The 43,867-nt window shown below is 72.0% G+C and carries 42 protein-coding genes; 30 read left to right on the forward strand and 12 right to left on the reverse strand.

Annotated elements, in window-relative coordinates; all coding sequences use genetic code 11:
* From ADL22_RS34175 to ADL22_RS24450, 3 genes are all read left to right on the forward strand, one after another.
* Positions 1 to 142, forward strand: a 142-nt coding sequence (locus tag ADL22_RS34175; protein ID WP_234430843.1) for an ATP-binding protein, incomplete at its 5' end; no start/stop codon positions are given.
* 553 nt (positions 143 to 695) lie between these two features.
* Positions 696 to 998, forward strand: coding sequence for a DUF4193 domain-containing protein (locus ADL22_RS24445; RefSeq protein WP_016575747.1), 303 nt, complete (start codon positions 696 to 698; stop codon positions 996 to 998).
* 9 nt (positions 999 to 1,007) lie between these two features.
* Positions 1,008 to 1,805, forward strand: coding sequence for a hypothetical protein (locus tag ADL22_RS24450; RefSeq protein ID WP_420711596.1), 798 nt, complete (start codon positions 1,008 to 1,010; stop codon positions 1,803 to 1,805).
* 17 nt (positions 1,806 to 1,822) lie between these two features.
* Here ADL22_RS24450 and ADL22_RS24455 read toward each other — a convergent pair whose 3' ends face one another.
* On the reverse strand, positions 1,823 to 2,266 hold the full coding sequence (locus tag ADL22_RS24455; protein WP_066983779.1) for a DUF3093 domain-containing protein: 444 nt from the start codon (positions 2,264 to 2,266) through the stop codon (positions 1,823 to 1,825).
* A 58-nt stretch (positions 2,267 to 2,324) separates the two neighbouring features.
* Here ADL22_RS24455 and ADL22_RS24460 point away from each other — a divergent pair, with 58 nt between their 5' ends.
* From ADL22_RS24460 to ADL22_RS24510, 11 genes are all read left to right on the forward strand, one after another.
* A complete protein-coding gene (locus tag ADL22_RS24460) occupies positions 2,325 to 2,918 on the forward strand; it encodes a PaaI family thioesterase (protein ID WP_066983782.1) in 594 nt (197 codons plus the stop codon).
* A complete protein-coding gene (dut, locus tag ADL22_RS24465) occupies positions 2,915 to 3,436 on the forward strand; it encodes a dUTP diphosphatase (RefSeq protein ID WP_066983786.1) in 522 nt (173 codons plus the stop codon). The genes ADL22_RS24460 and dut overlap by 4 nt, the downstream gene beginning before the upstream one ends.
* 1 nt (position 3,437) lies before the next feature.
* Entirely contained in the window at positions 3,438 to 4,196 is a 759-nt protein-coding gene (locus tag ADL22_RS24470) for a DUF3710 domain-containing protein (protein ID WP_066983789.1), read from the forward strand.
* Between the two features lie 325 nt (positions 4,197 to 4,521).
* Positions 4,522 to 4,611: a K(+)-transporting ATPase subunit F gene (gene kdpF / locus ADL22_RS24475; RefSeq protein ID WP_066983792.1), complete on the forward strand. Its 90-nt coding sequence runs from the start codon at positions 4,522 to 4,524 to the stop codon at positions 4,609 to 4,611.
* A 1-nt stretch (position 4,612) separates the two neighbouring features.
* Positions 4,613 to 6,322, forward strand: coding sequence for a potassium-transporting ATPase subunit KdpA (gene kdpA, locus ADL22_RS24480; RefSeq protein ID WP_066983796.1), 1,710 nt, complete (start codon positions 4,613 to 4,615; stop codon positions 6,320 to 6,322).
* Between the two features lie 32 nt (positions 6,323 to 6,354).
* Positions 6,355 to 8,460 (forward strand): potassium-transporting ATPase subunit KdpB, encoded by a 2,106-nt coding sequence (gene kdpB, locus ADL22_RS24485; protein ID WP_066983883.1) that lies wholly within the window; start codon positions 6,355 to 6,357, stop codon positions 8,458 to 8,460.
* Positions 8,457 to 9,128 carry a potassium-transporting ATPase subunit KdpC gene (gene kdpC / locus ADL22_RS24490; RefSeq protein WP_066983799.1) on the forward strand — a complete coding sequence of 224 codons (672 nt, stop codon included), beginning with the start codon at positions 8,457 to 8,459 and terminating at the stop codon, positions 9,126 to 9,128. The genes kdpB and kdpC overlap by 4 nt, the downstream gene beginning before the upstream one ends.
* Before the next feature lie 257 nt (positions 9,129 to 9,385).
* On the forward strand, positions 9,386 to 11,941 hold the full coding sequence (locus tag ADL22_RS24495) for a sensor histidine kinase (RefSeq protein WP_066983802.1): 2,556 nt from the start codon (positions 9,386 to 9,388) through the stop codon (positions 11,939 to 11,941).
* A gap of 162 nt (positions 11,942 to 12,103) precedes the next feature.
* Complete coding sequence (locus tag ADL22_RS24500) at positions 12,104 to 12,787, forward strand: response regulator (protein WP_066983805.1); 684 nt, start codon at positions 12,104 to 12,106, stop codon at positions 12,785 to 12,787.
* A 67-nt stretch (positions 12,788 to 12,854) separates the two neighbouring features.
* Complete coding sequence (locus ADL22_RS24505) at positions 12,855 to 13,253, forward strand: OB-fold nucleic acid binding domain-containing protein (protein ID WP_199836367.1); 399 nt, start codon at positions 12,855 to 12,857, stop codon at positions 13,251 to 13,253.
* A gap of 3 nt (positions 13,254 to 13,256) precedes the next feature.
* Positions 13,257 to 14,111, forward strand: a complete 855-nt coding sequence (locus ADL22_RS24510; RefSeq protein ID WP_066983810.1) for a DUF3159 domain-containing protein — start codon at positions 13,257 to 13,259, stop codon at positions 14,109 to 14,111.
* A gap of 114 nt (positions 14,112 to 14,225) precedes the next feature.
* Here the strand turns inward: ADL22_RS24510 and ADL22_RS24515 are convergent, their stop codons facing one another.
* Complete coding sequence (locus ADL22_RS24515; RefSeq protein WP_066983813.1) at positions 14,226 to 14,912, reverse strand: potassium channel family protein; 687 nt, start codon at positions 14,910 to 14,912, stop codon at positions 14,226 to 14,228.
* Positions 14,909 to 15,577: a potassium channel family protein gene (locus ADL22_RS24520; protein ID WP_066983815.1), complete on the reverse strand. Its 669-nt coding sequence runs from the start codon at positions 15,575 to 15,577 to the stop codon at positions 14,909 to 14,911. The genes ADL22_RS24515 and ADL22_RS24520 overlap by 4 nt, the downstream gene beginning before the upstream one ends.
* Before the next feature lie 319 nt (positions 15,578 to 15,896).
* On the opposite strand from ADL22_RS24520, the gene ADL22_RS24525 reads away from it, so the two are divergent.
* The 3 genes from ADL22_RS24525 to ADL22_RS24535 all read left to right on the forward strand — a co-directional run bounded on the left by ADL22_RS24525 (position 15,897) and on the right by ADL22_RS24535 (position 21,848).
* Positions 15,897 to 18,026: an NAD-binding protein gene (locus ADL22_RS24525; protein ID WP_066983818.1), complete on the forward strand. Its 2,130-nt coding sequence runs from the start codon at positions 15,897 to 15,899 to the stop codon at positions 18,024 to 18,026.
* A gap of 305 nt (positions 18,027 to 18,331) precedes the next feature.
* Positions 18,332 to 20,383 (forward strand): APC family permease, encoded by a 2,052-nt coding sequence (locus tag ADL22_RS24530; protein WP_066983821.1) that lies wholly within the window; start codon positions 18,332 to 18,334, stop codon positions 20,381 to 20,383.
* 109 nt (positions 20,384 to 20,492) lie between these two features.
* Entirely contained in the window at positions 20,493 to 21,848 is a 1,356-nt protein-coding gene (locus ADL22_RS24535) for a class I SAM-dependent RNA methyltransferase (RefSeq protein ID WP_066983823.1), read from the forward strand.
* 143 nt (positions 21,849 to 21,991) lie between these two features.
* On the opposite strand, the gene ADL22_RS37030 is transcribed toward ADL22_RS24535, so the two are convergent.
* The 5 genes from ADL22_RS37030 to ADL22_RS24555 all read right to left on the reverse strand — a co-directional run bounded on the left by ADL22_RS37030 (position 21,992) and on the right by ADL22_RS24555 (position 25,645).
* Positions 21,992 to 22,258: a transposase gene (locus ADL22_RS37030; RefSeq protein WP_107116384.1), complete on the reverse strand. Its 267-nt coding sequence runs from the start codon at positions 22,256 to 22,258 to the stop codon at positions 21,992 to 21,994.
* 1 nt (position 22,259) lies between these two features.
* A complete protein-coding gene (locus ADL22_RS24540; RefSeq protein ID WP_066983826.1) occupies positions 22,260 to 22,487 on the reverse strand; it encodes a hypothetical protein in 228 nt (75 codons plus the stop codon).
* 260 nt (positions 22,488 to 22,747) lie between these two features.
* Positions 22,748 to 23,566 carry an alpha/beta fold hydrolase gene (locus tag ADL22_RS24545; protein WP_066983828.1) on the reverse strand — a complete coding sequence of 273 codons (819 nt, stop codon included), beginning with the start codon at positions 23,564 to 23,566 and terminating at the stop codon, positions 22,748 to 22,750.
* The gene (locus ADL22_RS24550) at positions 23,563 to 24,405 is read right to left on the reverse strand and encodes an alpha/beta fold hydrolase (protein WP_066983832.1); all 843 of its coding nucleotides are present in this window, start codon (positions 24,403 to 24,405) and stop codon (positions 23,563 to 23,565) included. Before ADL22_RS24550 ends, ADL22_RS24545 begins: the two co-directional genes overlap by 4 nt.
* A 394-nt stretch (positions 24,406 to 24,799) precedes the next feature.
* Positions 24,800 to 25,645, reverse strand: a complete 846-nt coding sequence (locus ADL22_RS24555) for a helix-turn-helix domain-containing protein (protein WP_066983835.1) — start codon at positions 25,643 to 25,645, stop codon at positions 24,800 to 24,802.
* A 156-nt stretch (positions 25,646 to 25,801) separates the two neighbouring features.
* Here ADL22_RS24555 and ADL22_RS24560 point away from each other — a divergent pair, with 156 nt between their 5' ends.
* Positions 25,802 to 26,701 (forward strand): oxidoreductase, encoded by a 900-nt coding sequence (locus tag ADL22_RS24560; protein ID WP_066983838.1) that lies wholly within the window; start codon positions 25,802 to 25,804, stop codon positions 26,699 to 26,701.
* Positions 26,698 to 27,594 (forward strand): SDR family NAD(P)-dependent oxidoreductase, encoded by an 897-nt coding sequence (locus tag ADL22_RS24565; RefSeq protein ID WP_079064396.1) that lies wholly within the window; start codon positions 26,698 to 26,700, stop codon positions 27,592 to 27,594. The genes ADL22_RS24560 and ADL22_RS24565 overlap by 4 nt, the downstream gene beginning before the upstream one ends.
* Before the next feature lie 829 nt (positions 27,595 to 28,423).
* Here the strand turns inward: ADL22_RS24565 and ADL22_RS24570 are convergent.
* Positions 28,424 to 29,077, reverse strand: coding sequence for a TetR/AcrR family transcriptional regulator (locus ADL22_RS24570; RefSeq protein WP_066983841.1), 654 nt, complete (start codon positions 29,075 to 29,077; stop codon positions 28,424 to 28,426).
* Positions 29,078 to 29,238: 161 nt separating this feature from the next.
* On the opposite strand from ADL22_RS24570, the gene ADL22_RS24575 reads away from it, so the two are divergent.
* The 3 genes from ADL22_RS24575 to ADL22_RS24585 all read left to right on the forward strand — a co-directional run bounded on the left by ADL22_RS24575 (position 29,239) and on the right by ADL22_RS24585 (position 32,601).
* Positions 29,239 to 30,267, forward strand: coding sequence for an alpha/beta hydrolase (locus tag ADL22_RS24575; protein ID WP_066983844.1), 1,029 nt, complete (start codon positions 29,239 to 29,241; stop codon positions 30,265 to 30,267).
* Positions 30,268 to 30,568: 301 nt separating this feature from the next.
* The gene (locus tag ADL22_RS24580) at positions 30,569 to 31,228 is read left to right on the forward strand and encodes a hypothetical protein (RefSeq protein ID WP_159048718.1); all 660 of its coding nucleotides are present in this window, start codon (positions 30,569 to 30,571) and stop codon (positions 31,226 to 31,228) included.
* Positions 31,225 to 32,601 carry a hypothetical protein gene (locus ADL22_RS24585; RefSeq protein WP_066983851.1) on the forward strand — a complete coding sequence of 459 codons (1,377 nt, stop codon included), beginning with the start codon at positions 31,225 to 31,227 and terminating at the stop codon, positions 32,599 to 32,601. The genes ADL22_RS24580 and ADL22_RS24585 overlap by 4 nt, the downstream gene beginning before the upstream one ends.
* Positions 32,602 to 32,669: 68 nt before the next feature.
* Here ADL22_RS24585 and ADL22_RS24590 read toward each other — a convergent pair whose 3' ends face one another.
* The 3 genes from ADL22_RS24590 to ADL22_RS24600 all read right to left on the reverse strand — a co-directional run bounded on the left by ADL22_RS24590 (position 32,670) and on the right by ADL22_RS24600 (position 36,280).
* The gene (locus ADL22_RS24590; RefSeq protein WP_066983854.1) at positions 32,670 to 33,731 is read right to left on the reverse strand and encodes a type III polyketide synthase; all 1,062 of its coding nucleotides are present in this window, start codon (positions 33,729 to 33,731) and stop codon (positions 32,670 to 32,672) included.
* A 267-nt stretch (positions 33,732 to 33,998) separates the two neighbouring features.
* Complete coding sequence (locus ADL22_RS24595; RefSeq protein WP_066983857.1) at positions 33,999 to 35,213, reverse strand: cytochrome P450; 1,215 nt, start codon at positions 35,211 to 35,213, stop codon at positions 33,999 to 34,001.
* 530 nt (positions 35,214 to 35,743) lie between these two features.
* Positions 35,744 to 36,280: a hypothetical protein gene (locus ADL22_RS24600; protein WP_066983860.1), complete on the reverse strand. Its 537-nt coding sequence runs from the start codon at positions 36,278 to 36,280 to the stop codon at positions 35,744 to 35,746.
* 243 nt (positions 36,281 to 36,523) lie between these two features.
* Between ADL22_RS24600 and ADL22_RS24605 the strand changes: the two genes are divergently transcribed.
* The 8 genes from ADL22_RS24605 to ADL22_RS24640 all read left to right on the forward strand — a co-directional run bounded on the left by ADL22_RS24605 (position 36,524) and on the right by ADL22_RS24640 (position 43,715).
* Positions 36,524 to 36,979, forward strand: a complete 456-nt coding sequence (locus ADL22_RS24605) for a MarR family winged helix-turn-helix transcriptional regulator (RefSeq protein ID WP_066983863.1) — start codon at positions 36,524 to 36,526, stop codon at positions 36,977 to 36,979.
* Complete coding sequence (locus tag ADL22_RS24610) at positions 36,976 to 37,989, forward strand: ATP-binding cassette domain-containing protein (protein ID WP_066983866.1); 1,014 nt, start codon at positions 36,976 to 36,978, stop codon at positions 37,987 to 37,989. Before ADL22_RS24605 ends, ADL22_RS24610 begins: the two co-directional genes overlap by 4 nt.
* Complete coding sequence (locus tag ADL22_RS24615; RefSeq protein ID WP_066983869.1) at positions 37,949 to 38,812, forward strand: ABC transporter permease; 864 nt, start codon at positions 37,949 to 37,951, stop codon at positions 38,810 to 38,812. The genes ADL22_RS24610 and ADL22_RS24615 overlap by 41 nt, the downstream gene beginning before the upstream one ends.
* 430 nt (positions 38,813 to 39,242) lie before the next feature.
* Positions 39,243 to 39,632: a cell division protein SepF gene (locus ADL22_RS24620; RefSeq protein WP_066983872.1), complete on the forward strand. Its 390-nt coding sequence runs from the start codon at positions 39,243 to 39,245 to the stop codon at positions 39,630 to 39,632.
* A gap of 55 nt (positions 39,633 to 39,687) precedes the next feature.
* Positions 39,688 to 41,163, forward strand: a complete 1,476-nt coding sequence (locus tag ADL22_RS24625) for a biotin transporter BioY (RefSeq protein ID WP_199836368.1) — start codon at positions 39,688 to 39,690, stop codon at positions 41,161 to 41,163.
* Positions 41,160 to 41,516, forward strand: a complete 357-nt coding sequence (locus ADL22_RS24630) for a nucleotide pyrophosphohydrolase (protein ID WP_066983875.1) — start codon at positions 41,160 to 41,162, stop codon at positions 41,514 to 41,516. The genes ADL22_RS24625 and ADL22_RS24630 overlap by 4 nt, the downstream gene beginning before the upstream one ends.
* A gap of 383 nt (positions 41,517 to 41,899) precedes the next feature.
* A complete protein-coding gene (locus tag ADL22_RS24635) occupies positions 41,900 to 42,355 on the forward strand; it encodes a DUF6099 family protein (protein ID WP_066983877.1) in 456 nt (151 codons plus the stop codon).
* Positions 42,356 to 42,791: 436 nt separating this feature from the next.
* Positions 42,792 to 43,715 (forward strand): LLM class F420-dependent oxidoreductase, encoded by a 924-nt coding sequence (locus ADL22_RS24640; RefSeq protein WP_066983880.1) that lies wholly within the window; start codon positions 42,792 to 42,794, stop codon positions 43,713 to 43,715.
* Positions 43,716 to 43,867: the final 152 nt, after the last annotated feature.

The raw sequence follows: 43,867 nt of genomic DNA on the forward strand, positions 1-43,867 counted from the left end.
CACCGAGCGGACCGGCAGCGACAAGGGCGTCGGCCTGGGCCTGTCCATCGTCCGCTCCGTCGTCCGCGCCCACGACGGCACCATCACCGCCGTCCCCCGCGAAGGCGGCGGCCTGGACATGCGCGTCGTCCTGCCGCTCTGACACCGGCCGCAGGGGCCCTGTGCGGCCGTTGGAGGGCCCGTCCGCCGGAGGCCGGAATTCCGGCTCGCCGGCGGGTGCGGCGCCCCTCCCGCGGCCGTACGCCGGATTCCGTCCCGGCCGCGCCCGGGAGGCGTCCGGCATTCGGTTTGACGGGAAGGGGGCTCTCCGGGGATCCTTCGCCGGAGTTCGCTTTGCGCGGAATTCGACGGGTCCGCCCGCCGTCCCGACCGTGTGTGATCTCTCACAGAGAACCCTTTCCGGCCATCTACGCTCCGTGATCGGAATACCCGGTGGAAAGCCGGGAAAATCCGGGTTTCACGGGGCTCTGATCACGGGAAGTACACGTGATGGGCTGCGCGAAGTGCGACTTCCGGACCGTGTACGGTCCTGATCGCCATCCAAACCGATCACCTCTTCAGGGGTGCGGTTGGGTGTCGATTGAGTAACAGACCTTGATGTGAGGCAAAATCTCCGCCTCAGGTCGGGCACAAGTCCGGCCTCTCACGCGTTACGAGCGCTGAGACACCGCAGACACCCAGAGGGGGAGAGCGAAATGGCTACGGATTACGACACTCCACGCAAGACCGATGACGACCTCAACGAGGACAGCATCGAGGAACTGAAGTCGCGGCGGAACGACAAGTCCGCCTCGGCCGTCGACGTCGACGAGTTCGAGCAGGCCGAGGGCCTGGAACTCCCCGGCGCCGACCTGTCCAACGAAGAACTCGCCGTCCGCGTGCTGCCCAAGCAGCAGGACGAGTTCACCTGCATGAGCTGCTTCCTGGTGCACCACCGCAGCCAGCTGGCCGCCGAGGACAAGAACGGCAACCCGATCTGCCGCGACTGCGCGGCCTGACCGGACGCCGTGCCAGGCGTGAACCCGTTCCGAAAGGGCCGCAAGGGCGGCAGCGGTCCGGCGGCCGGCGCACGACCACGCGAGGAATCCGCGCCCGTGCCCGCCGACCCCACCGCCCTCCCCGAGGAACGGACGACCGGTGGCCTGCGGGCGCGGGCCCGCCCGGCCTCGCTCGCGGACGCGGCCGCCCGCGGTGCCAGGAAGGGCCGCGACGGCATGCGGTCCGCGCTCGGCGCGATCACCGACCGGATCATCGCCACCGCCCCCAGGATCCCGGTCCGCGACCTCGCCACCCTGCGCGCGCAGTTCCCCGGCCTGACCCCCGAGGAACTGGCCGACAAGCTCGTGGCGGGCGCCTGCGCGGGCACCGCCACCGTCGGCGCGGGCGTGGGCGCGGCCGCCATGCTGCCGGTGCCCCCGGCCATGCCCGCCGAGCTGGCCGCCGAGGTCGCCGGCGTCGCCTCCCTGGAGATCAAGCTGATCGCCGAGCTCCACGAGGTCTACGGCCTGCGGCCCCCCGGCAACGCCACCCGGCGCGCCACCGCCTACCTCACCTCCTGGGCGCAGGAGCGCGGTATCGACCTCGCCGCCCCCGCCTCACTCGGCGTCGCCCTCGGCGGCCCGGTGCGCCGGGAACTGCGCCAGCAGGTCATGAAGCGCACCCTGCGTACGCTGCCCAACCTCGCGCCGTTCCTGGTCGGCGCCGCGGTCGGCGCGTTCCTCAACCGCCGCGACACCCGCAAGCTCGCCGAGAAGATCCGCGCGGACCTCCGCCGCCGCCAGATCCCCTGGGACGCCCTGCCGTAGCGCCCCCTTGCGGGGCCTCAGCCGCGGGCCGCCGCCAGCGCCGCCACCAGCCGCTCCGGCTCCCGCGTCGAGAGATACGCGTACGGCGTCGGGTCCTCGGGATCGGTGATCTCCACCCGCACCGCCGTCGGCACATAGCTCCGCAGCAGCATGAACGCCCGCGCGTCGGCCTTGTGCGTCCGCCAGGCCAGCGCCTCCGCCGCGTCCAGCGCCCGGGCCTCGCCCAGCGCCGACACCGGGATCCGCGCGTCCCCGGCGACCAGCGCGCCGCCCACCACCCGGATCCGCGCCGACCCGTACGCGCTCACCGCCACCGCGGACAGCGCCGCGCCGCCGATCAGCCCGCCGAGCATGGGCAGCGTCCCCAGGGGCAGCAGCATCAGGGCGCAGGCGATACCGACCAGCGCGGCGATCACCCACCAGGAACGGGGCGCGGTGAGACGTTCTTCGTACGACTGCATGGCTCCAGCTTGGCACGGCGGCGCCCGGCCCCTACGCGCGCGGGTAGGGTCTGCACTCGTGAGTGGAACTGACCAACCCAGGACGCGGCTGACACCCCCCGAGGACGCCACCGCCCCGGTCCGGCACCCGGACGCGCCGGCCCCCGGCGAACTCCTCGGCGCGCACTACGACGGGTGCTTCGGCTGCGGCACCGGCCAGCCGCACGGACTGCACCTGGAGGCCCGGGCCGGCGACGGCGTCAGCGTGACCGCCGAATTCACCGTCCAGGAGGCCCACCAGGGCGCCCCCGGGCTGGCCCACGGCGGCGTGCTGGCCACCGCGCTGGACGAGACGCTCGGCTCGCTGAACTGGCTGCTGCGGACGATCGCCGTGACCGGGCGGCTGGAGACCGACTTCCTCGCGCCCGTACCGCTGGGCACCGTCCTGCACCTGCGCGCCCGCGTCACCGCCGTGCACGGCCGCAAGATCTACTCGGCCGCGGAAGGCCGGATAGGCGGCCCGGACGGCCCGGTCGCGGTGCGCGCCCAGGCCGTCTTCATCGAGGTCAAGGTCGACCACTTCATCGACAACGGAAGGACCGAGGAGATCCGGGCGGCGATGGCCGACCCGGACCAGGTCAAGCGCGTACGTGCCTTCGAGGTGAACCCGTGAGTCAGCTACGGAATCCGGTCGACGTGCTGCTGCGCCGCCTGGACCCGGACGTTCCCGTTCCGGCCGCCGCGCATCCCGGCGACGCCGGCGTCGACCTGGTGACCACCGAGGCCGCCGACCTCGCCCCCGGGGAGCGCGCCGTCCTGGCCACCGGTATCGCCATCGCGCTGCCCGACGGCTACGCCGCGTTCGTCCACCCCCGCTCCGGGCTGGCGGCCCGGTGCGGAGTGGCGCTGGTGAATGCCCCCGGGACGGTCGATGCCGGGTACCGTGGAGAGATCAAGGTGATCGTGGTCAATCTGGACCCGCGGCAGAGCGTGCGGTTCGAGAAGTACGACCGGATTGCCCAATTGGTCGTCCAGCAGGTCGAGAAGGTGCGCTTCCACGAGGTGGCGGAACTTCCCGGCTCGGCGCGGGCCGAGGGGGGATTCGGATCCACCGGCGGTCATGCGGCGGTGGGCGGCTCCACGGGCGGGAATGAATACGCATCGGTCGGTGGCGACCGGGAAGGACAGTGACGTGTTCGGACGTCGCAAGAAGAACGAGGCTCCCCTGGAGCCGGCCGAGGACACCGCGGTCCCCGACGAGACGGCGGACGGCGAGGACGACGCGACGCAAGCGCGGCTCAATCTTCCGCCCGCGCCGCGCCCGGACGGTCCCTGGGACGCCTCCGAGGTGAAGGAGCCCGGCCAGGGCCGGGTCGACCTCGGCGGCCTGTTCGTGCCCGGTGTCGAGGGCATGGAGCTGCGCGTCGAGGTCGCCGGCGACGCCATCGTCGCCGCCACGGTCGTCCTCCAGGACAGCGCGGTGCAGCTCCAGGCGTTCGCCGCCCCCAGGAACGAGGGCATCTGGGGCGAGGTCCGCGAGGAGATCGGCGCCGGCATCACCCAGCAGGGCGGCGTCGTCGACGAGGTCGAGGGCCCCCTGGGCTGGGAGCTGCGCGCGCAGGTCCCCGTCCAGCTGCCCGACGGCACCAACGGCGTGCAGGTCGTGCGGTTCGTCGGCGTGGACGGCCCCCGGTGGTTCCTGCGCGGGGTGATCTCCGGGCAGGGCGCGGTGCAGCCGCAGGCGGCCGGCGTCCTGGAGCACATCTTCCGGGACACCGTCGTCGTCCGCGGTGAAGGCCCGATGGCGCCGCGCGACCCGATCGTCCTCAAGCTCCCCGACGACGCCCAGATGGTGCCGGACGGGGTCCAGCAGGAAGAGGCCGGCGGGTCCCGCTTCGGCGGCGGGGTGGACCGCCTGGAACGCGGACCGGAGATCACCGAGATCCGCTGACCCGGCGCGCCACCGCACGCCGCGGCGCTACCCGCCGCGACGGCTCGATCGTGACGGTCGAAGGGGCCGTACTCCCATGAAGGGGGTACGGCCCCTCGGCGTTTGCGCAGGTCAGGCCGGAAGGCGTAAGAAAACCGTCAACAGAGCGCTAATGGCCGTAAGGGAGGCGTCAACAGCGGTCAAGCGGCGGACGAACGACGGTTTGCTCTAGGGGTCCTTGCATCCGTACGCCCATAGGAGCACCGATGGCCGACGCGGCCTTCGTCGTCGCCACCCTCGCGGTCTTCGCGCTGGTGGCTCTCGTCGCCAAGGGGGTGACGAAGCTGTGACCACCGAGAACATCGTCGGCCTCGTCGTGGCCGTCGCCCTCCTCGGCTACCTCGTCCTCGCCCTCGTCTTCCCGGAGAGGTTCTGAGGTGCCGACAGCTGCTGCCGCGGCGGCCGGCCCCGTCGGCCCCGTTCTCGCGGGCGTACTCCAGCTCACCGCGCTCATCGCGGCGCTCGCCCTGGCGTACCGACCCCTCGGCGACTACCTGGCCGCCGTCTACAGCTCCCCGCGCCATCTGCGCGCGGAGAAGCTCATCTACCGCTGCATAGGCGCCGACGCCGATACGCGGATGCGCTGGCCCGCCTACCTCCGCGGCGTCCTCGCCTTCTCGCTCGCGGGCGTGCTCCTGCTCTACGCGCTCCAGCGCCTCCAGGGGCATCTGCCGCTCTCGCTCGGGTTCGCCTCGATCAGCCCCGACCAGGCGTTCAACACCGCCGCGTCGTTCGTCGCCAACACCAACTGGCAGTCCTACAGCGGCGAACAGGCCATGGGGCACCTCGTCCAGACCGCCGGTCTGGCCGTGCAGAACTTCGTCTCCGCCGCCACCGGCATGGCCGTCGCCATCGCCCTCGTCCGCGGCTTCGCCGGCGCCCGCACCGGCGAACTCGGCAACTTCTGGGCCGACCTCGTCCGCGGCACCCTCCGCGTCCTGGTCCCCCTCGCCGTCATCGGCGCGCTGGTCCTCGTCGCCTGCGGCGCCGTCCAGAACTTCGCCGGTATCCATGAACTCGGCCAGTTCACCGGCGGGTTGCGGCAGACCAACGGCGGCGCCGTCGCCTCCCAGGAAGTCATCAAGGAACTCGGCACCAACGGCGGCGGCTACTTCAACGCCAACTCCGCCCACCCCTTCGAAAACCCCACCCCCTTCACCAACCTCTTCGAAATCTTCCTGATCCTCGTCATCCCCTTCTCGCTCACCCGCACCTTCGGCAAGCTCGTCGGAAACGTGAAACAGGGCTACGCCGTCCTCGCCACCATGGGCGTCATCTGGCTCGGCTTCACCGCCCTGATGATGTGGACCGAATTCGCCCACGGCGGACCCGCGCTGCAAGCCGCCGGCGCCGCCATGGAAGGCAAGGAAACCCGCTTCGGCGTCGGCGCCTCGGCGATCTTCTCGGTCGCGACCACCCTCACCTCCACCGGAGCCGTCGACTCGTTCCACTCCTCCTTCACCGCATTCGGCGGCGGTCTTCAGCTCCTGGGCATGATGCTCGGCGAAATCGCGCCCGGCGGAGTCGGCTCCGGCCTCTACGGCATGCTCGTCATGGCCGTCATCGCGGTCTTCATCGCCGGCCTCATGGTCGGCCGCACCCCCGAATACCTCGGGAAGAAGATCGGCACCCGCGAAATCAAACTCGCCGCCTGCTACATCCTCATCACCCCCACCCTCGTCCTCGGCTTCACCGCCGCCTCGATGGTCCTCCCGGACGCCCTCGGCTCGATGCTCAACACCAAGGCCCTCGGCGCCGGACCGCACGGCTTCTCCGAAGTCCTCTACGCCTACACCTCCGGCGCCAACAACAACGGTTCCGCTTTCGCCGGCCTCAACGCCAACACCCCGTGGTTCAACACCACCATCGGCCTCGCCATGCTCCTCGGCCGCTTCCTGCCCATGGTGTTCGTGCTCGCCCTCGCCGGCTCCCTCGCCGAACAGCACCCCGTCCCGGAAACCGCCGGCACGCTCCGCACCGAGAAGCCGCTGTTCGCCGGGCTCCTGGTCGGCACCATCCTGATCATCACCGGTCTGACGTACTTCCCCGCGCTCGCCCTCGGGCCGCTCGCGGAGGGACTGTCATGACCGCCCCCGTCAAACCGGAGGAGCCCGGCTCCATGTCCACCGCGACCCCGACCCGCACCACCGAACAGGACGCCACCGGCGCGGGGCAGCCCGCCGGCGGCCGCGTCGGCGGCGGGTTCTTCGACCCCCGGCAACTGCTCACCTCGCTGCCGGACGCGCTGCGCAAACTCGACCCGCGGGTGATGATCACTTCCCCCGTCATGTTCGTGGTCGAGGTCGGGTCCGTGCTCACGACGGTGTTCGCCTGCGCCGCGCCCACCGACTGGTTCGGCTGGGCCATCGCCGGCTGGCTCTGGCTCACCGTCATCTTCGCCAACCTCGCCGAGGCCGTCGCCGAAGGCCGCGGCAAGGCGCAGGCCGACACCCTCCGCAAGGCCAAGACCGACACCGTCGCCCGCCGCCTGACCGGCCCCGGCGAGGAACACGTCCCCGGCACCGCGCTCCGCGTCGGCGACCTCGTCGTCTGCGAGGCCGGCGACATCATCCCCGGCGACGGCGATGTCGTCGAAGGCGTCGCCTCCGTGGACGAGTCCGCCATCACCGGCGAATCCGCGCCCGTCATCCGCGAATCGGGCGGCGACCGCTGCGCCGTCACCGGCGGCACCAAGGTCCTCTCCGACCGCATCGTCATCAAGATCACCGCGAAGCCCGGCGAGACCTTCATCGACCGCATGATCAACCTGGTCGAAGGCGCCGCCCGCCAGAAGACGCCCAACGAGATCGCGCTGAACATCCTCCTCGCGTCCCTCACCATCGTCTTCCTGCTCGCCGTCGTCACCCTCCAGCCGTTCGCCGTCTACGCCGGCGCCGAGCAGCCGATGATCGTGCTGCTCGCCCTGCTGGTCTGCCTCATCCCGACCACCATCGGCGCCCTCCTGTCGGCCATCGGTATCGCCGGCATGGACCGCCTGGTGCAGCGCAATGTCCTCGCCATGTCCGGACGCGCCGTCGAAGCGGCAGGCGATGTATCGACATTGCTGCTCGACAAGACCGGCACCATCACCTACGGCAACCGCCGCGCCGCCGCGTTCGTCCCCGTCCCCGGTGCCACCGAGGAGGAACTCGCCGACGCCGCCCAGCTCTCCTCACTCGCCGACGAGACCCCCGAAGGCCGCTCCGTCGTCGAACTCGCGCGTGACACCTACCGGTTGCGCGAGGGTGAGTTCACGGGCGAGACGTTGACGGGCGCCGAGTGGATCCCGTTCACCGCGCAGACCCGGATGTCCGGTGTCGACATCGACGGCCGCAAGATCCGCAAGGGCGCCACCGGCTCCGTCCTCGCCTGGGTCCGCGAACGCGGCGGCCAGGTCACCGACGACGCCCGCGCACTCGCCGACACCATCTCCCAGGCCGGCGGCACCCCCCTCCTCGTCGCCCTGGAGGACGAGAGCGGCCCGCGCGTCCTCGGCGTCATCCACCTCAAGGACGTCGTCAAGGACGGGATGCGCGAACGCTTCGAGGAACTCCGCCGGATGGGCATCAAAACCGTCATGATCACGGGCGACAACCCGCTGACGGCCAAGGCCATCGCCGAGGAGGCCGGCGTCGACGACTTCCTCGCCGAGGCCACCCCCGAGGACAAGATGGCCCTCATCAAACGCGAACAGGCCGGCGGCAAACTCGTCGCCATGACCGGCGACGGCACCAACGACGCCCCGGCGCTGGCCCAGGCGGACGTCGGCGTGGCGATGAACACCGGTACGTCGGCCGCCAAGGAAGCCGGCAACATGGTCGACCTCGACTCGAACCCGACCAAGCTCATCGAGATCGTCGAGATCGGCAAGCAACTCCTCATCACCCGGGGCGCCCTGACGACCTTCTCCATCGCCAACGACGTCGCCAAGTACTTCGCGATCATCCCCGCGATGTTCGCCGTCGCCTATCCGGGCCTGGACACCCTCAACATCATGCGGCTGCACAGCTCGCAGACCGCCATCCTGTCCGCGATCATCTTCAACGCGCTGATCATCGTCGCCCTCGTACCGCTCGCCCTGAAGGGCGTCCGCTACCGGCCGGTCAGCGCCGACAAGATGCTCCGCCGCAACCTCGCCGTCTACGGACTCGGCGGCCTGATCGCCCCGTTCATCGGCATCAAACTCATCGACCTGCTCATCTCCCTCATCCCCGGAATCGGATGACCGCCATGAACAACTCCGTACGCAACACCGCCCGGTTGCTGACCGCGGGCCTGCGCGCCCTGCTCGTCCTGACCGCGGTCTGCGGGGTCGTCTACCCCCTGGTGGTCACCGGGGTGGCCCAGGCCGCCTTCCCCGGCAAGGCCAACGGCTCCGAGGTCACCTCCCACGGCAGGACCGTCGGCTCCGCCCTCCTCGGCCAGCGCTACGACAAGGGCACCGACAAGAAGGGCAACCCGATCCCCGACCTGCGCTACTTCCAGCCCCGCCCGTCCGCCGGACTCGGCAGCAACCGCGCGAGCGGCGTCAATACGCGGTACGACCTCCAGGTCTCCGGCGCCTCCAACCAGGGCGCCACCAACACCGACCTCGTCAACGCCGTCAAGGAACGCAAGCACTGGGTCGCCACCACCTACGGTGTCCCGGAGTCCCAGGTCCCCGCCGACGCCGTCACCTCCTCCGGCTCCGGCCTCGACCCCGACATCTCACCCGCCTACGCCCTCCTCCAGGCCGACCGCGTAGCCAAGGAGAACCACCTCCCCGCCGGCACGGTCCGCCGCCTCGTGGAGGACCACATCCAGGGCCGCCAGCTCGGCTTCCTCGGCGAGCCCCGGGTGAACGTCCTCGAACTCAACGTGGCGCTCCGCGACCTGGCCGGAAACCGCCGCTGATCCCCGATCGGCCAAGACACCAGGGGACGGCCCCGGGACCTGCTTCCCGGGGCCGTCCCCTTGCCCGTTGGGGCCGCCGGGAGGGGGCAGGAAGAGAGGGCCGCACCCCCCGATCAGCCCCACCTCCGCCCCCGTATCAGAGTCGCGTCAAGACCGGCTGGGAAGCCGCTACCTGGGCGTTTTTTCCGGTCCGGGGTCGGTAGGGTCGCATCAGGTCCAGCCCGGTGGGGGCGGCCTTCACGTAAGACAATGGGGCCATGGCACGCGGCAAGCTTCGGATATACCTCGGCGCGGCACCGGGCGTCGGCAAGACGTACGCGATGCTGTCGGAGGCGCACCGGCGCGCGGAGCGCGGCACGGACGTCGTGGTGGCGTTCGTCGAGCACCACGGCCGGCCCCGTACGGAAGTGATGCTGCACGGGCTGGAGCAGGTGCGGCGGCGGGAGCTCGCCTACCGCGGTTCGGCGTTCACCGAGATGGACATCGACGCGGTGCTGGCGCGGAAGCCCGCGGTGGCGCTGGTGGACGAGTTGGCGCACACCAATGTGCCGGGCTCCCGGAACGCCAAGCGCTGGCAGGACGTGGAGGAGCTGCTGGAGGCCGGGATCACGGTGATCTCGACGGTGAACATCCAGCATCTGGAGTCGCTCGGCGATGTCGTCGAGTCGATAACGGGCGTGCGGCAGCAGGAGACGGTGCCGGACGAGATGGTCCGGCGGGCCGACCAGATCGAGCTTGTCGACATGTCGCCGCAGGCGATCCGGCGGCGGATGGCGCACGGGAACATCTACCAGCCGGACAAGGTCGACGCCGCGCTGTCGAACTACTTCCGGCCGGGCAATCTCACCGCGCTGCGGGAGCTGGCGCTGCTGTGGGTGGCGGACCGGGTGGACGAGTACCTCCAGGAGTACCGCGCGGAGCATTCGATCCGTTCGACCTGGCAGGCCCGGGAGCGGATCGTGGTCGGGCTGACCGGCGGCCCGGAGGGGCGGACGCTGATCCGGCGGGCGGCGCGGATGGCGGCGAAGGGGTCGGGCAGCGAGGTGCTGGCCGTCTACATCGCGCGCAGCGACGGGCTGACGTCGGCGTCGCCGAAGGAGCTGGCGGTGCAGCGGAAGCTCGTCGAGGACCTAGGCGGGACGTTTCACCATGTGATCGGCGACGACATACCGAGCGCGCTGCTGGAGTTCGCGCGGGGGGTGAACGCCACCCAGATCGTGCTGGGCTCCAGCCGCCGCAAGACCTGGCAGTACGTCTTCGGCCCCGGGGTGGGGGCGACGGTGGCCCGGGATTCCGGGCCGGATCTCGATGTCCACATCGTCACGCACGACGAGGTGGCGAAGGGGCGGGGGCTGCCGGTGGCGCGGGGGGCGCGGCTGGGCCGGGCGCGGATCGTCGCGGGCTGGCTGGTCGGGGTGGGCGGTCCGGTGCTGCTGTCGCTGCTGCTGGCGCGGCTCTCGAACGGTCCGGGGCTGGCCAACGACGTGCTGCTGTTCCTGTTCCTGACGGTGGTGGCGGCGCTGCTCGGCGGGCAGCTGCCGGCGCTGGCGTCGGCGGCGGTCGGTTCGCTGCTGCTGAATTTCTACTTCACCCCGCCGACGCACACGCTGACGATCAGCGACCCGCAGAACATCGTGGCGATCGCGATCTTCTTCGCGGTGGCGGTGTCGGTGGCGTCGGTGGTGGACCTGGCGGCGCGGCGGACGCACCAGGCGGCGCGGCTGCGGGCCGAGTCGGAGATCCTTTCCTTCCTGGCGGGCAGCGTCCTGCGGGGGGAGACGACGCTGGACGCGCTGCTGGAGCGGGTCCGGGAGACGTTCGGGATGGACACCGTGGCGCTGCTGGAGCGCGGCAGCGAGGTGGAGCCGTGGACGTGCGCGGGCCGGGCCGGCGGCGGTGCCGGGACGCCGCCGCTGGCGCGCCCGGAGGACGCCGACGTGGACATGCCGGTGGGCGACCACATGGCGCTGGCGCTGACCGGCCGGGTGCTTCCGGCGGAGGACCGCCGGGTGCTGGCGGCGTTCGCCGCGCAGGCCGCGGTGGTGCTGGACCGGCAGCGGCTGGTGGGGGAGGCCGAGCGGGCCCGGGAGCTGGCGGAGGGCAACCGCATCCGCACGGCGCTGCTGGCCGCGGTCAGCCACGACCTGCGGACGCCGCTGGCGAGCATCAAGGCGTCGGTGACCTCGCTGCGCTCCGACGACGTGGCGTGGTCGGAGGAGGACGAGGCGGAACTGCTGGCGGGCATCGAGGCGGGCGCGGACCGGCTCGACCACCTGGTGGGCAATCTGCTGGACATGTCGCGGCTGCAGACCGGGACGGTGACGCCGCTGATCCGGGAGATCGACCTGGACGAGGTGGTGCCGATGGCGCTGGGCGGCGTCCCGGAGGGCAGCGTGACGCTGGACATCCCGGAGGAGCTGCCGATGGTCGCGGTGGATCCGGGGCTGCTGGAGCGGTCGGTGGCCAATCTGGTGGAGAACGCCGTGAAGTACAGCCCGGAGGGCGAGCCGGTCCTGGTGGCGGCGAGCGCGCTGGGCGACCGGGTCGAACTGCGGATCGCGGACCGGGGGCCGGGGGTGCCGGACAGCGCCAAGGACCGGATCTTCGAGCCGTTCCAGCGGTACGGGGACGTTCCCCGGGGCGCCGGGGTGGGGCTGGGGCTGGCCGTGGCGCGCGGGTTCGCGGAGGCGATCGGCGGGACGCTGGCGGCCGAGGACACCCCGGGCGGCGGGATGACGATGGTGCTGACGCTGCCGGCCGCGCCGGGGGTGGCGCCGGTGCGGCCGGACCTCCCGGCGCAGGCGACGACATGAGCCCGGGCACGCGGGCCGGTCCGGGGCCGGTCCCCGGGGACGGCGGTCCCTCGCCGGGCGCCCCGGGAGCGGGCCCCGAAGGCGGCCGGGCGGTCCCGGCCGTACGCATGACTTGGCCGGCGGGTGTGTCCGCCGGCGACCGACACCGCGAGGAGAAGGCCAGTGAACCGGGTGCTTGTGGTCGATGACGAGCCGCAGATCGTGCGCGCTCTTGTGATCAACCTGAAGGCACGGAAGTACGAGGTGGACGCCGCCCCGGACGGGGCGACCGCCCTGAAGCTCGCCGCGGCCCGGCACCCCGATGTGGTGGTCCTGGACCTGGGGCTGCCCGATATGGACGGGGTGGAGGTCATCAAGGGCCTGCGCGGCTGGTCCCGGGTGCCGATCCTGGTGCTGTCCGCCCGGCAGACCTCGGACGAGAAGGTCGAGGCGCTGGACGCGGGCGCGGACGACTACGTCACCAAGCCGTTCGGGATGGACGAGCTGCTGGCGCGGCTGCGGGCGGCGGTGCGGCGGGCCGAACCGACCGGCCCCGCCGACGACGAGGTGATCGTGGAGACCGCGGGCTTCACGGTGGACCTGGCGGCGAAGAAGGTCAACCGCGGCGGCCGGGACATCCGGCTGACGCCCACCGAGTGGCACCTCCTGGAGGTGCTGGTGCGCAACCAGGGCCGGCTGGTCAGCCAGAAGCAGCTGCTCCAGGAGGTGTGGGGGCCGTCGTACGGGACGGAGACCAACTACCTGCGGGTCTACATGGCGCAGCTGCGGCGGAAGCTGGAGAGCGATCCGTCGCATCCGCGGCATTTCATCACCGAGCCGGGCATGGGGTACCGCTTCGAGGGCTGACGTACGGCCCCGGGCGGGGTGGTGCGGGGCGCGGGGTGGTGTCAGCGGGCACCGGTACGCTGGGGTTATGAGTGCTGGGACCCGACCCGAGAAGCCGGCCGGCCGCTTCCGCCGGATGCTCGACAGGCTGTCCTCCTCCGAGGAGGAGCTGCAGTCCGCCGAGCTCCAGGAGGACGCGCAGGCGACGGGGTGCACGCGGATATGCGACTGCGACGACCGCCAGATAGTGAAGGTCTCCGGCACCCTGCGGCATGTCACGCTGCGGCCGCGCGCCGGTGTGCCCGCGCTGGAGGCGGAGCTGTTCGACGGCTCCGCCGCGCTCGACGTGGTGTGGCTGGGTCGCCGTTCCATCGTCGGGATCGAGCCGGGCCGTAAGCTCATCGCCTCGGGCCGGGTCTCGCTGAGTCACGGGCGCCGGGTGCTGTTCAACCCCAAGTATGAACTGCGACCGCTCGGACAGGAGTAGCCGGTGACGTCGTTCGACCGACCGACCACTGATCCCGGGGCTTCGGCCGGCCCGCCCTCCTCGGCCGGGCTGGCCGACTCCCCGCAGGGCCCGGACGCGGAGCCCGGTGCCGGGGGCAGGGAGGTGACCGAGGCGGCGCTGTTCGAGGCGTTCGGCGGCGTGCGCGGGATGGTGGAGACCGTTCTGCCGGGCCTGCTGTTCGTCGCGATCTTCACGGTCAACAAGGATCTGCACGTCTCGGCGATCGCGGCGCTGGCGGTATCGCTGGTGCTGTGCGCGGTGCGGCTGGTGCGCAAGGACACCGTCAAGCACGCCTTCAGCGGGGTGTTCGGGGTGGCCTTCGGCGTCGTCTTCGCGATGATGACCGGCAACGCCAAGGACTTCTACCTCCCCGGCATGCTCTACACCCTGGGCCTGGCGGTGGCGTACATCGTCACGACGCTGGCGGGGGTGCCGCTGATCGGGCTGATCCTCGGCCCGGTCTTCAAGGAGAACCTCTCCTGGCGGACGCGCAATCCCGGCCGCAAGAAGGCGTACGCGAAGGCCAGCTGGGCGTGGGGGCTGATCCTGCTCGGCAAGTGCCTGGTGCTGTTCCCGCTGTACTGGTGGGCGGACACCACGCAGCTGGGCTGGGTGCTGGTGGCGCTGAAGATTCCGCCGTTCCTGCTGGCGGTGTATCTGACGTGGCTGTTCCTGGTGAAGGCGCCGGCGCCGATCGATGTGTTCGCGGAGATGGAGGAGCGCGAGAAGGCGGAGGAGGCCGAGCGGCAGCGGGGGCTGCCGGCGGGCGCTGAGGCCGCGGTCGCGGACGCGGCGGTCGCCGAGCGGCCGCGCGGGGGTCCGCGGCACCGCCGCTGAGTCACAAAGGCCGAGAAGAACGGAAAGGGCCCGGGAACCGATGCGGTTCCCGGGCCCTCGCGCGTACGCCGTGCTGCCGTACGCCACGTCGTTATCCGGCGCGGGCGCGGCGGGTCAGCCGGCCGTGGTGCCGGTGTCGTCGCGGCGGACCGACAGCAGGTCCTCCAGCTGCTCCTCGCGGGACTGCGCGGCGACGAACAGCAGCTCGTCGCCCGCCTCCAGGGCGTCGTCCTTGTTCGGGGTCAGCACGCGGGTGCCGCGGATGATCGTCACCAGCGAGGTGTCCTCGGGCCAGTCGACGTCGCCGACCCGGGTGCCGGCCAGCGCGGCCTCCGGGGGGAGGGTGAGCTCGACGAGGTTGGCGTCGCCGTGGCTGAAGCGCAGCAGCCGGACGAGGTCGCCGACGCTGACCGCCTCCTCGACGAGGGCGGACATCAGCCGCGGGGTGGAGACCGCGACGTCGACGCCCCAGGCTTCGTTGAACAGCCACTCGTTCTTGGGGTTGTTGACCCGGGCGACGACCCGCGGCACCCCGTACTCGGTCTTGGCGAGCAGCGAGACGACGAGGTTGACCTTGTCGTCGCCGGTCGCCGCGATTACGACGTTGCAGCGCTGGAGGGCGGCCTCGTCGAGCGAGGTGATCTCGCAGGCGTCCGCCAGCAGCCATTCGGCGAGCGGGACCCGCTCGACGGAGATGGCGGTGGGGGCCTTGTCGATCAGCAGGATCTCGTGGCCGTTCTCCAGCAGTTCACCGGCGATGGAGCGGCCGACCGCTCCGGCGCCCGCAATGGCGACCCTCATGCGCCTGCCTCCTCGGGACCGTGGGCGAACGCCGCCTCGACCTTTTCCACCTCATCGGTGCGCATCATCACGTGCACCAGGTCGCCTTCCTGGAGGACCGTCTGGGAGGTGGGCAGCATCGCTTCCCCCAGGCGGGTGAGGAACGCGACGCGGACGCCGGTCTCCTCCTGCAGTTTGCTGATCTTGTGGCCGACCCAGGAGCTGGCGGTGTGCACCTCGGCGAGCTGGACGCCGCCGCTGGGGTCGCGCCACAGGGGCTCGGCGCCGGACGGCAGCAGCCGGCGCAGCATCTGGTCGGCGGTCCAGCGGACGGTGGCGACGGTGGGGATGCCCAGGCGCTGGTAGACCTCGGCGCGGCGGGGGTCGTAGATCCGGGCCGCGACGTTCTCCACGCCGAACATCTCGCGGGCCACCCGGGCGGCGATGATGTTGGAGTTGTCACCGCTGGAGACCGCGGCGAACGCGCCCGCCTCCTCGATGCCGGCCTCGCGGAGGGTGTCCTGGTCGAAGCCGACGCCGGTGACGCGGCGGCCGCCGAAGGCCGAGCCGAGGCGGCGGAACGCGGTCGGGTCCTGGTCGATCACCGCGATGGTGTGGCCCTGGCCCTCCAGGGTCTGTGCGAGCGCGGAGCCCACGCGGCCGCACCCCATGATGACGATGTGCATGCTGATTACCCCGTGCCCTGTACTAGCGCGCTGATCTGACCGAACACCCTGCTCACTACCTTCTTCTCCGACGGCCGGACACGGAGCCACTGCGTCAACGGCGGCGGCCGGGTGCGTCGGACGGGAGCACCGGCCGCACTGTGGTCCGGTACAACCGTAGCCGCAATGGCGCGCCCGGTAGGGGGCGCGGGGGGACCCGGGACGCCGCGGGGCGCCGGGGGAGGGGGCGTCCGGCTGCGCGGTGGCGCGCCGGTAGGGCACGCTACGCGGTGTGCCCCAACTGCCACATCAGCCCCAACAGGCCCCTTCGACCCCGCACATGGTGGTGTGCGGGGATGATGCGCTGGCCCACCGGCTCGCCGCCGAACTGCGCGACGTCTACCGCGAACGGGTGACGCTGATCGTCCCCTCCGCGCGGGAGCCGCACCGGCCCCGCGTCCCGGCGCCGTCCCGCGGGCTGGGCCGGGCCACCGCGCTGCTCGGCCGGGTGTCGGCGGCGGTGGCGCGGTCGGCGCCGCCCGTCCCGCCTGGTGTGTCCGGTACGTCCGGTACGCCTGCCGGCCCGGCGGCGCGCGACGAGGAGGCGCCGCCGGAGCCGGTCCGCATTCTGGAGGCGGCGCAGGCCGACGACGCGGCGCTGACCGCGGCCGGGATCGCGGAGGCCGGCGCGCTGGCGCTCGTCCACGATGACGACGAGCTCAACATCCACGCCGCGCTGCGCGCCCGCCGCCTCAATCCGCGGCTGCGGCTGGTGATCCGGCTCTACAACCGCAAACTGGGCCAGCACCTGGAGGAACTGCTCGACCAGGCCGCGGCGGTCGGCGCGGGCCGCGGCGCGGACGGCTCGGCGGGACCGGCGGCGGACGCCTCCACCACCGTGCTCTCCGACGCGGACACCGTCGCCCCGGCCCTGGTCGCCACCGCGGTCGCCGGTACGAGCAAGGTCATCGAGGCGGACGGGCTGATGCTGCGCGCCGTGGAGCGCGCGCCGGGGCAGTCGGGGCCGGCCGGGGCGCGGCGGCTGTGCACCCTGGCGCTGCTGTCACCGGCGGGCGGCGAACCGGGGGGCGGCGAGCCGGGGGGCGGTGGGTCGGCGGGTGCCGTGCCGGCGGGCCGCGGCCCGGCCGGGGACGGCGGTGGCCCCGCGCCCGGCGGTCCGGACGCCGCGCCCGGCGACGAGGGCCCGGTGCTGCTGCCGGACGACACCGCCGCCGCGGCGGCCTCCGGCTGCGGCCGGATCGTGCTGGAGACCGTCGCCTACACCGGCCGGACGGAGCGGCCCGGGCGGCTGCGCGGCCGGGGCGCGCCGCTGGCGTCGCTGTTCTCCCGGCGGCTGCGCTGGTCGCTGGCCGGTTTCGTCGGGGCGGTGCTGGCGCTGGCGGTCGCCGCGTCCCTGACGTCCGGGGTGCCGCCGGTGCACGCCGCGTACCTCACGCTGCTGGACCTGTTCTCGATCAACGAGCCGGCGCTGTCCGAGCCGCTGCCGCGCAAGGTGCTCCAGTTGTTGTCCGGGCTGGTGGGGCTGCTGCTGCTCCCGGTGCTGGTGGCGGCGGCGTTCGAGGGGCTCGGGACGTTCCGCAGCGCGTCGGCGCTCCGCCGGCCACCGCGCGGGCTGTCCGGGCACGTGGTGCTGCTGGGCCTGGGGAAGATCGGCACCCGGGTGCTGGCGCGGCTGCACGAGATGCGGATCCCGGTGGTGTGCATCGAGGCGGACCCGGAGGCGCGCGGGGTGGCGCTGGCCCGCCGGCTGCGGGTGCCGACGGTGGTCGGCGACGTCACCCAGGAAGGGGTGCTGGAGGCGGCGCTGGCCGACCGGGCGCGCACGCTGCTGGCGCTGACCAGCGAGGACACCACCAATCTGGAGGCCGCGCTGTACGCCCGGTCGGTCAATCCGCGGCTGCGGGTGACGCTGCGGCTCTTCGACGACGGCTTCGCCACCGCCGTCTACCGGACGCTGCGGGCCGCCCACCCCGGTGCCCGGACCCGCAGCCGCAGTGTGTCGTTCCTGGCGGCGCCGGCCTTCGCGGGGGCGATGATGGGCCGGGAGATCCTGGGGGCGATCCCGGTGGAGCGGCGGGTGCTGCTGGTCGCCCGGGTCGAGGTGCGCGGCCACGCGGCGCTGGAGGGGCGGACGGTCGGCGAGGTGCTGCGGCCGGGCCGGCTGCGGGTCCTGGCGGTCAAGGCGGGCGTACCGGACGCAACGGACGCGGGCGGGGGCGCGGTCGCGGGCGCAGGGCCGGACGGGCCGGACGGGCCGCAGCCGGGCCCTCGTCCGTCGCCGGTCCCCGGGCCGTCGCGGGATCTCGATCCGTCGCCGGCCCGGTTGACGCACCAGCTGCCGGACGGCTACGTACTGCGGCCGCGCGACGTGGTGCTGCTCGCCGCGACCCGGGAGGGACTGGGTGAACTGCTGACGAGGCGCCCCCGCCCGGCCGGGCGCACGGAGTGAGAAGGCGCGCGCCCAGGGCACGCCCCGCGCCCCAAGGCGCGCCCCGTGCCCCCGCGCACCCCGCGCGCCCTGCCCACCCCTCCTCCCGCGACACGCCCGCCCGCCGTGAGATCCGCCACGGCGTGCGGCCCGGTGCGGTTCCCCGGAACGACGTCCTCCCTGTGTGCGTCCCGTGCAGATCCTGTGGAGGTAGCGCGTAGTCCGCGCGGAGCCGGGCGGCTATGTGCATGGTGGCGCATTCGTGTCTCCACACCCATCCGGGTGGCGGGTGGGCGAGCACCTTGACGAAGGCTTAGCATCCTCGGGTGTCCAAACTGACCGACGTGCCCAAACGGATCTTGATCGGGCGCGCACTGCGCAGCGACAGGCTCGGGGAGACCCTCCTCCCCAAGCGCATCGCACTCCCCGTCTTCGCCTCCGACCCGCTCTCCTCCGTGGCCTACGCGCCCGGCGAGGTGCTGCTGGTCCTCTCCATCGCGGGAGTCTCTGCGTACAACTTCAGCCCCTGGATCGCGGTCGCGGTCGTGGTGCTGATGTTCACCGTCGTCGCGTCGTACCGGCAGAACGTGCACGCCTACCCGAGCGGCGGCGGCGACTACGAGGTCGCCAACACCAACCTCGGTCCCAAGGCGGGCCTGACCGTCGCCAGCGCCCTGCTCGTCGACTACGTCCTGACCGTCGCGGTCTCGATCTCCTCCGGCGTGGAGAACCTCGGCTCGGCCGTCCCCTTCGTCGTCGAGCACAAGACCTTCAGCGCCATCGCGATCATCGTGCTGCTGACCCTGATGAACCTCCGCGGCGTCAAGGAGTCCGGCAAGCTCTTCGCGATCCCCACCTACGTCTTCGTCGCCGGCGTCTTCATCATGATCGTCTGGGGCGCGATCCGCGGCCTGGTCCTCGGCGACACCATGCACGCCCCCACCGCCGGCTACACCATCCACGCCCAGCAGGGCGGCCTGGCCGGCTTCGCCCTGATCTTCCTGCTGCTGCGCGCCTTCTCCTCCGGATGCGCCGCGCTCACCGGCGTCGAGGCGATCTCCAACGGCGTCCCGGCCTTCCGCAAGCCCAAGTCGAAGAACGCCGCGACGACCCTGGCCCTCATGGGCGGCCTGGCCGTCACCATGTTCTGCGGCATCATCGCGCTGGCCATGACCACCCACGTCCGGATGGCCGAGAACCCCGCCACCGACCTGCTGGACCACGGCCGGCCGCTGGGCTCCGGATACACCCAGAACCCGGTCATCTCGCAGGTCGCCGAGGCGGTCTTCGGCAAGGGCAGCTTCCTGTTCGTGGTGCTGGCCGCGGCCACCGCGCTGGTCCTCTTCCTCGCCGCCAACACCGCCTACAACGGCTTCCCGCTGCTCGGCTCGATCCTCGCCCAGGACCGCTACCTCCCGCGCCAGCTGCACACCCGCGGCGACCGCCTGGCGTTCTCCAACGGCATCGTGCTGCTGGCCGGCGCCGCCACCGTCCTGGTCTACCTCTACGGCGCGGACTCCACCCGCCTGATCCAGCTCTACATCGTCGGCGTCTTCGTCTCGTTCACGCTCAGCCAGACCGGCATGGTCCGCCACTGGAACCGCCACCTGCGCGCCGAGAAGGACCCCGCCAAGCGCCGCCGGATGCACCGCTCGCGCGCCATCAACGCCTTCGGCGCCTTCTTCACCGGCCTCGTCCTCGTCGTCGTCCTGCTGACGAAGTTCACCCACGGCGCCTGGGTCGCGCTGCTGGGCATGGTCATCTTCTTCGTCACCATGACCGCGATCCGCCGCCACTACGACCGGGTCGCCGACGAGATCGCCGCCCCCGACACCCCGGACGACGAGGTGGTCCGCCCCTCCCGGGTGCACGCCATCGTCCTGGTCTCCAAGGTGCACAAGCCCACCCTGCGCGCCCTGAACTACGCCCGGCTGATGCGCTCCGACGTCCTCGAAGCGGTCAGCGTCGACGTCGACCAGGCCGACACCAAGGCCCTGCGCGCCGAATGGGAGCGCCGCGGCATCGAGGTCCCGCTGAAGGTCCTCGCCTCGCCGTACCGCGAGATCACCCGGCCGATCATCGACTACGTCAAGTCGCTGCGCCGGGAGAGCCCGCGCGACGCGGTCTCCGTCTACATCCCCGAGTACGTCGTCGGCCACTGGTACGAGCACCTGCTCCACAACCAGTCCGCGCTCCGCCTGAAGGGCCGGCTCCTGTTCACCCCGGGCGTCATGGTCACCTCCGTGCCCTGGCAGCTGGACTCCTCCGAGGCCGCCAAGAAGCGCGCCCGCAAGCGCGCCGAGTGGAACGCCCCCGGCTCGGTCCGCCGCGGCCCGGTCATCGCGCCGCGGAAGGAAGCGGCGGCCCCCAAGAAGTGACCGCGGCGGCCGGACGCGCTCCGGCGACGCCGTAGAATGGACGGCTGGCCTCCACCCCGGAGGCCGGCCGTCACCGTTTCGCCGCACCCCACCTCAGGAGCTCCCCGCCATGCAGCCGGACACGCCGCCGGAATCCAGGAAGTCGCTGGCCGGCGAGGAGTACGAGGTCGAGATCGGCCCGGTCGCGCACGGCGGCCACTGCATCGCCCGCACCGACGAGGGCCAGGTCCTCTTCGTCCGGCACGCGCTGCCCGGCGAACGGGTCCGCGCCCGCGTCACCGACGGCGAGGAGGGCGCCCGCTTCCTGCGCGCCGACGCCGTCGAGATCCTCACCCCCTCCAAGGACCGCGTCGAGGCGCCCTGCCCGTTCTCCGGCCCCGGCCGCTGCGGCGGCTGCGACTGGCAGCACGCCGCGCCCGGCGCCCAGCGCCGCCTCAAGGCCGCCGTGATCACCGAGCAGCTGGCCCGGCTCGCCGGCCTGACCCCCGACGAGGCCGGCTGGGACGGCACCGTCGAGCCGGCCCCCGGCGACAAGGTCGCCAAGGGCGAGGTCCCGGCCTGGCGCACCCGCGTCCAGTACGCCGTCGACGCCGAGGGCCGCCCCGGCCTGCGCAAGCACCGCTCGCACGACATCGAGCCGGTCACCCACTGCATGATCGCCGCGCCCGGCGTCTCCGAGCTGGGCATCGAGAAGCGCAGCTGGCCGCAGATCGCCACCGTCGAGGCGATCGCCGCCACCGGCTCGCACGACCGCCAGGTCCTCCTCACCCCCCGCCCCGGCGGCCGCCTCCCGCTGGTCGAACTGGACAAGCCGGTCTCCGTCCTCCGCGTCGAGGAGACCCCCGGCCGCCCCGGCGCCGGCGGCGTGCACCGCGTCCACGGCCGCCCCTTCGTCCGCGAACGCGCCGCCGGCCGCACCTGGCGGGTCGGCAACGGCGGCTTCTGGCAGGTCCACCCCAAGGCCGCCGACCTCCTCGTCGAGGCCGTCATGCAGGGCCTGATGCCCAAGAAGGGCGACACCGCCCTCGACCTCTACTGCGGCGTTGGCCTCTTCGCCGGAGCCCTCGCCGAACGCGTCGGCGACAAGGGCGCCGTCCTCGGCATCGAATCCTCCAAGCGCGCCGTCGAGGACGCCCGCCACAACCTCGCCGACCTCGACCGCGTCCGCGTCGAACACGGCAAGGTCGAGCAGATCCTCCCCCGCACCGGCATCACCGAGGCCGACCTCGTCGTCCTCGACCCGCCCCGCGCCGGCGCCGGCAAGAAGACCGTCCACCACCTCGCCACCCTCACCCCCCGCCGCATCGCCTACGTGGCCTGCGACCCCGCCGCCCTCGCCCGCGACCTCGCCTACTTCCACGACGCCGGCTACACCCCGCGCCGCATGCGCGCGTTCGACTTGTTCCCGATGACGCATCACGTGGAGTGCGTGGTCATTTTGGAGCGGGCGGCTAAGGGGGCCTGACCTGCGGATTTGCCCGTGCGAGTCATGTCTGGTGTTGGTGTTACGAGCAATATCTTGACGCTGAAATGACGCTCTCAGAGGCGTCTTGACGAATCATGTGACGCTCGTTCTGATGGGGTGTCACCTAGGACTTGACCGGTCGGTCATGTGCGCGGGCAGATGACCAGGGCTGCTGCTGTGACGGTGCCGAGGGAGACGTACCCGCGCTTGTCGTAGCGGGTGGCGACTGGCCGGGACTGCTTCAGATGGTTGATCGCCCGTTCGACGGTGCTGCGTTTCTTGTAGCGGTCTTCGTCGAAACCGGGTGGTCGTCCGCCGTGTGAGCCGTTGCGCAGACGGGCGGCCTGCCCGGACCGGTCCGTGGGACGCGGATCTTGTCCAGGACCGGCTTGGACTGCATGGCGTTTCATCCTAGAGTTCCACCTCTTCGGCCCCCTTTGACGCGGGCACCGCCGACGGTTCGGTCCGGGCCCCGGCAGCGTGCTGAGCGCGCACGATGCTGGGATCGACCGCGATGCCCCAGTCGACCTCACCTGCCGTGTCGGCCTCGGCCTGTACCTGCTGGAGCAGTCGCTCCCACGTCCCGTCCGCGGACCACAGCCGGTGGCGTTCAACCACGGTTTTGGAGACGCCGGACACGCCGCCAGTTTCGCCTCCGGCGTGCTCCCTTCCTCCCGTTGCGTGGTGGCAGGTGGCAGGTGGCAGGTGGCAGGTGGCCGGTGGCCGGTGGTCCAGGTACGGGGGACCTGGGGCAACCTTCCGTTCGCACCACTGGTCGCTGGAGACGGCCGAAGATTGGCGCCGTCGCCTTCTTCCCCCGTCCGCCGACGCGCGCGTCGCGGCACGCGCCGTCCCGAGCCCGGTCACCGCGCGGACCCGCCGCACGGTGACCCGGTGTTTCAGCCGACCGACTCGGACAGCGGATGGCGCGCGATGAACTCGCGGACGATGCGGGCCATCAGCACGGGGTCCTCCAGTGGCATGGCGTGAGTGAGGTCGTCGACGACCAGCGTCTCGGCGTGCGGGAGTTGGGCCGCGAGGGACGCGGCCCGCGCACGATGCGGTGTGCCGAGCCGGTCGCCTCCGCCTCCGACGACGAGCAGCGTCGGCGCCTGCACGGCGCTCGTCCGCGGCGCGCCGAACGTCCAGCCGCCGAACGCGGCCGACTCCCGGGTGAAGAAGTAACGGCTGCCGGCGACGGCCTCGGCGAGCCCCTTCTCGCCGAGCCGGTCCGTCAACAGGCGGCGCACTCCAGGCCCGCACACCCCGGTGAGAAAGGTGTAGAACGCTGCTTCCCATTCACCGGCCCTGGCCTCGGCGATCGCGGTCGCCATCGCCGGGTTCGCGGGCTCGTCGTCCGCCCGGGGCAGCGCGGGCTCCAGGAGGACCAGCGAGGCGGCCAGGTCCGAGCGGGAGCAGGCCAGTCGGAGCGCGATATCGGCTCCGGCGGAGTGCCCCACCACGTGGGCGCGCGGCACCCCCGCCGCCGCCAGAACCGCGGCGCAGTGGGCGGCCTGCGCGGGCACGCCGGCTCCGCTCGTGGGCTCCTCGCTGCGGCCGTAGCCGGCACGGTGGATGACGAGGCGGCGGAACCCCGTCAGCTCGCGCGCCATGGGCGTGAGCCAGTCAGCGCACAGCGAACCGTGCAAGAAGACCACGGGTTCGCCCTCGCCGATGTCGTCGTAGAAGAGGGAGACGTCGGGCAGTTCGACTCTCATCGCTCGGCTCGCCTCACCATCCGGGCCGGGGCGCCCAGCCCGTCGATGAACCCGCTCACCTCTGTGAAGAACCTCGCCGGCTGTTCCAGTTCGATGAGCTCGCCCGCCTCCGCCAAGACGGTCAGCGCAGCGCCCGCGATGCCGTGCGCGAGCTCCTCCGACAGTGGAAGCGGCGTGCAGAAGTTGTGCTCGCCGCAGAGCACCAGGGTCGGCTGGGCGATCTCGCCGAGCCGTGCGAACGTATCGTGTGCCGCGATCATGTCGATCCGCGCCAGGCCGATCCTCCGGTCGTCGGGGTGGGCCGGGAGCGCGGCCGCGCGGTCGATCCACCGCACGACGGCCTCGGGGTGCTCACGGGTGTACCGCGGACCGAACAGGAACAACGAGTAGCTGGACAGCAGATCGCGCCTGTCCCACTCGGCGGCGAGCCTGCGCCGCACCTCGAACTCACGGCTGGTGAAGGCGTCGAAGCGCGCGAAAGTGGAACTCAAGGTCAGCGAGCGCACCAGCCACGGACGTTCCAGCGCCATGTATTGCGCGATGGCGCCACCCGTCGACGCGCCAACGACGTGCACCGGGCCGACGCCGAGTTCCTCGACGAGCGAGGCCATGTCGGCCGCGAGTTGCCGAGTGGTGTAGCCGTTGAGAGCCCGCGTTGTGCGCCCCGTCCCCCGCTGATCCGGCAGGATCACGTGGTACTTCCCGGCGAAGCGGGCGATCTGCGACCCCCAGCTCGCTCCCACCCCGCCCAGCCCGGAGAGCAGCAGAACCGGCGGGGCCTCCGGGTTCCCGTGGGTCTCGTAGTAGAGAGAAATGCCGTGCACGTTCAGGGTGCTCATGCCGCTGTCCCTTGCTTCTGGCGTGCAGTTCCTTGGGCATGAGGCAAGCACTCGTCCACCGGTAGGCCATCCCGGGACCGTCGGTTTGAGCAATACGCGACAGTTACCCGCCGTTGATGGACAAGATTCGACACACAGTCTCTGCGCGGCCGTTGTCAAAGAGGGGAAACGCCACCCCCGTTCAAACCGTCTTCCTGCACGGCCACGGCCACGGCCACGGCCACGGCTGCCTGCGCGGAGTCGACCGAGCCGCCGACCGGAACAACCACACCAACGACCAACGACCAACGACCGTCGACCCGGCCCGTAGTCACGGCAGGACTGCCGGACATCCTCCGCGGCAGCCCTGCGCGGTCGTCCCCGGAATCCGGCAACAGCCGTTTTCGCGTACGGCTTACGCAGCCCCCGTGGGCCCCTCCTGTGCGAGGGCCCGCAGGATCGTGTCGTCCCTACTGCCCGGGCGTGCGAAGTACACGTACAGCACGTGCCCTTCCGGGCCGGTGAGGGCGAACGTCTCGAAGCTGAGGGAGAGGACCCCGGCACCGTCGACGGCGAGGCGCTTCTCACCTGTGACGCGCTCGTAGACGTCGTGGGAGTCCCACAGAGCGCGGAACGTCCCACTGCGCTCGCGCAGGTCCGCCACGAACGCGTCGAGTTGCGCCGGCCGGGCCGCCGCGGTGGTACGCAGCCCCGCGACGGCCTGGAAGCCGATCTCCTCCCAGTCCGGGTACACCTGCCGGGCCCGCGCGTCCAGGAACGTGAACTCGATCAGGTTGCGTCCCGGGCTCCACGCCGGATTGACGCGCGCCGCGAGAGCGGTGGCGGCCAGGACGTCTCGGCGCGGACCCACGACGAAGGCGGGCAGGTCGGCCCAGCGCTCCAGCAGCGCCAGCACCCCCGGCCGTACGGCGCCGACCGCGGCGGTGTCGCCACCGCCGGCGGGGGTGAGGGACGGCGCGACGAGGGACCACAGGTAGGCCCGCTCCGTGTCGTCCAGGCGCAGTACGCGGGCCAGGGCTTCAAGGATCTCGCGCGAGGGACGCCGGTCGCGGCCCTGCTCGATACGGGCGTAGTAGGAAGGGCTGACACCGGCGAGCAGCGCCAGTTCCTCCCGGCGCAGACCCTTGACCCGTCGGCGTGTGTTGTCGATGACACCGGCGGAGGCGGCGTCGATCCGCTCCCGCCGGCTGCGCAGGAAGGAGCCGATCGGGTTGCTGTCTTGATGGTCGTCACGAGCCATCCGGCCGACTTTACCTCTCGCGGGGGAGCGCCCCGCGCCGAGTACGCCGTCCCGCCGCATGCCGTGCGCGTGCGGCGGTGGTGGTGAAACTGACCCTCCCGGGGCCACCCTCACAGGGGTGTGGCACCGATACCCGGGTCTTGTTGCACTGGAGGCATGACACATCAAGCCACCGCCCCCGGCGAGGAGTTCGCCCCCACCACCGACGCGTCCGAGGAGACGCCGGTGTGGCTGATCACAGGGAGCTCCAGCGGCCTGGGACGTGCCCTGGCCGAGCACGCGCTCAGACGCGGTGACCGTGTCGCCGTCACCGCCCGCGACACGGCCGCCGTCGCCGACCTCGCCGCCGCCTACGGCCACCGCGCCCTCGCCCTGCGGCTGGACGTCACCGACCCCGCGTCGGTGACCGCCGCCGTCGAGGCGAGCGAGAAGGAGTTCGGACGCATCGACGTCCTGGTCAACAACGCCGGATACGGATATCTCGCCGCGATCGAGGAAGGCGAGGACACGGCGGTACGAGCCTTGTACGACACCAATGTGCACGGCGTGGTAACCGTCCTGAAGGCAGTGCTGCCCGGCATGCGGGCCCGCCGTTCGGGGCGGATCGTGAACATCTCCTCGTTCGGCGGTCTCGCCGCCTTCGCCGCGACCGGCTACTACCACGCCACCAAATTCGCCCTCGAAGGACTCTCCGAATCGCTGGCCGCGGAAGTCGCCCCGCTCGGCATCACGGTCACCATCGCCGAGCCCGGCGGCCTGCGCACCCAGTGGGCCGGGACCTCGATGCGGCAGTCCCCGATTCGCCTTGCGGACTACGAAGCGACCGCGGGCGCGCGCCGGGCCTCCACCCTGGCGGTCTCCGGCCGCCAGCCCGGTGACCCGGCGCGTGCCGCCGCCGCGATCGCCACCGCCGTGGACGCCACCGACCCGCCACTGCGGCTCCTCCTCGGTTCGGATGCGCTGGCCGGCGCCCGCGCCCGCCAGGAGCGGACGCGGAAGGAGATCGACGCCAACGCATCACTGACCAGGAGCACGGACCTGGAGCAGACCTCATGAGCCCGAACGACAACAAGGACTGCAACGAGCACGGCAACGACCACGGAAGCAAGAACGGCAACAAGAACGGAAACAAGAACGGAAACAAGAACGGCAACGACCACCGCAACAAGAACGAAGGCGCGAACCATAACGGGAACGACCACGGGAACGAGAACGCGAACGCGGGCAGAAGCCGGAGCTTCTCCGAGCCCGCGGGGGCTTTCGTGGTGCTCGGCGCCGGACCAGGACTCGGAGCCGCCGCGGCACGCCGCTTCGGCCGCGAAGGACACCCCGTGGGCCTGATCGCACGCGACGCCCCGCGCCTGGAGCGGATCGCCGCCGGCCTCACCGGCGCACGCCCAGCGACCACGGGCCACGCGCCCGCTGACCGGCCGCCCGCCGCGCCTGTGCGCGTGGCCACCGCGACCGCCGACGTCACCGACGCGAAGGAACTCGCCGCCGCGCTCGCCACCTTGCGCGAGCGCCTCGGCCCCATCGAAGTGGTGCTGTTCAGCCCACGACCGAGTCTGGAGTGGATCAAACCGGTGCTGGACACCACACCGTCGGACGTCGCCGACGCGCTGGCCCTCAGCGTCGTCGCCGCTACGGCGGCGGTGAGCGAGGTCGCGCCGGACATGTGCCGCCGCGGCCGCGGCACCCTGCTGTTCACCACCGGCGGCGCAGCCGTCCACCCTCACCGCGACCGCGCCGTGTCCGCCATCGCCTACGCCGCCGAGTCCGCCTACGTCCACATGCTCCACGAGGCCCTCGCCGACGACGGCGTGCACGCCGCCCAGCTCACCGTCGTCGGCCCCATGGGCCCCGGCGCGCACCACGAACCCGACGCGGTGGCCGACGAGTTGTGGCGACTGCACACCCACCGCGACCAACCCCTGGTCGTCCTGCGCTGACCGGGACCGCCCCGCGGGACCGCCGGGTCCACCCACCCTCGACCACCGCTCCGCCCGGACAGGACCCACATCGGGGCGACCAAACCCTCAAGGTGACCAAACCCTCCGGGCGACGAAACCTTCCGCGCGACGAAACCCTCTGGGCCGCGCCCGGCAGCCCTCTGTGCAGGCCGGCACCGACTCCCGCGTCTCGCTCCGCGCGGACCGGCGAGCACGCCGCTCATGCAATCCGACCACCCCGTCCGACCGGCGGCGAGCAGTTACCCGCGGAGACCGGGGCGCCGCTGTCCCGCGGATCGTGTCACCGCGCCGATGAACACGGAGGTCGGAGAGCCGTCTGTGGCTAATGCTCCACGGCCCCCTTCGCCGAGGCAGCGCCCCGATCCGGTGATGGGGGAATTTCGGTAGGTCCTCAGGGCCAGACCGCGCTTCTCCAGGACTGACCGAAGCCGTATGACGACCGCCAGGTGGGACAGTCACGGCATCGGAAGCAGCCCCGCTGATCTCGAAGCATGGCGCAGGCGTCCTTGACGCTCCTGGCCTCCGGGAGCCCGCCCGCTGAATCGAAACACCCCCTTGACCCGAACTTCTCTCGGCCTCGGCCGCCGTGACGTGTGTGCGATGACGCGCCATGGCGAGTGCGTGACTATCTTGGAGCAGGCGGTGAAGCGGCCCTGACCTGCGGTTTTGTGCGTACGCATGAGGTGCGCTGCGGGCGTTACGGGCAACATCTTGACGCTGAAATGACGCTCGCGGAGGCGCCTTGACGCTTATGTGACGCTCGTTTTAATGGGGTGGCGAGTGCCCGGCCGCCTCCTCCCCCTCCCCGTCAGCGAATCTCAGCCTCGATGCGGGCAAGTTGCGCGGCGACGAGTTCTTCGAACGCGGCGTGGCGGTCTGCTCCGAGGGGGCGGATGTCGCGGGCGTAGCGGGCCAGGGCGGGGAAGCGTTCGGGGTCGGCGCCGAGTACGGCGACGCGGAACTGCTCCATGCCCTGGTCGTACTCCTTGGGCGTGAGGGCGCTGATACCGGCCTCGGAGGCGATCAGCGCGGCGAGGAGGATCACGATGCGGTGGTAGCGCGCCGGCACGTCCTCGTCGGGCAGGCCGGACGCGCGCAGGGCCTGCAGCAACTCCTCCATCACCAACCGGGAGCCGGTGCCGCCGGACGCGTAGCGCCCCCAGATCGCGGCGAGTTGGGGCTGTTCGCCGAACGCCTCGCGCAGGCGCAGGGCCAGGGCGGTGATGCGCTGCTTCCAGTCGCCCTCGGGGCGGTAGCCGTCCATGGCGGCCAGCAGGACGCGGTCGGCGACCGCGCGCAGGAGTTCGGTCTTGTTGCGGAAGTGCCGGTAGAGGCTGGAGGAGTCGGTCCCGAGGGTCGCGGCGAGCTTGCGGACGCTGAACGACTCGGCGTCGCTCGTGCGCAGCAGTTCCGCCGCCGTGTCCAGGATCTCCTCGGTCGACCATCGCCTTCGGCCAGTCATCTCGCCCCTCTCGCTCCGGGCTCAGCCTAACGTATGCGCTCGCCTATGCGTTTGGCGATGCACTTGTCGATGCACGCGGTGCGTGCATACTGATGGCGGCGCGCGTCCGGCCACAACGGGCCACCGCACACCGGCATCCGGCCGGGAGGGGAGAAGGACACATGAGCGAGACCACGACCACGACCACGACCACTGCCGCGGCGCGGCCACCGGAGCCGGACTTCACGGCGATCACGCCGGAGGAACTGCGCGCCTACCGCGACGCGGAGAACCGCTTCCGGGCCTCCGTCGCGGCGCGGGCGATCCTCGGGGAGCCGGACACCGGCGCCGCGATCGCCTGGCAGGAGATCGCGCTGCCCGGCCGCGACCTACCGGTCCGGGTCTACCGGCCGGCCCCCACGGGAGACGCGGCAGCCGCGGCCCGGACCGCCCTGCCCCTCGTGGTCCACGTCCACGGAGGCGGCTTCGTGGGCACGGCGGTGCAGTGCGACTGGACCAACAGCCACCTCGCCGCGGCACTGCCCGCCCTCGTCGTCTCGGTCGAACACCGCCTCCTCGCCCCCGGCAGCCCGCTCGCGTACGCCGCCGACGACGGCTGGGACGTACTCCGGCACGTGGTGCGGCACGCCGAGCGGTGGGGCGCCGACCCGGCGCGCGCGGCCGTCTTCGGTGAGAGCTGCGGCGCGCTGATCGCCGCGCTGACGGCCATCCGCGCCAGGGACGCCGGCCTGGAGCTCACGGCTCAGGTGCTGGTCAACCCGGCGGTCGACGTGACCGGGACGATGTTCGACTACCCCTCGATGGCCGAGTACGCGTACAGCCCGACCCGGGCCCGGCCGCAACTGCGGTTCGTCCAGCGGCTCGCCGTCCCGCCGGGGGCCGACGCCCGAGCCCTCTCACCGCTGTACGCGGACGACCTGAGCGGCCTCGCCCCGGCGCTCGTGGTGGTGCCCACCCGCGACGCGCTCGCCGACCACGGCCGCCGCTACGCCGAGCGGCTGCGCGAGGCGGGCACCCCGGTGCGGCTCTCCGAATACCCGGGAGCCAGGCACACGTTCCTCACCTTGCCCGGCGTGGAACCGCAGGCCGAGGCCGCCCGGGCGGAGATCGCCGCGTTCCTCGGCGCGGCGTTGGGGGGGGGGGTGACGACCGTGGCGGGGTGCACGGGCGATTTCCGGACAGTGGCATGACGTTTGGGCGGCGCGTCCGACGTCTGTCCTGATGGGGAGTCACGAGGCCCGGGCCGGCGCACCGCCGCTGGCCGTGCGCCCCGTTGGCCGAGTCGCGCCCTACCCGGCGTGCCCCCGGGTCTGCTCCCATGGCGGGGGGAGCGGGGTCGAAATCCAGCGGTTGGGGGGCGCTGTGGGGACATCCACGCCGTGGGAGGGGCCGAACGGGGGCCGATGGAGCTCGGCCGCGAAGCGGCTGGCCCGGTGGCGCGACGATTCGGAACTCGCGGATCAGCGGCTGGAAGAGATCGCCGCGGATTATTTGCGCGCACTGCACGAGGCGCTCCGGGCCGACCGCTCGGCGTTCGGGCTCCACGACACGGCGCGCGCGGCCGGTGAACGGCTCGCCGGGGCGCTGGGCTCGCTGGCCGCGGGCGCCTGGCCGGAGGGCGGACTGGTGGCCCGTCTCGTCGCGGAGGCCGGCGGCGACGGCGGCACCCTGGCCGACGCCGCGGTGCGCAGGGCGTTGGCCACCGCGGTCCGCGATGTCAGCGACGCGCACCCCGAGTTGGACGGAGCGCTGGTCACCGGCTCCGCGGGTGGGGGCTTCGCCTGGGACATCCTGTGCGACCTCTACCAGGCGTTCTTCGCCGGCGTGGTCGGGGAGTTCCTCCGGTCCGTCGTCGCCGAGCACGTCCGGCTGGCCGTACCGGTGCTCATCGCGTCCGACCCGGAAGGCCGGATCGCAGACTGGGTTGCCGAGAAGCTGGTGGCCCTGGTGCCGAACCCCTGCGAGGAGTCCGCCCGGGCGGAGGAGCCGGCGCCGGCCGTGGACGCCGCGCGGCCGACCGAACCGAGTGCGGCGGAGGATCCGTCGGCCGTGTTGCCCGCGCTCGCCGAGTCGCTGGTCCCACGGGCGGTCGGCAGTGTGCTGGGGTTCATCACCGAGGAGATCGCGGGGGACGAGGAGGCGGCGGCATGAGGGACGACGACCACTTCCTGTGGTGGCGCGGCCACGGCGCGGACCGGCCGCGCGACGGCCGCTGGACCGGGATCGGCGAGGAAGCCTTCCAGGAGGACGAGCGCCGCATCACGGGCCGGCACCGCCTGCCCGGCCCGGTCCCGGACTGGGCCGAGGACCTGTTCCGGGTGGCCAGGGCGGCGTTCCTCGCCGACAAATACGTACGCCGGGCCGGTACGCGCGACCGGTGGACGCGCCGCATCCGCCTCTCCGTACCCGTCACCGAACACGAGCGGTGGCGGAACGACGCGGTCCGCGCGGACCTCACCGGACTCCTCCAGACCCTCACCGGGGACCTCTGGCAGGTGGAGTTCCGGCCGCTCACCGGCCATCGGGTCGAGGAGGCGATGACGTTCCCCGGTGATCCGCGCGCATCCGAAGTCGCGCTGCTCTCCGGCGGGTTGGACTCCGTCAGCTGGGCCGCCACCCGCTCGCGCGCCGCCGATCCCCGGCCGCTGCTCCTCGTGATGTACCGCGAGGTCGGACTGCTGCGTCTGCAGCGGCGGGTGTACGAGTCCGTCGAACGGCTCGGCGGGGAACGGCCGTTGATGCTGCTGCCCATGAGCCAGACCCCGAAGAACGATGGCTCCGGGCTGCGGCTGGAAACCTCCTCCCGCACCCGCGGCCTGCTGTACGCGGCGGGCGCGATCCGCGCCGCCACCGCGCACGGAGCGGCCACCGTCCACGTTCCCGAGAACGGCCAGCTCGCCGTCAACCCGCCGCTGACCGCCGCGCGTTCCGCCGCCTGCTCCACCCGCTCCGTTCACCCGTGGACGCTGGCCCGGCTCAACGCTCTGATCGCAGCCGTGGGGGAGGGCAGCGGCCCGGTACGTGTGGTCAATCCCTGGGCGCGACTGACGAAAGGCGAGGTGTGCGCGGCCGGACGGGCCGCCGGCCTCACCCCGGCCGACCTGGAAGCCACGCTGAGCTGCGGCAAACCGCCTGCCCGGCGCCGCGGCGGACCGCCCCTCGCCAACTGCGGGGTCTGCTTCCCGTGTCTGGTGCGCCGCTCCGGCCTGCTCCACGTGAACGGTACCGACGGCACCCCGTACGAGGCATCGCCCTGGGCGCGCGGCCTCGCCCACGAGCGCGGCGCCGACTGGCGCGCGCTGCAGCGGTGGCTGCTCGGCCGGTACGACCTGACGGACCTGGTCACCGACACCCCGTTGCCACCGGACGCGGATCCGGCGGCAACGTTCGATGTGATCAGGCGCGGGCGGGAGGAACTGGCGCGGCTGCTTGAGGTCGCGGAGGCGGCCGGGATTGCCGGGGCTGCCGTGCCCACTGGGGCTGCCCGGGCTCCCCAGGCTGCCGGGGCCGCCGACGTGGCGTAGTGGGGAGAGGCGCGCCGACCGGTCCCGGCCCGCGCCACGCTCGCGCGCGGACCGGAACCGCGGTCGCCTCACCCACCCCCCGCCCCCGACTCCCACGTCCCCAGCGACATCTCCGCCGTGATGCCCGGGCCGAAGCCGGCCATCAGGCCGCGTTGGCCGTCCTGGGTCGAGTGCTCGTCGAACATCCGGGCCAGGGCGTCGAGGACCACGGCGCTGGCGATGTTGCCGTACTCGGTCAGCGTCGCGCGGCTGAAGCGGAACGCCTCGTGGGGGACGCCCAGGAAGCGGCTGAGGTCGTCGAGGATGCGCGGGCCGCCGGCGTGGACGATGTAGAAGTCCAAGTTCCCGGCGTCCCAGCGGTGCTCCTCGGCGAGCGCGCGCAGGGCCGGCGCGAGCGGCTCCATCGTCCCCGGAACCCGTTTGTCCAGCTGGAAGTGGAATCCGCTGGAACGCACCGCGTACGAGATCCAGTCCTCGGTGTGCGGGATCAGGTACGAGGCGTTCCGCTCCAGGTGGACGCCGCTGCCGCCCTTGCCGCGCATCACCGCCGCCGCGACCGCGTCCCCGAACAGGCCGTTGGACAGCAGCGAGCCGACGCCGATATCGGTCGGCTGGTAGCACAGCGAGCAGAACTCGCAGGCCACGAGCAGCACGTTGGAGTCCGGATACGCCCGGCAGAAGTCGTGCGCGCGGTTGATCGCGGCACCTCCCGCGGCGCAGCCGAGCTGGGCGATGGGCATCTGCCGGGTGTCCGACCGGAAGCCGAGGGTGTTGATCAGCCAGGCCGTCAGCGCCGGCATCATGAAGCCGGTGCACGAGACATAGATGATCAAGTCGATGTCCCGCGGCTCCAGTTCGGCCTGGTCGAGCGCCCTGCGGACCACGTCGGGGACGCGGGCCTTGGACTCTTCTTCGTAGATGGCGCTGCGGGCGTCGAACCCCGGATGCTCCAGCACCTTGTCGATCGGTTGGATCAGGTGCCGGCGCACCACACCCGTGTGCTCGATCAACCGCAGCACCAGGTTGAGCTGCGTATGACCGCTGTGCAGCTGCCGCGCCAGTTCGAGGGTGTCGTCCCTGGTGATGATGTATTCAGGGACCGCGATTGCCGGTTTGCACAAAACCGCCATCGATGCACTCCTTGCAGACTGTGGTCCGCTCAGTGCTCTACCTGCTCTGAAACGCGCGCCATTGTCGCTTCCGGTGCCGGCCGGCGGAATCCGCTGCGATTCCGCCGGGGGAACGGCACAGACCCGGGAAGGACGCGAAAGACGCGAGCGGGCCATCCGTCGAAGAACGAACTCTCCCCGTGCAGACGGGTCATCTCTAGACCGTACGCCAGGGGAGTGACTTCCGCATGCCGCCGCCGGAGTCGCGTTTCCCCGCGGTCCGCCGGCTCACCACGTCACCGGAAGCGCCAGCGGGTACCGCCAAATCGACGTGGTGTTCCAGCGGATTTCCTCCGGCGGCTTGGCCAGCCGGATTTCCGGGAAGCGCCGCAGCAGCGTGCCGAGCGCCGCCTGGAGTTCGGTGACGGCCAGCGGGGCGCCCAGGCAGTGGTGCCCGCCCCAGCCGAACGTCATATGGGACGTCCCGCCCTCGCGCCGCAGATCCAGTTCGTCGGGGCGGTCGAATTTCTCGCCGTCGCGGTTCGCCGTGAGATACGAGACGTGCACGATGTCGCCGGCCCGGATCCTCACCCCGCTCAATTCGACGTCCTCCAGCGCGACCCGAGGAATGCCGACGCCCTTGCGGAACGGAATGAACCGCAGCATTTCCTCGATCGCCTGCGGCAGCGCCTCGGGGTGCTCGCGCAGCATCGCCAGCTCCTCGGGCCGGGTCAGCAGCGTGTACGAGAGATTGGCGATCTCGTAGGTGGTGGTGTCCTGGCCGGTGATCAGGAGCACCATCGCCATGACGGTGAGTTCTTTCTCGTCGAGCATCTCGTCCCCGACGCGGGCCGTCGCCAGCGCGCTGATCAGGTCGTCTCCCGGCTCGCGGCGCCGCCGTGCGGTGAGTTCGGAGAAGTATTCCCGCATCTCCGCCTTGGCGCGGATCGCGTTCTCCTTGTTGTCGAGGCTGGTGTTCATCATCGTCCGGGCGTAACCGCGCAGCCGGGCGCTGTCGTCCCCGGGGATGTCGAGCACCTCGCAGATCGTCGTCAGCGGCAGCGGCGAGGCGAGGTTTTCCATGAGGTCGCCGGGCGCCCCGTCCTCGGCCATGCGGTCCAGCAATTCGTCCACGACGTGCTGCGTACGCGTCCGCATACGCTCGACCTGCTTCGGCGCGAAAGCCTTGGACACCAGGCTCCGCAGCCGGCTGTTCGCGGGCGGATCCATGACGTTGATCGCCTCGTCCTGAACGATCGGCTCCGGCGTCATCCGCGGGAAATCCCGCCCGACAATCGCGTGCCTGCTGAACCGCCGGTCCGTCGTCACCGTCCGCACGTCCTCGTACCGGGTGACCAGCCACGCCTCGCCCTCGCCATAGGGCAGGCGGATACGCGCGACCGGTTCCTCGGTCATGATCCGTCGGAGCGTCGGATCGAATTCCAGCGCCTCGGCGTAGTCGAACGGACAGTTCCAGACGGTGGTCTCGGTTTCCTGTGCCATTCCGTACTCCTGGGGTGGGGAGGGCGGTGCTGGGGTCTTGTTTGCTTTTTCTGGGGAGCCCCGGAGGGCCCCTGGGTTCCGCGGATGCTTCAGCTTGGGGGCTTTGGGGGCTTTGGGGCGGGCCCTGTTGGCGGAGTGTTTCGCCGGAGGGCTGAATTGCCCACGGCGGCGAGCGGAATTCGCCGCCCGCGGGCGTGCCCCGTGGGCGGAACGCGCGTGCCCTGACGAGGGGGCCGAAGCGCATCGCTGTCGCGGATATGGCCGGCGCGGCATCCCTCGTGCCGCGTCCCGGACAGCGTACGTATCCGCCTCCCGCTCCGCCTTCCCGCGCCCCGTGGACGCCCCGCCGGGGCCGGCTGCCGCGGCCGGGCGCCGTGTCGCCTTTCGCGGGACGTCCACGGGGCGCGGCGGCTCCGTGGGGCATGGCGCGGCCTTACGCCGAATGGGTGACACGGGGGTGGGGGGATGGAGCGATGAGGGCGGGACGTGCAGGGGCCGGCGGAGGGGTCCCGGCCCGGGAGGGGAGGCCCTCACTCCGTCTGATGGGCCTCCCGGGCCGCGTCCACGAAGGTCTCCAGCGCCTTCCAGAAGGGCCGGTAGGCGGCGTTGAACTCCTCAAGGCAGTCCACGCCGTCGTTCAGCCCCGTCCGCAGCGCCTCGTAGAACGGCTTGGTCGTCTTCTGCAGCGCGAGTGCCGCGGCCGCGGCCGACGGCGGGCCCTCCAGTTCCACGACCCGCGCGCACCGCCGGATCTTGGCGTACTCCGCGACCTCCCGGTCGAGCATCGCGTCGAGCCGGGCGTTCCGGTCCGCCGAAGGAGACTCCCGGAGCAGCGCGGAGATCTCCCAGAGCAACTCGCCGACGCGATGGGTCTGTTCGATCAGGTCCAGATAAGCGGTGCGCCGGCTCTCCCGCAGCCGCTCGGCGCGCTGTGCCCGCGCCGCGGTCTCCGCCTGGATCCTGGCGGCGCGCGCACTGCCGCGGCTGGTCACCCAGCTGGCCAGCACCGCCGTACCACCCGTGACCGCCGCGATCGCCAGCGTCCATATCGTGCTGCTGTCACCCACGGGGCGTCACGATACCCAGGTGGAGTACGACCGGGTGCGCCTCCGCCGTGGCTCGTGCCGCCCCCGGCTCACGCCCTGCCGGAAGCCGCTTCCGACCCGCGTCCGCCCCGGCACGTGATCGCCGGTGACCCACGTACCCACCCCCGGCCGCACAGCTGCGTACCCATCGCGTCCTCCCTGCCACGGACGGTGGCCCGCGGCCCGTAGCTGCCGTTGCCTCTTATCCAGAGCTAAAGTCGACATATGGCCACAGGGGACCTCCCCGACGAGCTGGCCGACGTACTGGCCGGAATCCAGCGGCTGATCCGCCGGCGGCTCCGGCCCGGCCTGCCCGCCCCTCCGCTGCGCGGGGCGCAGGTCGAGCTGCTGCGGCTGGTGGCCGCCCGCCCGGGCATCCGGGTCTCCGCCGCCGCCAGAGAGCTCTACCTCGCGGACAACTCCGTCTCGACCCTGGTCAACCAGCTCAGCCGGGCCGGCTACCTGCACCGCGAGACCGACCCCGCCGACCGGCGCTCGGCCCACCTCTTCCCCACCCCGGCGGCCCGGCAGCGGCTGCACGACTGGGAGACCCGCCGCAGCGCCCTGGTCCGCGAACGGGTCGCGCGCCTTCCCGAGGCCGACCGGAGCGCCCTGGAGGCCGCCCTGCCGGCCCTGCGCCGGCTCGCCCACAGCCTGCACGAGGAGACGGAGGGACCATGACCCGCCAAGACCCAGCCCGGACGGTCCCGGACACCGCCCCGCCGGCGCCCCCGGGCCCGCCCCCGGAAACCGGCCCGGCTCCCGCCCCGGCCGGAAGCGCCCCGCACCGCGCCTCCGAGGCCGACGCCCTCACCTGCCGCGCGCTCCGCTACGCGTTCGGCGAGACCCGGGCCGTCGACGGGGTGGACCTGGCCGTCCGGCCCGGCGAGGTCTTCGGCCTGCTCGGCCCGAACGGCGCCGGCAAGACCACCGCCATCCGCTGCATCACCACCCTCCTGCCCGTCCCCGCGGGCATGGTCCACGTCTTCGGCCACGATGCGGCGCGGGAGCGGATGGCCGTCCGCCGCCTCCTGGGCTATGTGCCGCAGCAGCTGTCCGCGGACGCCGGACTGACGGGACGGGAGAACGTCGCCCTCTTCGCCCGCGTCTACGACGTCCCCCGCCGCGAACGCGCCGCCCGCGTCGATCAGGCACTGCGCGCCGTCCACCTCACCGACGCCGCCAACCGGCTCGCCAACACCTACTCCGGCGGCATGATCCGCCGCCTGGAGCTCGCCCAGGCGCTGGTCAGCGCGCCCCGGCTGCTGGTCCTCGACGAGCCGACCATCGGCCTCGACCCGATCGCCCGCACCAGCGTCTGGGAGCACATCAACGCGGTCCGCGCCGCCACCGGCATGACCGTCCTGGTCACCACCCACTACATGGACGAGGCCGAGCAGTACTGCGACCGCGTCGCCCTGATGCACCGCGGCCGGATCCGCGCCCTGGGCACCCCCGCCGAACTCCGCTCGGCACTGCGCGCCCGCCGGGCCCGGACCGCGCCCAGCGCACCCGGACCCGCGCCCTCACCTCTCCCTGCCCACGGCCCTGCCACCCCCTCTCCTCCGTCCGCAACGGAGCCGACGCTGGAAGACGTCTTCCGGGACGTCGCCGGCACCGGCCTCGACGAGCAGTCAGGAGACTTCCGCGATGTCCGGAACACCCGCCGCACCGCGGCCCGCGTCGGCTGAACCCGCCGCGGCCGCCGAAGACTTCCAGCTGCTGCTGACACCCCCGCGCGCCCGTACGGGCTGGCGGGTCCTGTCCGCCAGAGTCGTCGCGATGTGCGTGGTCGAACTCCAGAAACTCCGCCACGACCGCACGGAGCTCTACACCCGCGCCGTCCAGCCCGCCCTCTGGCTGCTGATCTTCGGCGAGACCTTCACCCGTATCAAAGCCATCCCCACCGGCGGCACCCCCTACATCGACTATCTGGCGCCCGGGATCATCGCCCAGTCCGCCATGTTCATCGCGATCTTCTACGGCATCATGATCATCTGGGAGCGGGACGCCGGTATCCTCACCAAACTGCTGGTCACGCCCACCCCGCGCGCCGCCCTGATCGCCGGCAAGGCGTTCGCCGCCGGGGTGAAGGCGCTCCTCCAGGCCGTGGTCGTCATCCTCATCGCCGCCCTGCTCGGCGTCGCCCTGACCTGGAATCCGCTGCGCCTGCTGGGCGTCGCCGCCGCCGTGATCCTCGGCTCGGCCTTCTTTTCCTGCCTCTCGATGACGATCGCCGCCATCGTGCTGACCCGCGACCGCCTGATGGGCGTCGGCCAGGCCCTCACCATGCCGCTCTTCTTCGCCTCCAACGCGCTGTACCCCGTGGCCGTGATGCCCGGCTGGCTCCAGACCATCAGCACCTTCAACCCCCTTAGCTACCAAGTGGACGCCCTGCGGGGACTCCTCCTCGGGACGCCCTCCTCTCTCCTCCTCGACTACGCCGTGCTCACCGCCGCGGCGGCGGCCGGTATCGCCGCGGCCTCCTCCCTCCTCGGCCGCCTCGCCCGCTGAACGACCCTCCTCCGCCGCCGGACGACCCGCGCCCGGCGGCAACTCTCCGTACACATGCCCCTACCGTACGACCCCCCACTGACAATCCCGCTGACGAGCCGAAACGCCGAACCGAGGCCCGTGCGCGGGACGTTCGGCGCGGCGCGGGCGTACAGCCGCGGAGCCGGGCGAAGTGACGCACGGTCAGCCCCGCGTCCCGGCGCGGCCGGGCGGCGGCCGCGCCGGGCGTCACGACCGAGGATGAACGGGCACACACAAACTCGACGGACCGGATCCGCCCAGGTGTCCGCACTGGTCAGGGCAATGGGGCAGGATGGGACGGACTGCGCCGCCGCGTGTGTCGCAGTCGATGACGTTTGTAGGTTTATCCCTAGAATCGTGCGATGCACATACCGCAGAAAGCCAGCGCTCCTCTGGATGAGGTGATTCGGTGAACGGCCCCGACGCCACCGACGAGCAGTGGGAAGGGCTCGCCGAAGTCGTTCCGCTACGCGGCGGCAGCGAATGGCCCTCCTGGCCCGACCATCGCGCCCTGCCCGATGACGAACCCACCGAGGAGACCCGGCGGTTCATCGTCATCCGCGTCCAGACCTTCGCGGACGCCCGGGAAGTGGCCGAGTACCTCATGGCGCAGCTTCCCGTCCTCCTGGACCTCAGCAGCGCCGACACCGATGTCGCCAAACGCATCCTGGACTTCGCCAGCGGCGTCGTCTTCGGACTGGGCAGCGGTATGCACCGCGTGGACACCAATGTCTTCCTACTGGCACCGGTCGGCACCGAGGTCGCGGAACCGGCAACGGGCGGCGTCCCCCGTTCGTAGGAAGAGAAGCCGGGCGTAACGGTTCGCCGGGCCGGCGACTGCGTAGCGTCCCCCTATGGATACCGACAGTGTGCGTCCGGCGGTCACCGAATTACGTCTGTCCGCGTTCAAGGCCCATCGCGGGGTCACCCTGCCGCTCGGCCCGATGACCCTGCTCAGTGGCGGCAGCGGAAGCGGCAAGACCAGCGTCCTCCAGGCTTACGAGATCCTCTCCCGGCTCGGCAGCGGTGAATCCCTGGCCAAGGCCGTCGGTGTGGTGGCGGGCGGGGCCCCGGCCTGTGTACCGGCCACCGCGCGCTCCGACGACCAGGGGCGGCGCGGCTTCCGCATCGGCTGCACCGTCGACGGCCCGGCCGGCCCCGTCCACCTCGACCTCGCCGTCCAGGCGGAACCCGAACTCCGCATCGTCGGCGAGCGGTTGACCGGATGCGGCGAGACGCTGCTCACCACCGCCCTCACCGACCCGACCCGCTCCGCCGTCCAGGCGGCCTGGTACACCGCCGGCGCGACACCGGTGACCCGCGCGCCGCTGCCCGACGACCGGCTCGCCACCTCCCTCCTCCCGCTGCGCGTCGCGGGCAAGACGGCCGGGCAGCGCCTCGTCATCGCCGCGGCGGAACAAGTCGTGGTCGCGCTTCGTTCAGCCTTTGTGTGCGATCCGCGGCCGGAAGCAATGCGGGGCCGGGCGGCGGCCGGTACGGCGGAGGAGGGCCGCGGTGAGGGCGGCGCGCGGCGCGGCACCGGGGCGCGCGCCGGCGGCCGGAGCGGCGGTGCGGGCCGCCAGGGGAAGGGGGGTGGTTCCGCGGGTCCGGCCGGACCGGCGGGCGCCCGCGGGCGCAAGGGCGTACGCAGCGGCGGCGACGCCAGCGGCTGGGGCCAGGACGACGAGCGCGACGAAGGGCGGCTGCGGTCGTCCTGCGACAACCTCGCCGCCGTGCTCGACCGCACCAGCCGCGAATGCGCCCGGCGGCACGCCCTCCTTGTCGCGGCGGTCCGGGACGCCTGTGCCGGGCCCGTCGACGGGCTGCGCGCGGTGCCCCGGCAGCTGGGCCCGGCCGGGGCGCCCGGGGATAACGGGACCGGTCTGGCCAACGGGGCCGGCGCGGGCAGCCCGGCCACCTCGGCGAGCGGGCCCGCCGGGACGAGCGGCGGCGGTCCGGCGCAGGGAGGGCAGCCCCCGACCGGCCCGCAGGCCCTGCGGGCCGTCCTCGACCGCGGCGTCCTCGGCGAGATGCCCGTCGAGCAGCTCGGCGACGGCGAACTGCGGTTCCTCGCGCTCGCCCTGGTGCTGCTGACCGGCCCCGACGTCCTCGCCATGGACCCCGTGGGGGAGATCCCGTCGGCGCTGCAGCAGATGACGGTGATGGCGGACGGCATGGACCGCTGCCTGGACCGCCGCCAGGCCCGCGATCTGGTGGCGCTGGCCGTGCGGATGACCGAGCGCGGCCACGTCCGGCTGCTCGGCACCCTGGGGGACGCGTCGGTCGCCGAGGGGCTGCCCGGGGTGCGGGTGCTACACCTAGGGGTATGAGTGAGGATCTTCATGCCCTGCAGCGACGCCTGGCCGAGTTCGCGGCCGCCCGGGACTGGCAGCAGTACCACACCCCCAAGAACCTGGCCGCCGCGCTCAGTGTCGAGGCCGCGGAACTGGTCGAGATCTTCCAGTGGTTGACCCCCGAGCAGTCGGCGGCGGTGATGTCCGACCCGGAGAAGTCGGGCCGGGTCGAGGACGAGGTCGCGGACGTCCTGGCGTATCTGCTCCAGTTCTGCCAGGCGCTGGGCATCGATCCGCTGACCGCGCTCGCGGCCAAGATCGAGCGCAACGAAGCACGCTTCCCGGCCGTCCGGCAGGCTCCGCCGGACCGGCCGAAGGGCGGCGCGTAGCCGCTACGTGGCGGGGAGCGGGGCGAGGCGTATAGGGCGCGGACGCCGGCGGGGCGGGGCGAGAGCCTCCGCCCCGCCGGCTTTTCACGGCGCTTGCTGTTACTCCCGTGCCAAGAGCAGCCAGAGTTCCGTAAGTTGAACAATTTATGTTGTGTGGCGCATGAAAAGGCGGTGACGTATGAGGGGTCGCCGGGGGCCGCAGGCGCGCTCTCGACCGTCCCGAAACCGCCTCTCATCACTCTATGGAGTCATGGATCTTTCCACAGCGCCTTGGTTGTCCACAGATTTGCGAATTCCTCTGGCGTTTTTGGCTGCTGACCCTCACTCTGGGTAGTGGAAGGAGAGCGGGGTGAACGCGGATGAAGCAGGAAGGAGGGACGCGGATGGACGCGGTGCGGATCATCGCGGCCAGTCGGCGCGGCCTGGCGCAGGCGAATACCGTCCATGACGTGGTCGTCGAAGCGTGGCAGGCACAAGCCTTGGCGGAGGCGATAGGCAGCCATCTCGCGATATTCGGTCCGTACGAAGTGCGGTCCAGAGCCCGAGGACTGGGCGACGCGGGCGGGCGGTTCAGCGGGGGACTGCTGTGCTCGACGGCGACCTCCGGCGGGCTGCGGGCGGCGCAGCTGACCGAGATACGCGACGTCAAGGCGGCCCTGATCAGCCTCTGCCAGCTGCTGCGCGAGGTGTGCGAGGCACTGGTCGGAGTGGTGATCGCGGCGGACGAGGACGGCATGTACTGGACCTGCGTCGAGGCGATGGACACCGCCGACGAATCGCGGGACCACGTCGCCGGGATACTGGAGAAGCTGGAGGTACGCGACCGGCACCTTGCCTGACACCGGGCGGGCCGCCTGCCGCCCCGCCCACGGAACCACGACCGGCGACGCCTGGCACGCCCACGCCGGCGCCGGCTGAACACGCCACCCCCACGGGTGCCCTGGCGGTACGCCGCCGCCCGCGGCGCCGCCCGTTCGCCGGCTCGGGCACGCCCGGGCCTCTGACCGGTACCCGTACGAGAACGGCCACCCGGACCCGCTGCCCGGTCCCTCGTCCCTGACGGGCGGTCCCCGCCATCCGTAGGCTCACCCCACTCCTCGCCTTCCTTCCGCTGCGTTGCTATTCGTTGCTTGCCGGTGCCTTGCCGGTTGCTTTCGGGATCGGGTCCTTGTCGGTTGCTCCGGTGTCACTGACGCCCTTGCGTTGCTGTCGTGGAAGGAGGAGGGGCGTGCCCCCATAGGGGATGGCGGGCTGTGTGCCGTGCAGGATGGAGGTATGGATCTACGAGTCTTCACCGAGCCCCAGCAGGGGGCTTCCTACGACACCCTTCTGAGGGCCGCCAAGGCCACGGAGGACCTCGGCTTCGACGCGTTCTTCCGCTCGGACCACTACCTGCGGATGGGGAACACCGACGGGCTGCCCGGCCCGACGGACGCCTGGATCACGCTGGCCGGTCTGGCCCGCGAGACCAAGCGGATCCGGCTCGGCACGCTGATGACGGCCGGCACCTTCCGCCTGCCGGGTGTGCTGGCCATCCAGGTCGCGCAGGTCGACCAGATGTCCGGCGGGCGGATCGAACTCGGCCTCGGCGCGGGGTGGTTCGAGGAGGAGCACCGGGCGTACGGCATTCCCTTCCCGAAGGAGAAGTTCGCGCGGCTGGAGGAACAGCTGGAGATCATCACCGGCCTGTGGGCCACGGAGGTGGGAAAGGAGTTCTCTTACGACGGCACGTACTACCAGCTGGAGAAGTCGCCCGCGCTGCCCAAGCCCGCCCAGGCGAAGGTGCCGGTGCTGATCGGCGGACACGGTGCGAAGCGCACGCCGAGGCTGGCGGCTCGGTACGCGGATGAGTTCAATCTGCCCTTCGCCTCGGTCGAGGACAGCGAGCGCCAGTTCGGACGGGTGCGGGCGGCCGCGGAGGCCGCTGGGCGGAAGGGCGACGACCTGGTGTACTCCAACGCCCTGGTCGCCTGCGTCGGCAAGAACGATGCCGAGGTGGCGCGGCGGGCCGCGGCCATCGGACGGGAGGTGGACGAACTGAAGGCGAACGGCCTGGCGGGCTCGCCCGCGGAGGTCGTGGACAAGCTCGGCCGGTACGCCGCCATCGGATCGTCCCGGATCTACCTCCAGATCCTGGACCTCGATGATCTGGACCAGCTGGAGCTGATCTCGGCCGAGGTCCAGCCGCAGGTGGGCTGAGGGGAGTCGAGGGAGCTGGGATGAGTTGAGTTGACCTGGCTGAGTGAGTCGGCCTGGGCTGAGTGAGTTGGCCTGGGTTGAGTTGAGTGAGTTGAGCTGAGCGGGGGTGTTGGGGGAGGGGAGTGGAGGAGGGCGGAGGGGAGGGGTGCGGG

The organism is Streptomyces sp. NRRL F-4489 (assembly GCF_001509485.1).
In the GTDB taxonomy this organism is placed as follows: Bacteria; Actinomycetota; Actinomycetes; order Streptomycetales; family Streptomycetaceae; genus Streptomyces.

Excerpts from the sequence above, each read along its gene's own strand:
- ADL22_RS24445 (WP_016575747.1), top strand. The coding sequence starts at position 696 with ATGGCTACGGATTACGACACTCCACGCAAGACCGATGACGACCTCAAC.
- ADL22_RS24455 (WP_066983779.1), bottom strand. The coding sequence starts at position 2,266 with ATGCAGTCGTACGAAGAACGTCTCACCGCGCCCCGTTCCTGGTGGGTG.
- kdpB (WP_066983883.1), top strand. The coding sequence starts at position 6,355 with ATGTCCACCGCGACCCCGACCCGCACCACCGAACAGGACGCCACCGGC.
- kdpC (WP_066983799.1), top strand. The coding sequence starts at position 8,457 with ATGACCGCCATGAACAACTCCGTACGCAACACCGCCCGGTTGCTGACC.
- ADL22_RS24495 (WP_066983802.1), top strand. The coding sequence starts at position 9,386 with ATGGCACGCGGCAAGCTTCGGATATACCTCGGCGCGGCACCGGGCGTC.
- ADL22_RS24505 (WP_199836367.1), top strand. The coding sequence starts at position 12,855 with ATGAGTGCTGGGACCCGACCCGAGAAGCCGGCCGGCCGCTTCCGCCGG.
- ADL22_RS24515 (WP_066983813.1), bottom strand. The coding sequence starts at position 14,912 with ATGAGGGTCGCCATTGCGGGCGCCGGAGCGGTCGGCCGCTCCATCGCC.
- ADL22_RS24520 (WP_066983815.1), bottom strand. The coding sequence starts at position 15,577 with ATGCACATCGTCATCATGGGGTGCGGCCGCGTGGGCTCCGCGCTCGCA.
- ADL22_RS24525 (WP_066983818.1), top strand. The coding sequence starts at position 15,897 with ATGGTGGTGTGCGGGGATGATGCGCTGGCCCACCGGCTCGCCGCCGAA.
- ADL22_RS24535 (WP_066983823.1), top strand. The coding sequence starts at position 20,493 with ATGCAGCCGGACACGCCGCCGGAATCCAGGAAGTCGCTGGCCGGCGAG.
- ADL22_RS37030 (WP_107116384.1), bottom strand. The coding sequence starts at position 22,258 with ATGAAACGCCATGCAGTCCAAGCCGGTCCTGGACAAGATCCGCGTCCC.
- ADL22_RS24545 (WP_066983828.1), bottom strand. The coding sequence starts at position 23,566 with ATGAGAGTCGAACTGCCCGACGTCTCCCTCTTCTACGACGACATCGGC.
- ADL22_RS24550 (WP_066983832.1), bottom strand. The coding sequence starts at position 24,405 with ATGAGCACCCTGAACGTGCACGGCATTTCTCTCTACTACGAGACCCAC.
- ADL22_RS24555 (WP_066983835.1), bottom strand. The coding sequence starts at position 25,645 with ATGGCTCGTGACGACCATCAAGACAGCAACCCGATCGGCTCCTTCCTG.
- ADL22_RS24560 (WP_066983838.1), top strand. The coding sequence starts at position 25,802 with ATGACACATCAAGCCACCGCCCCCGGCGAGGAGTTCGCCCCCACCACC.
- ADL22_RS24565 (WP_079064396.1), top strand. The coding sequence starts at position 26,698 with ATGAGCCCGAACGACAACAAGGACTGCAACGAGCACGGCAACGACCAC.
- ADL22_RS24570 (WP_066983841.1), bottom strand. The coding sequence starts at position 29,077 with ATGACTGGCCGAAGGCGATGGTCGACCGAGGAGATCCTGGACACGGCG.
- ADL22_RS24575 (WP_066983844.1), top strand. The coding sequence starts at position 29,239 with ATGAGCGAGACCACGACCACGACCACGACCACTGCCGCGGCGCGGCCA.
- ADL22_RS24585 (WP_066983851.1), top strand. The coding sequence starts at position 31,225 with ATGAGGGACGACGACCACTTCCTGTGGTGGCGCGGCCACGGCGCGGAC.
- ADL22_RS24590 (WP_066983854.1), bottom strand. The coding sequence starts at position 33,731 with ATGGCGGTTTTGTGCAAACCGGCAATCGCGGTCCCTGAATACATCATC.
- ADL22_RS24595 (WP_066983857.1), bottom strand. The coding sequence starts at position 35,213 with ATGGCACAGGAAACCGAGACCACCGTCTGGAACTGTCCGTTCGACTAC.
- ADL22_RS24605 (WP_066983863.1), top strand. The coding sequence starts at position 36,524 with ATGGCCACAGGGGACCTCCCCGACGAGCTGGCCGACGTACTGGCCGGA.
- ADL22_RS24610 (WP_066983866.1), top strand. The coding sequence starts at position 36,976 with ATGACCCGCCAAGACCCAGCCCGGACGGTCCCGGACACCGCCCCGCCG.
- ADL22_RS24615 (WP_066983869.1), top strand. The coding sequence starts at position 37,949 with ATGTCCGGAACACCCGCCGCACCGCGGCCCGCGTCGGCTGAACCCGCC.
- ADL22_RS24625 (WP_199836368.1), top strand. The coding sequence starts at position 39,688 with ATGGATACCGACAGTGTGCGTCCGGCGGTCACCGAATTACGTCTGTCC.
- ADL22_RS24630 (WP_066983875.1), top strand. The coding sequence starts at position 41,160 with ATGAGTGAGGATCTTCATGCCCTGCAGCGACGCCTGGCCGAGTTCGCG.
- ADL22_RS24635 (WP_066983877.1), top strand. The coding sequence starts at position 41,900 with ATGGACGCGGTGCGGATCATCGCGGCCAGTCGGCGCGGCCTGGCGCAG.
- ADL22_RS24640 (WP_066983880.1), top strand. The coding sequence starts at position 42,792 with ATGGATCTACGAGTCTTCACCGAGCCCCAGCAGGGGGCTTCCTACGAC.